Below are 47,414 nucleotides of genomic sequence, written 5' to 3'. Positions count from 1 at the left end.
CGTCGGCAGCTTCAGGTGCCAGCGTATTGCCGCTAAACGTATCACCAGCGTCACGAGCATCCCCAGCATCGCGGCGTTTTCCAGCGGAATTGCAAACGTGTAGTACGCGGTCGCGTGGACAATGCCGCCCGCAATACAGGCCGTTGCGTAAATTTCAGTACGCAGGATCATCGGCACCTCACGCGCCAGAATGTCGCGAATGATGCCGCCGCCCACGCCGGTTAACACGCCCATGCAGATCGCCACCATCGGGCCGGTGCCCGCATTAAACGCCTTATTGACGCCAATACCGACAAACACGGCCAGACCGACGGCATCCAGTACCGGCAATATCCATTTGGGTAATCGGCGGGGCTGGCGAACCAGCACAATGGTTAACAGACAGGTGACCATTGCGACCACAAGATCGGTAGGATCTTTCACCCAAAACACCGGGCCATTCGCCAGCGCCATATCGCGGATTGTCCCGCCGCCAACGGCGGTCACCACGCCAAGCACCAGCACGCCAAACGGATCCATGCGTAGTTTTCCGGCGAGCAGGACGCCGGAGATAGCAAAAACGGCTGTACCAAGAATATCCAGCCAATAAACGAGCATCGTTAAATCCTCGAACAAATGTTAATGACCCTCTGCCAGGGCGGCACAGAGCTGTTTTGCGGCGAGGATAATACGCGGGCTGGCGCGTTCAAACCAGTCACCGTTGAGTGGGATCACCGGAATTTTTAGCTGGCTCTGCCAGAATTGTTTAATTTTAGGAATCTCGCTCGCATTTCCGACCACGACGATGGCCTGCGGCTGGCGCGCCAGAACCTGCTCACGGCTCACCTGAGGCCACGGTACCCGGCTGGCAGCAAAGATATTTTCACCGCCGCACACTTCCAGCACCTGGTTCTGAATCGAGCCTTTTCCGGTGGTAAACAGCGGCTGGCTGCCGAACTGCAGGAAGATGCGCTTTTTGGCTGGCGTATCGTATTGGGCTTTCAGCGCGGCATAGTCGCTGAGTATCTGGTTCGCCGCACTCTCGGCTTTTTGAGGCGCAGGGCTATAAGGGGCCAGGGCGCGCAGAGCCTGAGCGACCTGCTCAATACTTACCGCGTCAACCCACATGACCTTGATGCCAAGTGAGGTGAGCTGGTTAACCTGCCGCTCGGCGTTACCGCCGCGCCAGGCCAGCACGAGATCCGGCTTAAGCGCCACAATGCGCTCAAGATTCATCCCTTGCCAGGTTGCCACTTGTTCAATGCCGGCCGCCTGTGGGGGGTAATCTGAAAAGCTGCTGACGCCAACGGGGGTGATCCCGGCGGCAAACGCCAGTTCGGTATTAGCGGGAGAGAGGGTAATCACACGCGGCGCGGCGAACAGCCACGCCGGTGCAAGCAGCAGCAGGGCGGCCAGCGCCCTGATAGACCGTTTAGCCACGCGCCAGGTTCTGCACCAGGCGTTCCACCATCACGGTGGACTGTTTTGCCGCAACGGCCAGGAACTCGTCGAAGCTGATGTGAGACTGCTGGTCTGCCACGTCAGAGATGGCGCGAACCACCACGAATGGTACGCTGAAATTGTGGCAAACGTGCGCAATCGCGGTCGCTTCCATCTCTACGGCAACCGCCTGCGGGAAGTTATGACGGATTTTCGCCAGACCGACCGAGCCATTGATGAACGCATCACCGCTGACAATCAGGCCGCGTACCGCGTTGAGATTGAGCTCAGCAATGCAGGCTTCAGCCGCCGCTATCAGTTTATCGTCAGCTTTAAACCCTGCCGGGCAGCCCGGAAGCTGGCCGTATTCGTAGCCGAACGCGGTGACGTCAGCATCGTGGTAACGCGCTTCGTCGGAGACAACGATATCGCCCACTTTCAGCGTCGGTGCCAGACCGCCTGCTGAGCCCGTGTTAATGATGACGTCCGGCTTGCAGCGCTCAAGCAGCAGGGTCGCACCCAGCGCAGCAGCCACTTTACCGATGCCTGATTTCAGCAGAGCCACCTCAACACCGTTCAGCTGTCCGGTGTAGATCTCACAACCCCCGAGAGAGAGGGTCTGACGGTTCTCAATTTTGTCACGCAGGAGCGTAACTTCTTCTTCCATTGCACCAATAATGCCGATTTTCATAGATTTACTCGCGATGTGCCTTGTTAAGAGGCATAGTCTATCATGCGGTTAAGGGGAAACGCATTCTCACGCGGGGGAGCACATGTCACCAATCGATTTTCGTACCAAAATTAACTGGCACCGACGTTTCCGTTCGCCGCAGGGCAAAAAGAGCGAACATGAGATCCTGCGTATCTTCGAAAGCGATCGCGGCAGGATTATTAACTCGCCCGCCATCCGGCGTCTGCAGCAAAAGACCCAGGTATTCCCGCTGGAGCGTAACGCCGCGGTGCGCACGCGCTTAACCCACTCCATGGAAGTGCAGCAGGTCGGGCGTTATATTGCCAAAGAGATTTTAAGCCGCCTCAAAGAGCAGCGTTTACTGGAAACCTATGGCCTGGATGAGCTGACGGGGCCTTTCGAGAGCATCGTTGAGATGGCCTGCCTGATGCATGACATCGGCAACCCGCCTTTTGGCCATTTTGGCGAGGCGGCTATTAATGACTGGTTTAAACAACGGCTTTATCCGTCGGATGCGGCAAGCCAGCCACTCAGCGATGACCGCTGCATCGTGCGCGATTTACGCCTGCGTGAAGGCGAAGAAGGGCTGAACGATTTGCGCCGCAAAGTGCGCCAGGATCTCTGTCACTTTGAGGGCAACGCGCAGGGGATCCGGCTGGTGCACTCCCTGATGCGCATGAACCTGACCTGGGCGCAGGTTGGCTGCATTTTGAAATATACGCGTCCCGCGTGGTGGATGGGGGAAACGCCCGCATCCCACAGCTATTTAATGAAAAAACCGGGCTATTACCTTTCCGAAGAGGCCTATATAGAACGGCTGCGTAAAGAACTTTCCCTGACGCCAAACGGCCGATTCCCATTGACGTGGATTATGGAAGCCGCCGACGATATTTCCTATTGCGTGGCTGACCTGGAAGATGCCGTTGAGAAAAGAATATTCAGCGTCGAGGAGCTTTATCAGCATCTTTATGCGGCATGGGGAACCCATGAAAAAGGATCGCTGTTTGCGCAGGTTGTCGAAAATGCCTGGGAAAAATCGCGCTCAAATACGTTGAGCCGCAGTACGGAAGATCAGTTCTTTATGTATTTGCGGGTCAATACATTAAATAAACTGGTGCCGTATGCCGCCTCGCGCTTTATTGATAATTTGCCGCAAATCTTTAGCGGGGAATTCAATCATGCGCTATTGGAAGATGACAGCAGTTTCAGCCAACTCCTTGAGCTTTATAAACATGTGGCAATGCGGCATGTGTTCAGCCATCCTGATGTCGAGCAGCTGGAACTGCAGGGATACCGTGTAATCAGTGGATTACTGGAAATTTATTCCCCGTTGCTTCAACTCTCCGTCGAGGAGTTTAGCGAGTTGGTGGAAAAAGAACGCGTGCGGCGAATTCCTATCGAATCCCGGCTTTATCAGAAGCTTTCTACCCGCCATCGGCTGGCGTATGTCGAAGCGATGGGTAAGCTGGATCGCCACGCTCTGGAATGGCCGGTGATGGAATATTATTATCGCTGCCGTCTAATCCAGGACTATATCAGCGGCATGACCGATTTGTATGCCTGGGATGAATACCGCAAGCTCATGGCCGTGGAATAATTCCGGAGTTTTGTAAAGAAGGCCAATAAATTTTTACCTTTTCCATAAACTTATGGCCGGAACTAAGCGGTATAAAATGAATCTGAGTTACACAGCAATTTTGCGTTACCTGTAAATCGAGATTGAGAAACATGAAAAAAACCACATTAGCAATGAGTGCACTGGCTCTGAGTTTAGGTTTAGCGCTGTCTCCTCTGACTGCTACTGCAGCCGAGACCGCGTCGTCGGCAGCAACCGCGCAGCAGATGCCAAGCCTGGCACCGATGCTCGAAAAAGTGATGCCATCGGTGGTGAGTATTAACGTTGAGGGCAGCACGACCGTCAATACGCCGCGCATGCCGCGTAACTTCCAGCAGTTCTTCGGTGACAATTCACCGTTCTGCCAGGACGGTTCGCCATTCCAGAGTTCTCCGTTCTGTCAGGGCGGTGGCGCAGGGGATGACGGCCAGGGCGGCGGCCAGCAACAGAAATTCATGGCGCTTGGTTCCGGTGTGATTATTGATGCCGCAAAAGGCTACGTGGTCACCAACAACCACGTTGTGGATAACGCCAGCACCATTAAAGTTCAGCTGAGCGATGGTCGTAAATTCGATGCTAAAGTGGTGGGTAAAGATCCGCGCTCCGACATCGCGCTGATCCAGATTCAGGATCCGAAGAACCTGACGGCGATTAAAATTGCCGACTCCGATGCGCTGCGCGTGGGCGATTACACCGTCGCTATCGGTAACCCGTTCGGTCTGGGTGAAACCGTGACCTCCGGTATTGTCTCTGCGCTGGGCCGTAGCGGCCTGAATGCGGAAAACTATGAAAACTTCATCCAGACGGATGCGGCCATTAACCGTGGTAACTCCGGCGGTGCGCTGGTGAACCTGAACGGCGAGCTGATCGGTATCAACACCGCTATTCTGGCACCGGACGGCGGTAACATCGGTATCGGCTTTGCTATCCCGAGCAACATGGTGAAAAACCTGACTGCTCAAATGGTGCAGTACGGCCAGGTGAAACGCGGTGAGCTGGGTATTATGGGTACCGAGCTGAACTCCGAGCTGGCGAAAGCGATGAAGGTGGATGCGCAGCGCGGTGCGTTCGTCAGCCAGGTTATGCCGAACTCCTCTGCAGCGAAGGCGGGCATTAAAGCGGGTGATGTGATCACCTCTCTGAACGGTAAACCGATCAGCAGCTTTGCCGCCTTGCGTGCGGAAGTGGGCTCGATGCCAATTGGCAGCAAAGTGACCCTTGGCCTGCTGCGTGACGGCAAACCGGTTAACGTAAGCCTGGAGCTGCAGCAGAGCAGCCAGAATCAGGTGGACTCCAGCACCATCTTCAGCGGAATTGAAGGCGCAGAGATGAGTAACAAGGGCCAGGACAAAGGCGTGGTGGTGAACAACGTGAAAGCAAATTCACCTGCTGCCCGTATCGGCCTGAAAAAAGGCGATGTGATCATGGGGGCTAACCAGCAACCGGTGAAAAACATCGCTGAACTGCGCAAAATTCTCGACAGCAAACCGTCCGTGCTGGCGCTGAATATCCAGCGCGGTGACACCTCAATTTACCTGCTGATGCAGTAATTCTCTTAAGCCCCTGTACGCAGGGGCTTTCTCGTTTCTGTGACGCCTACCGCAACTCCATACTTCCCCCTCTCACTTTGTGCATTCGCACAATGCAGTCGCTGCTGAACTTCCCTATGCTTGAGCTCTGCTCACAGGAGGGTTACATGGCTGGCTGGCATCTTGATACCAAAATGGCGCAGGATATCGTGGCGCGCACCATGCGCATCATTGATACCAATATCAACGTAATGGATGCTCGCGGGCGCATTATTGGCAGCGGCGATCGCGAGCGTATTGGGGAATTGCACGAAGGAGCCCTGCTGGTGCTCTCTCAGGGCCGCGTGGTTGATATCGATGATGCGGTAGCGAAACACCTGCACGGCGTGCGTCAGGGGATCAACTTGCCGCTGCGTCTGGAAGGGGAAATTGTTGGCGTCATCGGCCTGACGGGCGAACCGGAATCCCTGCGTAAATACGGCGAGCTGGTCTGCATGACGGCGGAAATGATGCTGGAGCAGTCGCGTCTGATGCATCTGCTTGCTCAGGACAGCCGCTTACGTGAAGAGCTGGTGATGAACCTGATTCAGGCGGAAGAACATACGCCTGCACTCAGCGAATGGGCGCAGCGTCTGGGGATCGATCTGAACCAGCCGCGCGTGGTGGCGGTGATTGAGGTCGATAGCGGACAGCTTGGCGTAGACAGCGCGATGGCCGAGCTGCAGCAGCTTCAAAATGCGCTGGCGACGCCGGAGCGCGACAACCTGGTGGCGATCGTCTCGCTGACGGAAATGGTGGTACTCAAACCCGCGCTCAATGCGTTCGGCCGCTGGGATGCGGAAGATCATCGTCGTCGCGTGGAACTGCTGATTTCCCGTATGCAGGAGAACGGCCAGTTGCGTTTTCGCGTTGCCCTGGGCAATTACTTTACCGGGCCGGGCAGCATCGCCCGGTCCTGGCGTACCGCGCGCACTACCATGATGGTGGGCAAGCAGCGGATGCCGGAGAGCCGCAGTTATTTCTATCAGGATCTGATGCTGCCGGTGCTGCTCGACAGCCTGCGCGGCGGCTGGCAGGCCAATGAGCTGGCGCGGCCATTAGCGCGCCTGAAGGCGATGGACAACAATGGGTTGCTGCGCCGGACGCTGCAGGCGTGGTTCCGCCATAACGTGCAACCGCTGGCGACCTCAAAAGCGCTGTTTATTCATCGCAATACGCTTGAGTACCGGCTAAACCGGATCTCGGAGCTGACGGGGCTGGATTTGGGGAACTTTGACGACAGGCTGCTGCTCTATGTCGCGTTGCAGCTGGACGAACAGAGATGACTGAGTGCGGTCTGGTGCCCTCACCCCATCCCTCTCCCACGGGGAGAGGGCGCAAACACTAAAAAAGGCAATCAGGGATTGCCATTTTGCTTTTATTTCCGCGTTAATTTCTCAAGATCCGCTTCAATCTCGCTGATCTTGTTGGTGACAACGCTTTCAAGGTGACGCAGATCGTCGAGGATCTTACGCTTGAGATCGACTTCGGTGCGATCGCGCTGGCAAATCTGATCGAGTTCATCGATCACATAGCGCAGGTTAGGGCTGATTTCCTGCACCTCTTTGTACCCTTGTCCTACGCCGTCAGCGACGACGGTCTTACGCTGGCGTGGATATTTAAACTTCACGCTCTTGGCGAAAAACTCTCCTTTATCCTTGTGAAAATAGATTTTTAAAATGTCGTTGTTGGCTTCCTGGCGAAGGCTGTAACGATCGATTTCATCAGGATTGGTAATGCCCAGACTTTTCAGATTATCGTACATAGCGGTACCCTTATCTCAACATAACCTTTGAATAATTAATGAAAAAATTCCTTTTTGCCACCCTCATATACAAAAAAAGCGGGGTCGATCCTGATTACATTTCACTGAAATTACCGGGCAGGGAAGGTGCATTGCCCCCACTCGTTTATTGTTGTTTTTAACGACTACGTCAAGTGGAAATCAATTTAATACCAAAACCTGACGATCTGAGCGCTAGCGCAGTAAGGCGATGGAGGCCAGCATTTCGCTTTCCGTGGAGGTAATTTCCTGTTCCAACAGTTCGTCGATCCGCTGTTTTTTGATTGCCTGATTGACGCCGAACAGATCGAGCTTATCCAGCAGGAACATCACCAGCGCCGTAATCACGGCGGTCAGGACCGATGAGAGTAAAATGGGGAGCGGTCCTGGTAGACCAAGGCCGCTGAGCCATGACTCAAGGCCAATAGCCGCAAAGACGGAAAGAGAACCTGCTACAAGCTTAAGAATGGCATCGCCTTTTTGGGCCATACTGCTGTGTTTATCCCTGAGGATCGGTACCGTCTGCATCAGGACCTTAAAGCCTTCTTTTACCATCCGCATGATGTTTTTAAACACGCCAACGAAGCAGTTAACAATCCCTTCCAGCAGCATCGACACGAAGTTTTTAATAAAGCCGACGGCAACATCTTTTAATAAAACAACAGCGTTTTTGAGAATGTGATCTTTCATGCGACCAAGACGAATCGACAGAGCCTGCGAAAAATCGCTCGCACCTACGCCAGCTTCAATACCGTGCGTTAAACAGCTGCGCAGCTCATAGTAAAGAGGCTTGATAATGAAGAGAATGAGATCGCCCAGCGACTGATGACCTGATGCCTGGGCCGCATCTTTCGCCAGAACTTTTTGGACGTCGCGATCCTTGCGGATATTATCAAATACGGTTTCATTGGTTTTGGTATCCATCGTTTGCTGCGCGATGTCCATTTTCTCGACCATCACCTGCCGCGTTTTGATTTCCTCTTCTGTCAGCGGATGCGCGACATCTTTTTTCCCTTTTTTGACAACTACAAAGCCCTGATCGATCTCCTGCTGGAGTTCTTCGCGGGTTTTAGCGAACTTACCGGTTTTCTCGCCACGGTTGTTTTGCATGCTGGTAACAGCATAATTTTCGTCAATATTGAGAATATTTTTGATGTCATCAAGCTTCAGAGCCTTGTTGCTTTTGAGGTTGTTGCATACTTCGGCGCAGGAGACGACATGATCGACTTCGGCAGCCTGCTTCTGCTCTCCCTCGCTTTTCGCATGTTTTTTGTACTGGTAGATCGTGCCGTTACCATATTCATCCTCAGCGCGCAGATTACCGGAGAAATGGTTCTCTTTACGGGCCTTCATTTTTGCACCATCGCGCATGTTCAGAGAGTCGTTGTTGCGTGTCATTTCGCCGCCGTTAAACGACGATTGTTCAGAAAAACGGTCAATGTTTTGACGCTCGTTCAAGTGCTCGCTGTAGCTATCCAGCATAAAGGCATTTCTTTCGGGCGCTTCGTAACTGAACGCCCGGCACTCCTGGTACAGGCGGGACGGGGTAACACCTTGTCGGGTGCCGATATTGCAGGCGCGCATTGTGCCGTCGAGCAGGCTGAGAAACACGGGTTCGAGGATATTGTCGATGGCGCTGCCCGTTGAGATTACGTCCAGGCGGGCCATAACGTCGTCGTTGCTGACCGTCAGGTTGGCCCCCATAATCGCTTCGCGGTAAATGCTGCCGGTATCGCACCCCTTTATAAATGCAGCATCGACTTCTCCGGTCAGATGAGCTTCGATGGCGGACGCCGTCGCCACGGATTTTAGCGCAGGGGCATTCCGCATCTGTTGCAGCTTTTTCATTCTGGCGAGATGTGCATTAAGATTTGTCATCCGTCGTCCTCAGGCCGCAACCAGTAAGTTCCAGGAGGTCATAAAATCACTTTCGCTTTGTGTTCTTAGCTCATCCTGACTTGCCATCATGCCAACAATGAGGCTAAACCTCTCCAGGCTTTTCGCATCGTTAAGCTGATATTCATTTATAAGTGACCAAACCGTTGGCAGATTGGGCGGTGTTTCGACCATCTCGACGATCTTCTGCTGAACGGCTTGAGGTAACTTTTCCCGCGGAACAAGACCAGACACTGCATCATCCAGCAGGGCAATATTTTCCGCTGGGGTCTTGCCATTAGCCTTGATGCAGCATGTCCCCAGTGCATACGCCGCGAGGATAAAGTCATCCCGTTTACTGATATCGCGCGTCATGTCCGCCAGTTCAGTCTGGAGTTTTTTGATCTTTTCGGCGTATTCAGCTTTTGCGATCTGCTGCCCTTCAGCAATCCCTTCGTCTTTGCCGCTATTTTTTCCCCATAAATACGTCCCGGCCAGAGTGACCAGACCTGCGATCCCCGCACCAATTATTTTGCCGTAATGACTCATTGCACGATTCCCGTTTATTGCCCGCAAGGCCAGATTATTATTTGCTGTTCACGAATAATATCGTTAATCCTGTTTTTCAACAAACCTATGTTTTAAAAGAAAAAATTTGCATTAAGTAACGAGGTGAACTTCCTTGTAAAGAGATTCATCATTGTTACTTCAGCTGAGAAAAGGCGAGCGAGACGGGTATTCAAAAGCGGGGAAATGAGGCAAAGTTATCGCACAAAAGCGTAGCCCGCGGGGATAATGACATGTCAGGACGCATTGATTATCAGATCGAAAAATACAGCTTTGGCGCCGCAGATGAGAGCCCAAGGCTCACGCACCAGTGGGCAGAAGTTGCCGCAGAGTGCCGCCAGCTAAAGGCGGGTGCGGAAGAGCGTTTACGTATTGCCTTACTGAACGTGGATTATGTCACCAGCTTCGAACTGCCGTTCCGACTGGTGCTGACCCGCGCCCCTCAGCTTATCGCCGGGCTGCGCGATGAGTTTCAGCTAAGCCAGAAGAACGTCATCTTTAACGGCAAGCGCTTTGGCTGCGTCTACAGCCTGAAAGCCGATCTCAATGCGATTCCTGAGGCTTTTCAGTACCGCATGAGTACCCGCATTCGGCGGATCGATCCCACCGGGCTTACTGCAGAGCCCTTCCGGCAGATCGCCAAAGAGGTAAAAGCGCCGCGTGAGCGACTGAAGCTGGCGCTGGAGTCGGGTCTGGCCGTGACGGCTCTCGACGGGCTTTTCTGGCTGGGGAGCCAGCGTATGGCGGCGGATATCGCAGGGTTGAGAACAAAGGGAATGGCAATCGCGACTGCGGAAACGGACGTTTTTGATGATTATACCGGGACGCACAGGCGCGTCCCGGTTTATCAACGCGTCGGGGATTAGTCGATGGTGCGCAGCAGTTCGTTGATGCCCACTTTACCGCGGGTTTTCGCATCCACTTTCTTCACGATAACGGCACAGTACAGGCTGTATTTACCGTCTTTTGACGGCAGGTTACCGGAAACGACCACTGAGCCCGCCGGAACGCGACCGTAGTGCACTTCGCCGGTTTCGCGATCGTAAATGCGGGTGCTCTGGCCGATGTAAACGCCCATGGAGATCACGGAGCCTTCTTCCACGATCACGCCTTCAACCACTTCTGAACGCGCGCCGATGAAGCAGTTGTCTTCGATGATGGTCGGGTTAGCCTGCAGTGGCTCCAGAACGCCACCGATGCCGACGCCGCCGGACAGGTGAACGTTTTTACCGATCTGCGCGCAGGAACCGACGGTTGCCCAGGTATCGACCATGGTGCCTTCGTCAACGTACGCACCGATGTTCACATAGGATGGCATCAGCACGGTGTTACGTGCGATGAATGCGCCCTGACGAACTGCCGCTGGTGGGACTACGCGGAAGCCTTCTTTCTGGAAACGCGCTTCGTCGTAATCCGCGAATTTCATTGGCACTTTATCGAAGTAGCGGCTTTCTGCTCCGTCGATAACCTGGTTATCGTTGATGCGGAAAGAGAGCAGCACGGCCTTCTTCAGCCATTGATGAGTAACCCACTGACCGTCGATTTTTTCTGCCACGCGCAGGGCGCCGGAATCCAGCAGGGAAATAACCTGGTTTACCGCTTCACGGGTCACGGTATCCACATTTGCCGGAGTGATCTCGGCGCGACGCTCAAAAGCGGACTCAATAACGTTCTGTAACTGCTGCATTGTTTACTCTTTCCATTTTACTAAAAAACACGTCACCCTTTATCGTTTGGATTGAGGGCTGCTGTCAACCGTTGTTGCACTTCAAGCTGCAGGTCATTATTAAGGGCACGCCGATCGGCGGTGGCGATTATAAATAAATCTTCTACTCGCTCGCCAATGGTTGTAATTCGGGCCCCATGAAGCGAAATTCCCAGATCGGCAAAAACCTGGCCGACGCGGGCAAGCAGCCCTGGCTGGTCGAGCGCGATCAGCTCCAGGAACGATTTACGGTCGGTGTGGGTCGGCAGGAAGTTGACCTCGGTATCGACGGTAAAGTGGCGTAACTTAGCCGGCTGACGGCGCGGCTGCGGTGGCTGCCAGCTGCGCTGCGTGATCGCCTGCTCCAGACCGAAGCGTATCCCTTCATGCCTGTCCGAGGACAGCGGGCTGCCGTCCGGCTCCAGCACAATAAAGGTATCCATCGCCATGCCGTCGCGGGTGGTAAAAATCTGCGCGTCGTGAACGCTCAGGTTACGCCTGTCCAGCTCGGCGCAGACGGCAGCAAACAGATAAGGCCGGTCCGGGCTCCAGATGAATATCTCCGTTCCGCCGCGCGTGGCCTGCGGGCTCAGCAGGATCATCGGTTGAGACAGATCGTGCTTCAGCAGGTGCCGCGCGTGCCAGGCAAGCTGGTTTGGGCTGTGGCGCACAAAATAGTTGGCACGGCAGCGGGCCCAAATCTGATGCAGCGCTTCTTCATCAATGTTATCCATCCGCAGCAGCGCCAGCGCCTGCAGCTGGTGATGACGCACGCGCTCGCGCATGTCCGGGGTGTTTTGCATCCCGCGTCGCAGCTGTTTTTCGGTGGCGAAGTACAGCTCGCGCAGCAGGCTCTGCTTCCAGCTGTTCCACAGGGTCTCGTTGGTGGCGCAAATATCGGCCACCGTCAGGCAGACCAGATAGCGCAGACGGTTTTCCGTTTGAACTTCTTCGGCGAACTGCTTAATAACCTCAGGGTCCTGAATATCGCGACGCTGGGCGGTGACCGACATCAGCAGGTGATGGCGCACCAGCCAGGCAACCAGCTGCGTTTCGCGCGAATTGAGACCGTGCAGTTCGGCAAATTTCAGCACGTCCTGCGCGCCCAGCACCGAGTGATCGCCGCCGCGGCCCTTAGCGATGTCGTGGAACAGGGCGGCAATCAGGATCAGTTCCGGATGGGTCAGGCGCGGCCACAGCTCCACGCACAGCGGGTGGCGGGAGCGCGTCTCTTCTTTGGCAAAGCTTTCCAGCTTGAGCATCACGCGGATGGTGTGTTCATCCACCGTGTAGGCGTGGAACAGATCGAATTGCATCTGCCCAACGATGTGCGACCACTGCGGCATATAGGCCCACAGCACGCTGTGGCGGTGCATCGGCAGCAGCCCGCGGCTGACGGCACCCGGATGGCGGAGCATGCTCAGGAACAGCGAGCGTGCTTCCGGGATGTAACACAAAGGCTGCGTCAGATGGCGGCGCGCGTGGCGCAGATGGCGCAGGGTGGTGGAGTAGATCCCGGTGATGGTGCTGTTGCGCACCATGGTGTAGAACATCCGCAGGATCGCTTCCGGCTCGCGGATAAACAGCGTTTCGTCGCGCAGATCGATCAGCGTGCCGCGCAGCTGGAATTCATCGTCAATCGGGCGCGGCTTTTCGTCGGCAGTCAGGGCCAGAATGGCCTCGTCGAACAGCTGCAACAGCATCTGGTTCAGCTCGGTGACCCGGCGGGTGACGCGGAAGAAATCCTTCATCATCTGCTCAACCGGCTCGTTGCCTTCGCCCTGATAGTTCAGCCGCTGCGCTACGCTGAGCTGACGGTCAAACAGCAGGCGGTTATCGTAGCGGGTAACTTCCAGATGCAGGGCAAAACGGATGCGCCACAGCAGGTGCAGACACTCGTTTAGCTCGTTACGCTCGGCCTCGGTCAGGAAGCCAAAGCCGACCATCTCGTCCATCGAGGTGGCGCCAAAGTGGCGACGGGCGACCCACTGTAACGTGTGAATGTCGCGCAGGCCGCCGGGGCTGCTTTTAATATCGGGTTCAAGGTTATAGCTGGTGCCGTGGTAGCGCTGATGGCGCTGGTTTTGTTCCTCGACCTTGGCGGCGAAGAATTTCTCAGATGGCCAGAAGCCGTCGCTGAAAATATGCTTTTGCAGCTCCAGAAACAGCGCGACGTCACCAATCAGCAGGCGGGTTTCAATCAGGTTGGTGGCGACGGTCAGGTCAGATAACCCCTCCAGCAGGCACTCTTCCAGGGTGCGCACGCTGTGGCCCACTTCAAGCTTGACGTCCCACAGCAGAGTCAGCAGCTCGCCTATTTTCTGCGCCTGCTCGTCCGGCAGCTTTTTGCGGCTCAGGATCAGCAGGTCGATATCGGAAAGCGGATGCAGCTCCCCGCGGCCATAGCCCCCGACGGCAACCAGCGCGACGTCGCTCACCTGCCCGAAACCGTAGTCGATCCACAGACGCTGCAGGAGCTGGTCGATAAATTCGGTGCGCGCTTCGATGAGCTGCTCGGCAGAGACGCCCGCGTCGAACGCGCTGCCCAGCCAGCGGTGGAAAACATCCATATGGGCTTTTATGTGCGCGCAGGTCAGCTCGTGCGGCGGCCAGACGCCCGGGTTATCGGGCTGGTCGGGGAGGGTGGGAAGTGCTGTGTTAGCATACTGTTCGGGTAATAGATTACTCATCGTGCGCCACCCATAAGAAAAAGCTATCGCCATTAAAAAAGCCGGCATTTGCCGGCTTCTTATCACTCAATGTTCGTCAGTATTGCCGGGATGGTGTCATCCTTGCGCAACGTCATAATTTCGCAGCCGTTGTCCGTTACCACAATAGTATGCTCGTACTGGGCAGACAAGCTTCTGTCTTTGGTTTTCACCGTCCAGCCGTCTTTCATAGTGCGGATGCGGTAGTCACCGGCGTTGACCATCGGTTCGATGGTGAAGGTCATCCCTTTTTGCAGCACCACGCCGCCGTCATCGGCATCATAGTGCAGAACCTGCGGCTCTTCATGGAAGACGCGGCCAATGCCGTGACCGCAGTATTCGCGCACCACGGAGAAACCTTCCGCTTCCACGAATTTCTGAATTGCGGCACCGAGGGTGCGCAGGCGGATGCCCGGCTTAACCATTTTCAGCGCCAGGTACAGGCTCTCTTGCGTCACTTTGCACAGACGCTCGCCCAGAATCGTTGGTTTGCCAACGATGAACATCTTCGAGGTGTCACCGTGGTACTCGTCTTTAATGACGGTCACGTCGATGTTGACGATATCGCCATCTTTCAGCAGTTTTTCGTCGTCCGGAATACCGTGGCAAACCACTTCATTAATAGAGATGCAGACGGATTTCGGGAAACCGTGGTAGCCGAGACAGGCGGAAACCGCGTGCTGCTCGTTAACGATATAGTCATTACAGATGCGATCCAGTTCGCCGGTGCTGACGCCCGGCTTCACGAACGGCTCGATCATTTCCAGCACTTCCGCGGCCAGACGACCGGCGACGCGCATCTTTTCAATTTCTTCAGGTGTCTTAATAGAGATAGCCATGTAATCTGTCCATCGGTGTCGATTTTTTCGACAATACTAGTCTAAGTGTCGTCAATGGTATCAGTCAGGCACGCCCCGTGCCAAATTGAGAATCATTAACAGCACACTCCGCCAACAACTGTTGGTTTCTGGTCGTGTTTTGTGGTATAAAGCGCGCCGGACTTCCGATCCATCTCAGATACACAGGCTGGACGGAAGCGACAAATCTCACTTTGTGTAACAACACACACGTATCGGCACATATTCCGGGGTGCCCTTCGGGGTCGGTAATATGGGATACGTGGAGGCATAACCCCAACTTTCAATATAGAGGTTTTAAAACATGGCAACTGTTTCCATGCGCGACATGCTCAAGGCTGGTGTTCACTTTGGTCACCAGACCCGTTACTGGAACCCGAAAATGAAGCCTTTCATCTTCGGCGCGCGTAACAAAGTTCACATCATCAACCTTGAGAAAACTGTACCAATGTTCAACGAAGCCCTGGCTGAGCTGAACAAGATCTCTTCCCGTAAAGGTAAGATTCTGTTCGTTGGTACTAAGCGCGCTGCAAGCGAAGCTGTGAAAGATGCTGCTAACAGCTGCGACCAGTTCTTCGTGAACCATCGCTGGTTGGGCGGCATGCTGACCAACTGGAAAACTGTTCGTCAGTCCATCAAGCGCCTGAAAGATCTGGAAACCCAGTCTCAGGACGGTACTTTCGACAAGCTGACTAAGAAAGAAGCGCTGATGCGCACTCGTGAACTGGACAAGCTGGAAAACAGCCTGGGCGGTATCAAAGATATGGGCGGCCTGCCAGACGCGCTGTTCGTAATCGATGCAGACCACGAGCACATCGCTATCAAAGAAGCTAACAACCTGGGTATCCCGGTATTCGCTATCGTTGATACCAACTCCGATCCGGACGGTGTTGACTTCGTTATCCCGGGTAACGACGACGCAATCCGTGCTGTTAGCCTGTATCTGAGCGCTGTAGCTGCTACCGTTCGTGAAGGCCGTTCCCAGGATCTGGCTTCTCAGGCGGAAGAAAGCTTCGTAGAAGCTGAATAATAAGGTTTTACCCCTTATTAGTACCGTGTATGAATAGGGGCCCATTATCGGCCCCTTTTTTCAATTTACACTGTTTGGCCTCCGGCCGGGCAGTTCACATCTCCCGAGGATTTAAGAATGGCTGAAATTACCGCATCCCTGGTAAAAGAGCTGCGCGAGCGTACTGGCGCAGGCATGATGGATTGCAAAAAAGCGCTGACTGAAGCGAACGGCGACATCGAGCTGGCAATCGAAAACATGCGTAAATCCGGTGCGATCAAAGCAGCTAAGAAAGCAGGCAACGTTGCTGCTGACGGCGTGATCATCACTAAAATCGACGGCACCTACGGCATCATTCTGGAAGTTAACTGCCAGACTGACTTCGTTGCTAAAGATGGCGGTTTCCAGGCATTTGCGAACAAAGTTCTGGACGCAGCTGTTGCTGGCAAAATCACTGACGTTGAAGTTCTGAAAGCACAGTTCGAAGAAGAACGTGTTGCGCTGGTTGCTAAAATCGGTGAGAACATCAACATCCGTCGCGTATCTTCCCTGGAAGGCGAAGTACTGGGTTCTTACCAGCACGGTGCACGTATCGGTGTTCTGGTTGCGGCTAAAGGCGCTGACGAAGAGCTGGTTAAACAGCTGGCAATGCACATCGCTGCAAGCAAACCAGAATTCGTTAAGCCAGAAGACGTGTCTGCTGAAGTGGTAGAGAAAGAGTACCAGGTTCAGCTGGACATCGCGATGCAGTCTGGTAAGCCAAAAGAAATCGCAGAGAAAATGGTTGAAGGCCGCATGAAGAAATTCACCGGCGAAGTTTCTCTGACTGGCCAGCCTTTCGTTATGGATCCAAGCAAGTCTGTTGCTCAGCTGCTGAAAGAGCACAACGCTGACGTAACTGGCTTCATCCGCTTCGAAGTGGGCGAAGGCATTGAGAAAGTTGAGACTGACTTCGCAGCAGAAGTTGCTGCAATGTCCAAGCAGTCTTAATGATTGAAAAGGAGCCGCCTGAGGGCGGCTTCTTTTTGTCACCCGTCACAGGAAATCAGACAGGCTCCAGTATCGCCGTGCTGATTTGCGGCATATTATGTCGCCAGAATTAACTCCCATCTTAATCGTTGACAGTCTCAGGAAAGAAACATGGCTACCAATGCAAAACCCGTGTACAAACGCATTCTGCTTAAGCTGAGTGGCGAAGCGCTGCAGGGATCGGAAGGCTTCGGTATTGACGCAAGCATCCTTGATCGCATGGCACAGGAAATCAAAGAACTGGTCGAACTGGGTATCCAGGTTGGCGTGGTCATTGGCGGTGGCAACCTTTTCCGTGGTGCTGGTCTGGCGAAAGCGGGGATGAACCGCGTTGTGGGCGACCACATGGGTATGCTGGCAACCGTGATGAATGGCCTGGCAATGCGTGATGCGCTCCATCGCGCCTACGTGAATGCCCGCCTGATGTCCGCGATTCCCCTGAATGGCGTATGCGATAATTACAGCTGGGCAGAGGCCATCAGCCTGCTGCGCAACAACCGCGTGGTGATCCTCTCCGCCGGTACGGGTAACCCGTTCTTTACCACCGATTCCGCTGCCTGCCTGCGCGGTATCGAAATTGAAGCCGACGTGGTGCTGAAAGCGACCAAAGTAGACGGCGTGTTTACTGCCGACCCGGCAAAAGATCCTTCTGCGACCATGTACGATCAGCTGAGCTACAGCGAAGTGCTGGATAAAGAGCTGAAAGTGATGGATCTTGCCGCCTTCACGCTGGCTCGCGACCACAAACTGCCGATCCGAGTCTTCAACATGAACAAGCCTGGCGCACTGCGTCGCGTGGTCATGGGCGAAAAAGAAGGCACTTTGATCACGGAATAATTTCCGTCGACGATAAATACAGGTAAGATTCCGCTTTACTTTGTAGTGGTATCTTACCTGGACGCGCCTTTGGCGTTGTCATGAATTAAACGCGACTATACTTAGCACACCTGTAGCGCTGTGCTGGCGGATAGTCTGCCTGAGACAAGTTTTCAAGGATTCGTAACGTGATTAACGACATCAGAAAAGATGCTGAAGTACGCATGGACAAATGCGTAGAAGCGTTCAAAAACCAAATCAGCAAAATCCGTACTGGCCGTGCTTCCCCAAGCCTGCTGGATGGCATCATCGTAGAATACTACGGTACGCCAACCCCTCTGCGTCAGCTCGCGAGCGTGACGGTTGAAGATACCCGTACGCTGAAAATCAACGTCTTCGATCGCTCTATGAGCCCGGCCGTTGAGAAAGCGATCATGGCTTCTGACCTGGGTCTGAACCCAAGCTCAGCGGGTGCTGACATCCGCGTTCCGCTGCCTCCGCTGACGGAAGAGCGTCGTAAAGATCTCATCAAAGTGGTTCGCGGTGAAGCTGAGCAGGGTCGTGTTTCCGTGCGTAACGTGCGTCGCGATGCGAACGATAAAGTGAAAGCACTGCTGAAAGAAAAAGAGATCAGCGAAGATGACGATCGTCGTTCTCAGGACGACATTCAGAAAATGACCGACGCTGCCATCAAGAAAATTGATGCGGCGCTGGCAGAAAAAGAAGCGGAACTGATGCAGTTCTGATTTCTGTCGTACACTGATAAACGCCGTTCAGAGGGACTTCGGGTCTTGCTGGCGGCGTTTTGCTTTTATCTGGTCTAACTTTTTTCGGGCATCTCATGAAGCATTTAACACTCCTCGGCTCAACCGGTTCCATTGGTTGCAGTACTCTCGACGTCGTCCGCCATAATCCTGAACTTTACACCGTGACAGCGCTGGTGGCCGGTAAGAATGTGCAGCGTATGGTCGAGCAGTGCCTGGAGTTTATGCCCCGCTATGCGGTGATGGATGACGAAGAGAGCGCGCGCCTGCTAAAAGCCCAACTGTGTGAGAAGGGCAGCCGAACCGAGGTGCTGAGTGGCCAGCAGGCGGCCTGCGAGATGGCGGCGCTGGATGAGGTTGACCAGGTTATGGCGGCCATTGTCGGCGCAGCCGGGCTGCTGCCGACACTTGCTGCGATCGATGCCGGTAAAGATGTTTTGCTCGCCAATAAAGAGTCGCTGGTGACCTGCGGACGTCTGTTCATGGACGCGGTAAAACAGCGCGGGGCGCGTCTTTTACCGGTCGACAGCGAGCATAACGCCATTTTTCAGAGTTTACCGCAACCTTTTCAACAGAACCTGGGGTACGCTGACCTGGAGCAGAATGGCGTTGTGTCGATTCTGCTTACCGGGTCTGGTGGCCCGTTCCGTGAAACGCCACTGTCTGAACTGCGCGCAATGACGCCGGATCAGGCGTGCCGTCATCCGAACTGGTCAATGGGGCGTAAAATCTCCGTGGATTCTGCCACCATGATGAACAAAGGTCTGGAATACATTGAAGCGCGCTGGCTGTTTAATGCGTCGGCGAAACAGATGGAAGTACTGATCCACCCGCAGTCGGTGATTCACTCGATGGTGCGCTATCAGGATGGCAGCGTGCTGGCACAGCTCGGCGAGCCGGATATGCGTACGCCTATTGCCCATTCAATGGCATGGCCGAACCGGGTGAAATCCGGCGTGAAGCCGCTTGATTTCTGTAAGCTCAGTTCTCTGACGTTCAGTGAACCAGACTACGATCGTTATCCTTGTCTGAAGCTTGCAATGAACGCCTTTGACCAGGGGCAGGCGGCGACGACGGCACTGAATGCAGCCAATGAAATTACCGTTGACGCATTTCTGAATCAGCAGATCCGTTTTACCGATATCGCGTCCTTAAATTTATCGGTACTGGAAATGATGGATTTGCGCGAGCCACAAAGCGTGGAAGAGGTACTGGCGGTGGATACAGCTGCTCGTGATATTGCGCGTAAACAGGTGACACGTCTCGCAAGCTGGTGATAAAGCAAGCACTAGTGGTCGTGCTATTTGTTAGCGTTGGGCTTCAGTGATATAGTCTGCGCCACCTGATCGCAGGAATTTGACTTTATGTGGTCAGGTAAGCCGTGGTTTGACACGGCTTTTTTATGTACAGGCTTAAGTATTCCTGAGTACCGTTAAATCCTTTCAGGGACAAAAAACGCGTTATGTTGTCTGCGAATCAACCAATAAGCGAAAACTTGCCAGCTCATGGCTGCCGTCATGTAGCAATCATTATGGATGGCAACGGGCGCTGGGCGAAAAGACAAGGGAAAATACGAGCCTTTGGGCATAAAGCGGGAGCGAAATCTGTTCGCCGCGCCGTCTCTTTTGCCGCCAATAACGGCATTGATGCGTTAACGCTCTATGCTTTTAGCAGTGAAAACTGGAATCGACCTCCGCAGGAAGTGACTGCGTTGATGGAACTGTTCGTGTGGGCGCTAGACAGCGAAGTAAAAAGCCTGCACCGCCACAACGTTCGCCTGCGCATCATTGGCGATACCAGTCGTTTTAACTCACGTTTGCAGGAGCGGATTCGTAAAGCAGAAGCGCTGACGGAAAATAATACCGGTCTGACGCTCAACGTTGCGGCGAATTACGGTGGACGCTGGGATATTATCCAGGGCGTTCGGCATCTGGCCGAACAGGTTCAGGAAGGGCTGTTGAGACCCGACCAGATTGATGAAGAGGCGCTGAGCAAGCAAATCTGCATGAATGAACTGGCACCTGTGGATTTGGTAATTAGGACAGGGGGGGAACATCGCATAAGTAACTTTCTGATATGGCAAATTGCCTATGCTGAACTTTACTTTACGGATGTTCTTTGGCCCGATTTTGATGAACAAGACTTTGAAGGTGCGCTGCATGCCTTTGCCAATCGAGAGCGTCGTTTCGGCGGCACCGAGCCAGGTGGCGACAAAGCCTGATGGGGGTAGCTTTTGCTGAAGTATCGCCTGATTTCCGCTTTTGTTTTAATACCCATTGTCATTGCGGCGCTGTTTTTACTGCCCCCGGTGGGATTCGCCATTGTCACGCTGGTAGTGTGCATGCTTGCCGCGTGGGAATGGGGACAGTTTAGCGGCTTTACCTCGCGCAGCCAGCGAGTATGGCTTGCGGTACTCTGTGGCTTTATCCTGGCCATAATGCTGTTTACGTTGCCTGAATATCACCATGATATTCATCAACCGCTGGTTGCCGGCTCCTTGTGGATGTCGTTGGCCTGGTGGATTGTTGCGCTGTTGCTGGTGCTTTTTTATCCAGGTTCGGCCGCAATCTGGCGTCATTCAAAGGTGCTGCGACTGATTTTTGGTTTGCTCACCATTGTTCCGTTTTTCTGGGGCATGGTCGCGCTGCGCGCCTGGCACTATGACGAAAATCACTACAGCGGTGCGATCTGGCTGCTTTATGTGATGATTCTCGTCTGGGGGGCTGACTCCGGGGCCTATATGTTTGGTAAACTGTTTGGCAAACATAAGCTGGCACCAAAAGTTTCGCCGGGGAAAACCTGGCAAGGCTTCATCGGCGGCTTGTTTACGGCAGCGATCATCTCCTGGGGCTATGGCGTCTGGGCAGATCTGGCCGTGGCACCGTCAATACTGCTGGTGTGCTCGATTTTTGCTGCACTTGCCTCAGTGCTCGGTGATTTAACCGAAAGTATGTTTAAGCGTGAAGCAGGGATTAAGGACAGCGGACATCTTATTCCAGGGCATGGCGGTATACTGGATCGCATTGACAGCCTGACAGCGGCTGTTCCAGTATTTGCTTGCCTGCTTTTACTGGTATTCGGGACGATTTAACGGAAGGTTTTATGCTGAGCATTCTCTGGAATCTGGCGGCGTTCATTGTTGCACTGGGTGTACTGATTACCGTGCATGAATTTGGCCATTTCTGGGTTGCTCGCCGTTGTGGTGTGCGGGTAGAGCGATTCTCCATTGGTTTTGGCAAATCACTCTGGACGCGCACCGATCGTCACGGCACGGAATTTGTCATCGCCCTTATCCCGCTTGGCGGCTACGTCAAAATGCTCGACGAACGTGTTGAGCCTGTCGCTCCCGAACTGCGACACAGTGCGTTTAACAACAAAACCGTTGGACAACGCGCCGCCATCATCGCTGCCGGACCGGTAGCCAACTTCATCTTTGCGATTTTCGCTTACTGGCTGGTGTTTATCATCGGCGTCCCTGGCGTGCGTCCGGTAGTGGGGGATATTGCCCCTGACTCCATCGCGGCGAGTGCGCAAATTACCTCCGGGATGGAACTTAAAGCGATTGATGGCATCGAAACCCCTGATTGGGATGCCGTGCGACTGCAGCTGGTAGCCAAAATTGGCGATCCGCAGACAACTATCAGCGTATCGCCGTTTGGGTCAAACGCGCGTCAGGACAAAGTACTGGATTTACGCCACTGGCGTTTCGAGCCAGACAAAGAGGATCCCGTCGCTGCGCTGGGCATTCGTCCCCGCGGCGCGCAGATAGAACCGGTATTGGCCGAAGTACAGGCAAATTCGGCGGCGAGCAAAGCGGGTTTGCAAGCTGGCGACAGGATCGTTAAAGTCGATGGTCAACCATTAACAGAGTGGATGACCTTTGTTACTCTGGTGCGCGATAATCCGGGGACGTCCCTCGCGCTGGAAGTTGAAAGGCAAGGCAGTCCGCTTTCGCTGACGCTGATCCCGGATACGAAGTCGGTCGGCAAAAAGGCAGAAGGGTTTGCAGGCGTTGTGCCAAAAGTGATCCCGCTGCCAGATGAGTACAAGACAATACGCCAGTATGGGCCGTTCAGCGCCATTCTTGAAGCCACGGATAAAACATGGCAACTGATGAAGCTGACGGTCAACATGTTGGGGAAATTGATAACCGGTGATGTGAAACTGAACAACCTCAGTGGGCCAATCTCGATTGCTCAGGGGGCTGGGATGTCAGCGGAGTTCGGGGTGATTTACTATCTCATGTTCCTCGCGCTTATTAGCGTGAACCTTGGGATTATCAACCTGTTCCCGCTTCCCGTTTTAGACGGGGGTCATCTGCTGTTTTTAGCGATTGAAAAGCTAAAAGGCGGGCCGGTATCCGAGCGAGTTCAAGACTTTAGTTATCGCATTGGCTCGATTTTGCTGGTGCTGTTAATGGGGCTTGCACTTTTCAATGATTTCTCTCGGTTGTAAGAGAGTTAGTTAGGAAGAACGCATAATAACGATGGCGATGAAAAAGTTGCTCATAGCGTCGCTGCTGTTTAGCAGCGCCACCGTATACGGTGCTGACGGGTTCGTAGTGAGAGATATTCATTTCGAAGGCCTTCAGCGTGTCGCCGTTGGTGCGGCCCTCCTCAGTATGCCTGTGCGCCCCGGCGATACGGTTAATGATGAAGATATCAGTAACACCATCCGTGCTCTGTTTGCCACCGGCAACTTCGAGGACGTCCGCGTCCTGCGCGATGGTGATACGCTGCTGGTACAGGTAAAAGAACGTCCAACGATCGCCAGTATCACTTTCTCCGGCAACAAGTCGGTGAAAGATGACATGCTCAAGCAAAACCTTGAAGCATCGGGTGTTCGTGTGGGTGAATCTCTGGACCGCACAACCCTTTCAGACATTGAAAAAGGTCTGGAAGACTTCTACTACAGCGTCGGTAAATACAGCGCCAGCGTGAAAGCGGTTGTCACTCCGCTCCCGCGTAACCGTGTTGACCTGAAGCTGGTCTTCCAGGAAGGTGTTTCTGCGAAGATCCAGCAGATCAACATCGTGGGTAACCACGCGTTCAGCACCGACGAACTGATCTCGACCTTCCAGCTGCGCGATGAAGTGCCGTGGTGGAACGTGGTTGGCGATCGTAAATACCAGAAACAGAAGCTGGCGGGCGACCTTGAAACCCTGCGCAGCTACTATCTGGATCGCGGTTATGCCCGCTTCAACATCGACTCGACTCAGGTCAGTCTGACTCCGGACAAGAAAGGTATCTACATTACGGTTAACATTACTGAAGGCGATCAGTACAAGCTTTCTGGTGTTGAAGTGAGTGGTAACCTGGCGGGGCATTCTGCTGAGATCGAATCGCTGACCAAAATTCAGCCGGGCGATCTGTACAGCGGATCCAAAGTCACCAAAATGGAAGACAGCATTAAGAAGCTGCTCGGCCGCTATGGTTATGCCTATCCGCGCGTACAAACTCAGCCGGAAATCAACGATGCGGATAAAACCGTTAAGCTGCACGTTAACGTTGATGCGGGTAACCGTTTCTACGTGCGTAAGATCCGCTTCGTCGGTAACGACACCTCTAAAGACTCCGTTCTGCGTCGTGAAATGCGTCAGATGGAAGGGGCGTGGCTGGGCAGCGACCTGGTCGACCAGGGTAAAGAGCGTCTGAACCGTCTGGGCTATTTTGAAACCGTAGATACTGAAACTCAGCGTGTACCGGGCAGCCCGGATCAGGTTGATGTCGTTTATAAAGTGAAAGAGCGTAACACCGGTAGCTTTAACTTCGGCGTGGGCTACGGCACGGAAAGCGGCGTGAGTTTCCAGGTAGGCGTCCAGCAGGATAACTGGCTGGGTACGGGTTACTCTGTTGGTATTAACGGTACCAAAAACGACTACCAGACCTACTCTGAGTTCTCCGTTACCAACCCATACTTCACCGTTGACGGTGTGAGCCTGGGCGGTCGTATCTTCTATAACGACTTTAAAGCGGATGATGCAGATCTGTCTTCCTACACCAACAAAAGTTACGGTGTGGACGGAACGCTTGGCTTCCCGGTTAACGAATACAACACCCTGCGAGCGGGCTTAGGTTACGTGCATAACGACCTGTCCAACATGCAGCCGCAGGTGGCGATGTGGCGTTATCTGGATTCCATCGGCCAGTCGGCGAGTACCTCCAGCGATGACAACGGTTTTGCTGCAGATGACTTCACCTTCAACTATGGCTGGACCTACAACCGTCTTGACCGCGGTTTCTTCCCAACGGAAGGCTCTCGCGTCAACCTGAACGGTAAGGTGACCATTCCTGGTTCCGATAACGAGTTCTACAAGGTCACGCTGGATACCGCGTCCTACTTCCCGATTGATGACGATCACAAATGGGTGGTGCTGGGTCGTACCCGTTGGGGCTATGGTGACGGTATCGGCAGTAAAGAGTTGCCGTTCTATGAGAACTTCTACGCGGGTGGTTCAAGCACCGTGCGTGGCTTCCAGTCTAACAACATTGGTCCGAAAGCGGTTTATTACGGCGGTAATGATGAAGATAACTGCGCAAGCCGTGATCCAAAACAAGTATGTAGCTCTGATGATGCGGTAGGCGGTAACGCCATGGCCGTGGCCAGCCTGGAGTTCATCACCCCAACGCCATTTATCAGTGATAAATACGCGAACTCCGTACGTACGTCCTTCTTCTGGGATGCGGGTACGGTGTGGGATACCAACTGGGAGAATACTGCCCAGATGCGCGCGGCTGGCGTTCCAGACTATAGCGATCCGGGCAATATTCGCATGTCTGCCGGTATCGCATTACAATGGATGTCACCGCTGGGGCCGTTGGTCTTCTCCTACGCCCAGCCGTTTAAGAAATACGATGGAGACAAAGCGGAGCAATTCCAGTTTAACATTGGTAAAACCTGGTAATAATCCGCTGCAATGGAATGCGTTGGCAGTGTAGCGCTGACAACCGGCGATCGGTAAAACGGTCGCCTTGCCACGCAAAGAACGGTACCTTCTGGTGCCAATGGGATGGTAAGGAGTTAATTGTGAAAAAGTGGTTATTAGCTGCAGGTCTCGGTTTAGCGATGGCAACTTCTGCTCAGGCAGCAGACAAAATCGCAATCGTCAACATGGGTAATTTGTTCCAGCAAGTCGCTCAGAAAACAGGTGTTTCTGCGACTCTGGAAAACGAATTCAAAGGCCGTGCGAGCGAACTGCAGCGTATGGAAGGCGATCTTCAGTCCAAAATGCAGCGTCTGCAGCGTGATGGTTCTACCATGAAAGCAAGCGATCGCAGCAAACTGGAAAAAGACGTTATGGCTCAGCGCCAGACCTTCTCCCAGAAAGCGCAGGCTTTCGAGCAGGATCGTCAGCGTCGTTCTAACGAAGAGCGTGGCAAGCTGGTGACTCGCATTCAGACTGCTGTTAAAGCAGTTGCTGCCGATCAGAGCATCGATCTGGTTGTTGATGCGAACGCCGTTGCTTTCAACAGCAGCGATGTTAAAGACATCACCGCTGATGTTCTGAAACAGGTTAAATAAGTAATGCCTTCAATTCGACTGGCTGATTTAGCTCAGCAGTTGGATGCAGAATTACACGGTGATGGCGATATCGTCATCACCGCTGTTGCGTCCATGCAATCTGCTAAAGCTGGCACGATTACCTTCATGGTAAGCCCTAAGTACCGTGAACAACTGGCTCAATGCCAGGCGTCAGCTGTTGTTCTGACGCAGGACGATCTTCCTTTTGCCACTGGAAGCGCGCTGGTAGTGAAAAATCCCTACCTGACGTATGCACGCATGGCTCAAATTCTTGATACCACGCCGCAGCCGGCGCAGAACATTGCTGCCAGTGCAGCGATTGATCCGACGGCTAAGCTGGGTAACAACGTGGCCGTTGGCGCGAATGCGGTTATTGAATCTGGCGTTGAGCTGGGCGATAACGTCGTCATTGGCCCTGGATGCTTCGTTGGGAAAAATACGAAAATCGGCGCTGGCACCCGTTTATGGGCCAATGTGTCCGTTTATCATGAAGTTGAAATCGGCGAAAATTGCCTCGTCCAGTCCAGTACCGTGATTGGTTCTGATGGCTTTGGTTACGCGAACGATCGCGGTAACTGGGTTAAGATCCCGCAGCTTGGTCGCGTTATTATTGGCGATCGCGTGGAGATCGGAGCCTGTACCACGATCGATCGTGGTGCACTCGACGACACTATCATTGGCAATGGTGTTATCATCGATAACCAGTGCCAGATTGCGCATAACGTTGTGATTGGCGACAATACCGCGGTTGCGGGGGGCGTCATCATGGCGGGCAGCCTGAAAATTGGTCGTTACTGCATGATTGGCGGCGCGAGCGTGATTAATGGCCATATGGAAATATGCGACAAGGTGACGGTGACGGGTATGGGTATGGTAATGCGTCCTATCACTGAACCTGGCGTCTATTCCTCCGGTATTCCGCTGCAACCCAACAAGGTATGGCGTAAAACAGCAGCTCTGGTGATGAACATTGATGATATGAGCAAGCGACTCAAGTCTCTTGAGCGTAAGATCGATCAACAAGACTAAACGTCACCCGTTTAACGCTATCTTTCCCGGCCTGTCGGCTTTCTAATAAACCGGCAGGCCGTGTTATTATTGTTATCAGTACATTTTGACAGGAAGAGTATTTTGACTACTGACACTCATACTCTGCATATTGAAGAGATTTTAGAACTTCTGCCGCACCGCTACCCGTTTTTGCTGGTAGACCGTGTGCTGGATTTTGAAGAAGGTCGTTTTCTGCGCGCAGTGAAAAATGTTTCCGTGAACGAGCCGTTCTTCCAGGGACACTTCCCGGGTAAGCCTATCTTCCCGGGTGTGTTGATTCTGGAAGCGATGGCTCAGGCTACCGGTATTCTGGCGTTTAAAAGCGTCGGTAAGCTGGAGCCGGGTGAACTGTATTACTTCGCAGGTATTGATGAAGCACGCTTCAAGCGTCCTGTCGTGCCTGGTGATCAGATGATCATGGAAGTCACTTTTGAAAAAACGCGTCGTGGCCTGACTCGCTTCAAAGGCGTAGCGCTGGTTGACGGCAAAGTTGTTTGCGAAGCGACGATGATGTGTGCTCGTAGCCGGGAGTCCTGATACGTGATTGATAAATCCGCCTTTATTCATCCTACCGCTATTGTGGAAACCGGTGCCATTATTGGCGCAAACGTCCACATTGGCCCGTTCTGTATTGTTGGACCCCATGTCGAAATTGGTGAGGGTACAGTACTGAAATCTCACGTTGTCGTGAATGGTCACACGACCATTGGCTGCAATAACGAGATCTATCAGTTCGCTTCCATCGGCGAAGTTAACCAGGATCTGAAATATGCTGGTGAGTCGACCCGTCTGGAAATTGGCGATCGTAACCGTATTCGCGAAAGCGTCACCATTCATCGTGGAACAGTACAGGGTGGTGGGTTGACGAAGGTGGGCAGCGACAACCTGTTCATGGTAAATGCGCACATTGCGCACGACTGTGCCGTGGGCGATCGCTGTATTCTTGCCAACAACGCAACGCTGGCAGGACACGTATCGGTTGATGACTTCGCAATTATTGGCGGCATGACCGCAGTCCATCAGTTCTGCATCATTGGTGCACACGTGATGGTCGGCGGATGCTCCGGTGTGGCGCAGGACGTCCCGCCGTATGTGATTGCGCAGGGCAACCATGCCACGCCGTTTGGCGTGAACATCGAAGGCCTCAAGCGTCGTGGCTTTAGCCGCGAAGCGATTACTGCTATCCGCAACGCGTACAAGCTGCTGTACCGTAGCGGTAAAACGCTGGAAGAGGCGAAGCCGGAAATTGCCGAGCTGGCGAATAAGCATCCTGAAGTGAACGCGTTCATGGAATTCTTTGACCGTTCCACGAGGGGTCTGATTCGTTAATGGTCGACAGTCGTCCGCTTACGATAGCCCTGGTCGCCGGAGAAACCTCCGGCGATATTCTTGGTGCAGGTCTCATCCGGGCGCTTAAGGCGCGCGTACCCAATGCTCGCTTTGTTGGCGTGGCAGGCCCGCTGATGCAGGCCGAAGGCTGTGAAGCCTGGTATGAAATGGAAGAGCTGGCCGTGATGGGCATCGTCGAGGTGCTGGGGCGCCTGCGACGCCTGCTGCATATTCGTGCCGATCTCACCCGCCGCTTTACCGAACTCAAACCCGATGTGTTTGTCGGTATCGATGCACCTGATTTCAACATTACTCTCGAAGGTAATCTGAAAAAGCAGGGCATCAAAACCATTCACTATGTCAGTCCGTCCGTGTGGGCGTGGCGACAGAAACGCGTTTTCAAAATCGGACGGTCCACCAACCTGGTGCTGGCTTTCCTGCCTTTCGAAAAAGCGTTTTACGACAGATTTAATGTTCCGTGCCGTTTTATCGGTCATACCATGGCGGATGCGATGCCGCTGGACCCGGATAAAAACGCGGCGCGCGACGCGCTGGGTATCCCGCATGATGTGCACTGTCTGGCGCTGCTGCCGGGCAGCCGTGGCGCAGAGGTCGAGATGCTGAGCGCTGATTTCCTGAAGACCGCGCAGATTCTTCGCCAGACCTGGCCCGATCTTGAAGTGGTTGTGCCGCTGGTGAATGCCAAACGCCGCGAGCAGTTCGAGCGTATCAAAGCCGACGTTGCCCCGGATCTTCACGTTCGTCTTCTCGACGGGAAAGGGCGGGAAGCCATGTATGCAAGCGATGCCGCACTGCTGGCTTCCGGCACGGCAGCGCTGGAGTGTATGCTGGCGAAATGCCCGATGGTGGTCGGTTATCGCATGAAGCCGTTTACCTTCTGGCTGGCAAAACGTCTGGTGAAAACGGATTATGTCTCCCTGCCAAACCTGCTTGCCGGGCGCGAGCTGGTTAAAGAGCTGTTGCAGGATGAGTGCCAGCCGCAGGCGCTTGCGGATGCCCTGCTGCCGCTGCTGGCCAACGGCAAGACCAGCCACCAGATGCACGATACTTTCCGTGAACTGCATCAGCAGATCCGCTGTAATGCTGATGAGCAGGCGGCTGATGCAGTGCTGGAGTTAGCAAAATGATGGAATTTACTTATCCCCACACGCACCTTGTTGCCGGAGTGGATGAAGTCGGGCGCGGCCCGTTGGTCGGTGCCGTGGTGACCGCGGCGGTGATCCTCGATCCAACGCGCCCGATTATTGGTCTGAACGACTCAAAAAAACTCAGTGAGAAGCGCCGTCTGGCGCTGTTTGATGAAATTAAAGAGAAGGCGCTGGCCTGGAGCGTAGGGCGCGCAGAGCCGAATGAAATCGACGATCTGAATATTCTGCACGCCACGATGCTGGCAATGCAGCGAGCCGTTGCTGGCCTGAAGGTTGTGCCAGAATATGTGCTGATCGACGGTAACCGTTGCCCGGCGCTGCCGATGCCTTCGATGGCCGTCGTTAAAGGCGACAGCCGCGTCGCAGAGATCAGTGCAGCTTCTATTATTGCCAAAGTGACGCGCGACGCCGAAATGGCCGCGCTGGACCTCACTTATCCCGCGTATGGTTTCGCCCAGCATAAGGGATATCCAACGGCTTTCCATCTGGAAAAGCTGGCTGAACATGGCGCAACTGAACATCATCGGCGCAGCTTTGGCCCGGTGAAGCGCGCGCTGGGACTGGTGTCCTGAATCAAGACGCAAGCAATTAAGTAACGCGGGATCTGAAGATGGCTGAACCACGTTTCGTACACCTGCGGGTGCATAGCGACTACTCCATGATCGATGGGCTGGCAAAGACCGGGCCGCTGGTAAAAAAGGCGGCCTCGCTTGGCATGCCTGCGCTGGCGATCACCGATTTTACCAACCTGTGCGGCCTGGTGAAGTTCTACGGGACGGCGCATGGCGCGGGGATGAAGCCTATCGTCGGTGCGGATTTCCATGTGCAGAGCGATCTCATCGGCGATGAACTGACGCAAATCTCCGTGTTGGCTATGAACAATACGGGTTACCAAAACCTCACTCTGCTTATCTCAAAAGCCTATCAGCGCGGTTATGGGGCGCTGGGTCCGTGGATTGACAGGGAATGGCTGGCTGAGCTGAACGAAGGGCTGCTGCTGATCTCCGGCGGCCGCATGGGCGATGTCGGTAAATCCCTGCTACGCGGTAACAGCGCGCTGGTGGATCAGTGCGTCTCGTTCTATGAAGAGTACTTCCCGAATCGTTACTATCTGGAGCTGATTCGCACCGGCCGCCAGGATGAAGAGAACTATCTGCACGCTGCTGTCGCGCTGGCAGAAGAGCGCGGCTTGCCCGTGGTGGCAACGAATGACGTGCGTTTCCTGGAGTCCGGCGATTTTGACGCGCATGAAATTCGCGTCGCTATCCACGACGGCTTCACCCTCGACGATCCAAAGCGTCCGCGGAACTACTCATCGCAGCAGTATATGCGCAGCGAAGAGGAGATGTGCGAGCTCTTCTCCGACATTCCGGAAGCGCTGGAAAACAGTGTAGAGATTGCCAAGCGCTGTAACGTGACCGTGCGCCTCGGCGAATACTTCCTGCCGCAGTTCCCGACCGGGGACATGACCACGGAAGATTTCCTGGTCATGAAATCGAAAGAAGGTCTGGAAGAGCGTCTCGAATTCCTGTTCCCGGATGAAGAAGAGCGTAAAAAACGTCGTCCGGAGTATGACGAACGCCTGGATATTGAACTCCAGGTGATTAACCAGATGGGCTTCCCGGGCTACTTCCTGATTGTAATGGAGTTTATCCAGTGGTCGAAGGATAACGGCGTGCCGGTAGGTCCGGGCCGTGGCTCGGGTGCGGGCTCACTGGTGGCGTATGCGCTGAAAATTACCGACCTCGATCCGCTGGAATTTGACCTGCTGTTCGAACGTTTCCTTAACCCGGAACGTGTCTCCATGCCCGACTTCGACGTCGACTTCTGCATGGAAAAACGCGACCAGGTGATTGAGCACGTGGCCGATATGTACGGTCGTGACGCGGTTTCGCAGATCATTACCTTCGGTACCATGGCGGCGAAAGCGGTTATCCGCGACGTGGGCCGCGTGCTGGGCCACCCGTACGGTTTTGTCGATCGTATTTCAAAGCTGGTGCCGCCCGATCCGGGCATGACGCTGGCAAAAGCCTTTGAAGCCGAACCTCAGCTGCCGGAAATCTACGAAGCTGATGAAGAGGTAAAAGCGCTGATCGACATGGCGCGTAAGCTTGAAGGCGTGACGCGTAACGCCGGTAAGCATGCGGGGGGGGTGGTTATCGCCCCGACCAAAATCACCGACTTTGCGCCGCTCTACTGCGACGAAGCGGGCCAGCACCCGGTCACCCAGTTCGATAAAAACGACGTGGAATACGCCGGGCTGGTGAAGTTCGACTTCCTCGGCCTGCGCACGCTGACCATCATCAACTGGGCGCTGGAGATGATCAACGCCCGCCGCGAGAAGAACGGCGAGCCGCCGCTGGATATCGCGGCCATCCCGCTGGATGACAAGAAAAGTTTCGACATGCTGCAGCGCTCGGAGACGACAGCCGTCTTCCAGCTTGAATCCCGCGGCATGAAAGATCTGATTAAACGCCTGCAGCCCGACTGCTTCGAAGATATGATCGCGCTGGTGGCCCTGTTCCGTCCGGGCCCGCTGCAGTCAGGGATGGTGGATAACTTTATCGACCGTAAACACGGGCGCGAAGAGATTTCCTACCCGGACGTGCAGTGGCAGCATGAAAGCCTGAAACCGGTGCTGGAGCCGACCTACGGCATCATCCTGTATCAGGAACAGGTCATGCAGATCGCCCAGGTGCTTTCCGGCTATACCCTTGGCGGCGCGGACATGCTGCGTCGTGCGATGGGTAAGAAAAAGCCGGAAGAGATGGCCAAGCAGCGCTCCATCTTTGAAGATGGGGCGAAGAAAAACGGCGTCGATGGCGAACTGGCGATGAAAATCTTCGACCTGGTGGAGAAATTCGCCGGGTACGGATTTAACAAATCTCACTCCGCCGCCTATGCTTTGGTTTCTTATCAAACGCTGTGGCTCAAGGCCCACTATCCCGCTGAGTTTATGGCGGCGGTAATGACCGCCGATATGGACAACACTGAGAAGGTGGTTGGCCTGGTGGACGAGTGCTGGCGCATGGGGCTGAAGATCCTGCCGCCGGATATTAACTCGGGTCTGTACCATTTCCACGTTAACGATGACGGGGAGATCGTCTACGGGATCGGCGCGATCAAAGGCGTGGGTGAGGGGCCGATCGAGGCGATCATCGAAGCGCGTAATAACGGCGGCTACTTCCGTGAGCTGTTCGATCTGTGCGCCCGTACCGATACCAAAAAACTGAACCGCCGCGTGCTGGAAAAACTGATCATGTCCGGCGCGTTTGACAGGCTGGGGCCACACCGCGCCGCGCTGATGAACTCGCTCGGCGATGCGTTGAAGGCGGCCGATCAGCATGCGAAAGCGGAGGCCATTGGCCAGGCGGATATGTTCGGCGTGCTGGCTGAAGAGCCAGAGCAGATCGAGCAGTCCTATTCCAACTGCCAGCCGTGGCCAGAACAGGTAGTACTGGACGGCGAGCGGGAAACGTTAGGTCTGTACCTGACGGGTCACCCGATCAACCAGTATCTTAAAGAAATTGAGCGCTATGTCGGCGGCCACAGGCTTAAAGACATGCATCCGACAGAACGTGGTAAGATCACCACGGCTGCGGGGCTCGTGATTGCTGCAAGGGTAATGGTCACCAAGCGCGGCAATCGTATCGGCATCTGTACGTTAGATGACCGTTCCGGGCGTCTGGAGGTGATGCTGTTCACCGACGCGCTGGATAAATACCAGCAATTGCTGGAAAAAGACCGCATACTTATCGTCAGCGGACAGGTCAGCTTTGATGACTTCAGCGGGGGGCTTAAAATGACCGCCCGCGAAGTGATGGACATTGACGAAGCCCGGGAAAAATATGCTCGCGGGCTTGCTATCTCGCTGACGGACAGGCAAATTGATGACCAGCTTTTAAACCGACTCCGTCAGTCTCTGGAACCCCACCGCTCGGGGACCATTCCAGTACATCTCTACTATCAGAGGGCGGATGCACGTGCGCGGTTGCGCTTTGGTGCAACGTGGCGTGTCTCTCCGAGCGATCGTTTACTGAACGATCTCCGTGGCCTCATTGGTTCGGAGCAGGTGGAACTGGAGTTTGACTAATACAGGAATACTATGAGTCTGAATTTCCTTGATTTCGAACAGCCGATTGCTGAGCTGGAAGCGAAAATCGATTCTCTGACAGCGGTAAGCCGTCAGGATGAAAAACTGGATATTAACATCGACGAAGAAGTGCATCGTCTGCGCGAAAAAAGCGTAGAGTTGACGCGCAAAATCTTTGCCGATCTCGGCGCATGGCAGATCGCGCAGCTTGCGCGTCATCCGCAGCGTCCGTACACCCTGGATTATGTCCGCCTGGCGTTTGACGAATTTGACGAACTGGCAGGCGACCGCGCATACGCTGACGATAAAGCTATCGTTGGCGGCATCGCGCGTCTGGATGGACGTCCGGTGATGATCATTGGTCACCAGAAAGGCCGTGAAACCAAAGAGAAGATCCGTCGTAACTTCGGTATGCCAGCACCAGAAGGTTACCGTAAGGCCCTGCGTCTGATGGAGATGGCTGAGCGTTTCAATATGCCAATCATCACCTTCATCGACACGCCGGGTGCATACCCAGGCGTAGGCGCGGAAGAGCGCGGCCAGTCTGAAGCCATCGCACGCAACCTGCGCGAGATGTCTCGTCTGAAGGTACCGGTCATCTGTACCGTTATCGGTGAGGGTGGTTCTGGCGGTGCGCTGGCGATTGGCGTGGGCGATAAAGTGAATATGCTGCAGTACAGCACCTATTCCGTTATCTCCCCGGAAGGCTGTGCGTCCATTCTGTGGAAAAGCGCCGACAAAGCGCCGCTGGCCGCTGAAGCGATGGGCATCATTGCGCCGCGTCTGAAAGAGCTGAAGCTGATCGACACCGTTATCCCGGAGCCTCTGGGCGGCGCGCATCGTAAGCCGGAAGTGATGGCTGCTTCCCTGAAAGCACAGTTGCTGGCCGACCTGGCCGATCTGGACGTCCTGAGCAAAGAAGACCTGCTCAACCGTCGTTACCAGCGTCTGATGACCTACGGTTACGCGTAAGCTTCACAATTATCTGAAAAGCCGCACATTGTTGCGGCTTTTTTTATACCTGCCGTTTACCTTAACTATGCTTATCTGATGATTTCAAGGAGGTAAACCATGAACATCATTGCCATCATGGGGCCACACGGCGTCTTTTATAAAGACGAGCCCATCAAGGAGCTGGAGCAAGCTCTTAAAGCACGCGGATATCAGCTAATCTGGCCGCAAAACAGCGCCGATCTGCTGAAATTCATCGAACATAATCCGCGCATCTGTGGCGTGATATTCGACTGGGACGAATACGACATGGAGCTGTGCAGCGAGATCAACAGGCTGAATGAATACCTTCCGCTCTACGCCTTTATCAACACTCACTCGACCATGGACGTCAGCGCGCACGATATGCGCATGGCGCTGTGGTTCTTCGAATACTCGCTCGGCGTGGCCGAGGACATTGCGACCCGCATTCAGCAGTACACCGGTGAATACCTGGATAACATCACGCCGCCGTTTACGCGCGCGCTGTTCACCTATGTGAAAGAGGGGAAATACACCTTCTGTACGCCGGGACACATGGCCGGAACGGCCTATCAAAAAAGCCCGGTGGGGTGCCTGTTCTACGATTTCTTCGGCGGCAACACCCTGAAAGCAGACGTGTCGATTTCAGTGACCGAGTTAGGTTCTCTTCTGGATCATACCGGCCCACATCTTGAAGCTGAAGAGTATATCGCCCGCACCTTTGGCGCCGAGCAGAGCTATATGGTGACCAACGGCACCTCGACCTCGAACAAAATCGTCGGGATGTACGCCGCGCCTGCCGGCAGCACCCTGCTGATTGACCGGAACTGCCACAAGTCGCTGGCGCACCTGCTGATGATGAGCGACGTCGTTCCGATCTGGCTGTCACCCACGCGTAACGCGCTCGGTATCCTCGGCGGCATTCCGCGCCGGGAGTTCACGCACCAGGCCATCGAAAGTAAGGTTGCGGCGATCCCAGACGCAAGCTGGCCTGTCCATGCGGTAATCACCAACTCCACCTATGACGGTCTGCTGTATAACACGAACTGGATCAAGCAGACGCTGGACGTACCGTCGATCCACTTCGATTCCGCGTGGGTGCCCTATACCAACTTCCACCCGATTTACTCGGGCAAAAGCGGGATGAGCGGCGAGCGCGTGCCGGGCAAGGTCTTTTTCGAAACGCAGTCGACGCACAAAATGCTGGCCGCGTTTTCGCAGGCTTCGTTAATCCATATTAAAGGCGAGTACGACGAGGATACGTTTAACGAAGCCTTTATGATGCACACCACCACCTCACCGAGCTATCCGCTGGTGGCCTCTATCGAGACGGCGGCGGCGATGCTGCGCGGCAATCCGGGTAAACGCCTGATTAACCGCTCGGTGGAACGGGCGCTGCATTTCCGTAAAGAGGTCCAGCGGCTGAAGGATGAGGCCGACGGCTGGTTCTTCGATATCTGGCAGCCGGAAGAGATCGACGAGGCGGAGTGCTGGCCCGTCGCGCCGGGAGAGAGCTGGCACGGCTTCCGGGATGCCGATGCGGACCACATGTTTCTCGATCCTGTGAAGGTGACGATCCTGACGCCGGGGATGGACGAACAGGGCGTAATGGGCGAGGAGGGGATCCCTGCCGCACTGGTGGCGAAGTTCCTTGACGAGCGCGGCGTGGTGGTGGAGAAGACCGGTCCTTACAATCTGCTGTTCCTGTTCAGCATCGGGATCGATAAAACACGGGCGATGGGGTTGCTCCGCGGGCTGATGGAGTTCAAGCGCGCCTACGATCTCAACCTGCGGGTGAGGAACATGCTGCCGGATCTCTACGCGGAAGATCCTGACTTTTACCGCAACATGCGCATTCAGGATCTGGCCCAGGGGATCCACCGGCTGATCCGCCAGCACGATCTGCCGCGCCTGATGCTCCAGGCGTTTGACGTCCTGCCTGACATGAAGCTGACGCCGCACAAGGCCTGGCAGCGGCAGGTGAAAGGCGAAGTCGAAACCGTTGAGCTGGAAAATCTGGTCGGGCGGGTATCGGCCAACATGATCCTGCCGTATCCGCCGGGCGTGCCGCTGCTGATGCCGGGTGAGATGATCACCGAGGAGAGCCGGGCGGTGCTCGATTTTCTGCTGATGCTCTGTTCGGTAGGACGTCACTATCCAGGCTTTGAAACGGATATCCACGGCACGAAACGCGATGAAAACGGCGTGTACTGGGTGCGAGTCCTAAAATAAAGGTGACCGCTTGCCAGGTGTGGGTTTTAGGTTGTAACGTTCAGGCATCATAAAAAGGAGAAGCTATGCTGGGTTTAAAAGCGGTTCACCATATTGCGATCATCGCCACCGATTATGCGAAAAGTAAGGCCTTCTACTGCGACATTCTTGGCTTTACGCTCATGAGCGAGGCCTACCGCGAGGAGCGTGACTCCTGGAAGGGCGATCTCGCGCTAAACGGGAAGTATGTGATTGAGCTGTTCTCTTTTCCTTTCCCGCCTTCGCGTCCGTCCCGCCCGGAAGCCTGCGGCCTGCGTCATCTGGCTTTCAGCGTTGATGACCTTGATAGCGCAGTAAAACATCTGGAAGCCCACGGCGTGGCCTGTGAAGCGATTCGCGTCGATCCGTTTACCAACAAGCGGTTTACCTTTTTTAACGATCCGGACGGCCTGCCGCTGGAGCTTTACCAGCAGTAATGTTTGTCCTGTGTGATAATGCCCGCTCAGTTCGGGCATTTTTTATGTGTAATTTCCTATGACCTTACCCGCTATCGCACAAGCCGTTTCACCGTACCGCCAGCTGCTGGTGGGGTTTAGCGGTGGCCTGGATTCCACCGTGTTGCTACATCGCCTTAAGCTCTGGCGCGACCGGGACCCTGGCGTCCAGCTTCGGGCTATACATATCCACCACGGACTAAGCCGTCATGCAGAGGATTGGGTGGAGCACTGTGAAGCCTTGTGTGAGGCGTGGGCTATCCCGCTCATCGTTGAGCGCGTCACGCTTGCTGATGAAGGATTGGGTATTGAGGCGCAGGCGCGTAAAGCCCGCTATACCGCTTTTGCAGGCGTATTGCTGCCCGGCGAAGCGCTGGTCACTGCGCAGCATCTGGACGATCAGTGCGAAACTTTTTTGCTGGCGCTTAAGCGTGGCAGCGGACCCGCGGGGCTTTCCGCCATGCCGGCACGTTCTGATTTTGCCGGAACGCAATTATTACGGCCGTTGCTTGGCGAGACACGCGCGTCGCTGGAAGCCTGGGCGCGGGAACATCAGCTGAGCTGGATCGAAGATGAGAGCAACCAGGACGATAGCTACGATCGTAACTTCCTGCGTCTGCGCATCCTCCCGCTTTTAAGCGAGCGCTGGCCGCATTTCGCCGACGCGACGGCAAGAAGCGCCATGCTGTGTGCCGAACAGGAAAGCCTGCTGGATGAGTTACTCAGCGAGGAGCTGTCTGACCTCATTTCAGAAGACGGTGCGCTGGCAATTGCGCCTCTGGAGGCGATAAGCCCGGCGCGTCGGGCCGCGCTGTTACGTCGCTGGCTCGCCACTCATCATGCTGCGATGCCGTCGCGGGCAATGCTTAGCCGTATCTGGGACGAAGTCGCGCAGGCGCGGGAAGATGCTTCCCCCTGCGTACACCTGAGTGGATATGAGGTCAGACGCTATAAAGGCAAACTCTGGTGGGTAAAATACTCCCCCTCGCTGACCGATGTGGTGCTTGACTGGACCTCACCAGAGGCACCGCTGATATTGCCCCAGGACGCGGGGAGTGTCTCTCTGATGTCGACTGGCCATGTGCGTCTGCCAAAGCCCGGAGAACCCGTCAGCGTGCGCTTTAAGGCTGGCGGCTTGCTGCATATCGTCGGACGCAACGGGGGACGGAAGCTGAAAAAGATATGGCAGGAGTACAACGTGCCGCCGTGGCTGCGCGACACCACGCCGCTGCTGTTCTACGGTGAAACGCTGATTGCTGCTGCAGGGGTGTTCATCACGGAAGAGGGGTGGACAGAAGAGGGTGCCAGCTTCGAGTGGCGGAAAGCGTAACGGGCAGCCCGGCTGCCCGTTAATGTCATCAGGATTCGCTCACCACGACGGTGCCGATTTGCGGGTGGCTGAAGCTGGCTATTTTGTCCAGACGCAGCTCGCGCGTCGCACCGGCATCTTCCACGACCAGGTATTCCACATTCTTGCGTGAAAGCAGATCGCTGGCCTTCGCCTTCAACACTTCGCCATCTTTTAGCTCCAGCGTCAGTATTAAATGATGCTGGCAGGCGAGTTCGAGGTTGTCATAGTCATCACAATTGATGGGTTGATAAGTATCATTCATCGACATAATCGCTCACCAGTAAATTCGCCGCAGCATACGCTGCTTTTTCCCTGACCGACTCTGAAAGGCTCTCATCAGAGGCCACTTCATTAAGCACCTTCAATACACAGCCCAACGCGTCCGGGACATACCCCAGATCTCCGCTGGCGATTTCCGCATACCGTTTGCGAATTAACTCACAATAATTATTCACATCCCCTCCCGCCAGCGCACTGACTTACTGTGAGATATCATTAAGCCTACGAAGATAAACTCGGTTTAGCAAGGTGACTATACCATACTCATTTAAGCAATATCAGCGCCTTGATAGCGGTGTATTTATTACTCCGTAACAGCCTTTTGCCTCCGTTTTCGCTACAATGTGCGGCTGATTCGAATGGAGTTCTCTCATGGCGCTGAAAGCGACAATTTATAAAGCAGTGGTCAACGTGGCCGATCTTGATCGCAACCAGTTTCTGGACGCGTCGCTTACGCTGGCACGCCACCCCTCCGAAACACAGGAGCGTATGATGCTGCGCCTGCTGGCGTGGATTAAGTATGCTGATGAACGTCTGCAGTTTACCCGTGGGTTAAGCGCGGAAGACGAGCCTGAAGCCTGGCTGCGCAACGACCATCTGGGGATCGATTTATGGATTGAACTCGGTCTGCCGGACGAGCGCAGGATTAAAAAGGCGTGTACTCAGTCTGCGGAAGTGGCGTTATTCGCCTATAACCAGCGCGCGGCGGAGATTTGGTGGCAGCAAAATAAGAATAAATGCGCGCAGTTTAAAAATCTCGCCGTCTGGTATCTGGATGATGAACAGCTGGCGCAGCTGAGCGAGTTCGCCAGCCGGACTATGGTGTTACAGGCAACGATTCAGGACGGAGCCATCTGGCTTTCAGATTCTCAGAATAATCTGGAAATTCATCTGACAGCCTGGCAGCCTGCGCCATGATCGTCTTGTCCCGAAGCGTCAGCATCCCTGATAGCGAGCTGGAGATCGCCGCCATCCGTGCTCAGGGCGCGGGCGGGCAGCACGTCAACAAGGCGTCGACGGCTATCCATTTGCGTTTTGACATTCGGGCCTCAAGCCTGCCAGAGTATTATAAAGAAAGTCTGCTTGCCGCCAGCCATCATCTGATCACCAGCGATGGCGTGATTGTGATCAAAGCCCAGGAGTACCGCAGCCAGGAATTAAACCGGGAAGCGGCGCTAGCCAGGCTGGTGGCGGTCATCAAAGAGTTAACGGCAGTACAAAAAAGCCGCCGGGCAACGCGGCCAACCCGCGCATCGAAAGAGCGTCGGCTGTCCTCGAAAGCCCAAAAATCCACAGTGAAAGCATTACGCGGTAAAGTTCGTCGCCCGATGGAGTGACGAAAGGGAACACAATTTTCATAAGGAATTCATTGTGAAAAAAGCATTATTTTCAGCGCTGGCAGTGAGTACATTGTTTGCGCTTTTCGGGTGTAACAACCGTTCTGAAACGCAGGTTTTGCAGCCAGCGCAGAATGAAGAGTTAAAGCCAATGCAGCAGAGCTGGCGCGGCGTATTGCCTTGCGCGGACTGCGAAGGCATTGAAACGTCACTGTTCCTGCAAAAAGACGGTACCTGGGTGATGAACCAGCGCTACCAGGGCGCGAAAGAACCCTCTTCATTTGCCACCTACGGGACATGGGCGCGTACGGCGGAGAAGCTGGTCCTGACGGATACCTCCGGTGACAAAACCTGGTTCCGCCCTAAAGGTGAGAACATGGAAATGCTCGACCGGGAAGGCAATCCGATTGAATCCCAGCTCAACTACACGCTGACGCCGGTGAAAGCGGCGTTGCCAGCCACGCCAATGGCGATGCGGGGGATGTATTTCTATATGGCGGATGCGGCGATCTTTACTGACTGCGCTACCGGTAAGAAAGTCAGCGTGGCAAACAATGCGCAGCTTGAACGTGATTACGCCGTGGCGCGCGGCAATGACAGCAAGCCGGTATTGCTGACGGTTGATGGTCACTTTACGCTGGAGCCAAACCCGGATAGCGGGGAGATGGTGAAAACGCTGGTGGCAGATAAAGACGCGAAGTTTGTCGCGGGTAAAGACTGTAACAGTAAATAAATTGACGTTGAGCCATTAAAAAACCCCGCCAGAGCGGGGTTTTTTGTTTAGCCTTTGACGGCTTTCACCAGGTAATCAAGAATATCGCCGGTCTTGATCATCTGTTTTTCGCCGCTGCGACGGTATTTGTATTCAATCTCATCGCTGTCGAGGTTACGGTCGCCGATGACGACGGTGTGCGGGATACCGATCAGTTCCATATCGGCAAACATCACGCCCGGACGCTCTTTACGGTCATCCATCAGCACTTCGATACCCTGAGCGCGCAGCTCGGCGTACAGCTTCTCGGCCAGCTCCTGCACGCGGTAAGACTTGTGCATGTTCATTGGCAGAATGGCCACCTGGAACGGCGCGATGTTGTCCGGCCAGACGATGCCGCGCTCGTCGTAGTTCTGCTCGATGGCCGCAGCCACCACGCGCGTTACCCCGATACCGTAGCAGCCCATGGTCAGGATCTGGTTACGGCCATCTTCACCCTGAACGGCGGCGTTCAGCGCACGAGAGTATTTATCACCCAGCTGGAAGATGTGGCCCACTTCGATACCGCGCTTGATCATCAGCGTACCCTGGCCGTCCGGGCTTGGGTCGCCTGCAACCACGTTACGGATGTCTGCCACTTCTGGGGTCGCTACGTCGCGATCCCAGTTGATGCCGAAGTAATGTTTACCGTCGATGTTAGCACCCGCGGAGAAGTCGCTCATTGCAGCAACCGTGCGGTCAATAACGACAGGAACCGGCATATTCACCGGACCGAGAGAGCCTGGGCCGGCATTCACGACGGCGCGGATTTCCGCTTCCGTGGCGAACGTCAACGGGCTGGCGACCTGCGGCAGCTTTTCCGCTTTCACTTCGTTCAGTTCATGATCGCCACGCACCAGCAGGGCAACCAGCGGGTAAGCGCTGCCTTCGGTGGATTTCACCAGCAGCGTTTTCACGGTTTTTTCGACTGGCAGACTGAACTGCTCAACCAGCTCGGCGATGGTTTTCGCATTTGGCGTATCAACCAGCGTCATCTCTTGCGTTGCCGCGCCGCGAGGTTCTTTTGGTGCCAGCGCTTCTGCAAATTCGATGTTCGCCGCGTAGTCTGAAGAGTCAGAGAAGATCACATCGTCTTCACCGCTCTGCGCCAGAACCTGGAACTCATGGGACGCGCTACCGCCGATGGAGCCGGTATCAGCCTGCACAGCGCGGAAATCCAGACCCATGCGGGAGAAGATTTTGCTGTAAGCCTCGTACATTTTGTCGTAGGTCTCTTGCAGCGATTCCTGTGACGTATGGAAAGAGTAGGCATCTTTCATCAGGAATTCGCGAGAGCGCATCACGCCGAAACGTGGGCGCACTTCGTCACGGAACTTGGTCTGGATCTGGAAGAAGTTCAGCGGCAGCTGTTTGTAAGAGCTCAGCTCATTACGAATCAGATCGGTAATGACTTCTTCATGCGTTGGACCGAGAACGAACGGACGCTCGCCGCGATCGACGAAGCGCAGCAGTTCTGGGCCATATTGCTCCCAACGACCGCTCTCCTGCCACAGGTCAGCGGGCTGAACCACGGGCATGGACACCTCGATAGCACCGGCGTTGTTCATCTCTTCACGCACGATGTTTTCGACTTTTTTCAGGACGCGCACGCCGGTCGGCAGCCAGGTGTATAACCCGGAGGCCAGCTTGCGGATCATCCCGGCGCGCAGCATCAGCTGATGGCTGATTACTTCGGCGTCGGCAGGTGTCTCCTTCAGAGTGGAGAGCAGATATTGGCTAGTACGCATGTTGTTACGGTTCCATTTCGACGATTGGAACAGGCTGAAACGCCAGCCTGACACAAAAAAAGTGGTTTAGTTTACCAGTGTGGCAAAGATGCCAAAAGAGAGGAGAACAAAATTACCTGGGTTCAAGGGCAAACACTTCGAAACCTGCCCCAGTGACGCGCCAGCGCACGTTAAAATCCAGCAGCCAGACGGCGTACGTCTTTCCTGCTTCCTCTTCTTTACGGTAGGCCGGACGGGGGTCCTGTGCCAGAACTTCAGTGATGAAATGCCGTAAGCGAGGATAGCGTTTCTCCAGCTGACCCAGCTGTAAGGCTATCTCAGGCGTAAACGAGACTGGCATATCCGCCTGCGGTGCGTCCTGAGCGTAGCTTGCACGCGCATTCGGGAGGGATTCGGCGAAAGGCAAATAGGGTTTAATGTCGATAACTGGCGTGCCGTCAACCAGGTCCAGGCTGCCCAGCTCAAGGATGACCTGATCCTTCTGGCAACGTATGCCTTTCAGTTCAACCAGCGACATCCCGATCGGATTGGGGCGGAAGGTCGAACGAGTCGCAAACACGCCCATTCTCGCATTTCCGCCCAGGCGCGGGGGACGCACGGTGGGACGCCAGCCGCCTTCCATTGTCTGGTGAAAAACAAATACCACCCATAAGTGACTGAAAGACTCGAGCCCGCGTACCGCATCGGCCTGGTTATAAGGTGCCTGAAGATGAAGCTCGCCGCTGCCGCTGGTGACCAGACCGGGCTGGCGGGGCACGGCGAACTTCTCTTTATACGGAGAGTGGATAACGCCTATTTGCTCAAACTGAAATGCACTCATTTCGCCGTAATGTTCAGCGCAGAACCGATGCAAACCGCCTGACGGTAGCAGCCCGGCGTGCCGCTGGTGACTTCGCAGCTGTGCAGCAGCACCGCGTTAGCTTTCATTTTTGCGGCGTTAATCTGCATGCGTTTACGCGCAGTCGGGATATTCGGTGGAGAGTCCTGATTGGTTGCCTGACAGGATTCACCGCTCACTTCACCCAGTTCACGGAACGGTTTGCCGACCAGTTCGTCAGCCTTGGTGATAATGCGAACCGGCGCAGGGCGAACCACTTTCGGTTTTGCAGGCTCTGTTTTTGGCGGGGTTGCCGTGCTTTGAACGGGTTCAACAGGAGATCTGCTTAGCATAGAACAGCCGCTCAGCATGAGTGCTAAAAGACAGATCGGTAAAGCACGCATAATAATTCCTCAATGGATAATCAAAACGTCAGATATTGAATCAGGTGACTGCACAAATGACAAGACGGGCATAAGCCCGTCCTGATGATATTACACTGAGGTGAGATTACCAGCCTTTAACAGCGCCGCCGTTAAACACTTTGTTGGCTTCCTGGTAAACTTCGTCTGACTGATAGGCCTGGACGAACTTCTTCACGTTTTCCGCGTCTTTGTTATCTTCGCGAGTCACGATCAGGTTAACGTACGGAGAGTCTTTATCTTCAACGAAGATACCGTCTTTCGCTGGTGTCAGGCCAATCTGGCTGGCGTAAGTGGTGTTGATAACGGCCAGGGCGATCTGCGCATCGTCCAGAGAACGCGGCAGCTGCGGTGCTTCCAGTTCAACAATTTTCAGATTTTTCGGGTTCTCGGTGACATCCAGAACGGTTGGCAGCAGGCCAACGCCGTCTTTCAGTTTGATCAGGCCCACTTTCTGCAGCAGCAGCAGGGAGCGTCCGAGGTTGGTTGGATCGTTAGGCACGGCTACCTGAGAACCCGGCTGCAGTTCGTCCAGCGATTTAATTTTCTTGGAGTAGCCTGCAATCGGGTAGACGAAGGTGTTACCCACGCCAACCAGCTTATAGCCGCGATCTTTGATCTGCTGATCCAGGTATGGCTTATGCTGGAAGGCGTTGGCGTCGATATCGCCTTTGCTCAGCGCTTCGTTCGGCAGAACGTAATCGTTGAAGGTTACGAGCTCAACGTCCAGACCGTATTTTTCTTTCGCCACTTTCTGAGCAACTTCAGCAACCTGCTGTTCTGCACCTACGATAACGCCCACTTTAATATGGTTTGGATCTTTTTCGTCCTGACCGCAACCCACCAGTGCCAGAGATCCAATCAGCGCGCCTACTGCTGCAAAGGTCTTTAATTTAAACGCCATGTTTTATCCTTAACTCGTCGAGTTTGTGTTGTGTGTAACGTTATTTGTGAGTAACCGCCCGGACGATGCGATCGCCAGAGAACTGGATTAAGTAAACCAGAACAACCAGCAATACCAGAACGGTGTTCATCACGGTAGCGTTATATCCAATATAGCCGTACTGATAACCAATCTGTCCTAAACCGCCAGCGCCAACTGCACCGCCCATCGCGGAATACCCTACCAGAGTAATAAGCGTAATCGTTGCCGCGTTCACCAGGCCCGGCAGTGCTTCAGGCAGCAGAACCTTGCGGACGATCTGCATAGGTGTTGCCCCCATTGCACGAGAAGCTTCAATCAAACCGGTTGGGATCTCCAGCAGGGCGTTCTCCACCATACGGGCGATAAACGGCGCAGCGCCTACGGTCAGCGGAACGATAGCCGCCTGCAGACCAATCGATGTGCCGACGATCACGCGGGTAAACGGAATCATCCACACCAGCAGAATAATAAACGGGATGGAACGGAAGATATTCACCAGCGCGGAGAGCGTACGGTAGAGCTTTGCGTTCTCAATGATTTGACCCGGACGCGTCACGTACAGCAGTACGCCTACCGGCAGGCCAATCACAAAACCAAAGAAACCCGATACAAAGGTCATTGCCAGCGTTTCCCAAACGCCGCGAACCAGTAGCCACATCATCGGCTCAGACATAACCCAGTACCTCTACTTTTACATGATGTTCTTGCAGCCAGGCGATTGCGGTCTGGGTTTCTTCTTGAGTGCCGTGCATTTCCGTCAGCATGATGCCGAACTTCACGCCACCGGCGTAATCCATCTGCGCGCTAATAATGTTGTTGTTCACGTTAAAGCGACGCGCGGTTTCGGAAAGCAGAGGGGCATCAACGGACTGACCGGTGAATTCCATACGCAACATCGGGACGCTGTCCGCCGTTGCCTCGGTTTTCAAACGCTCCAGATAATCTTCTGGAATATCCAGATGCAGCGTGGACTGAATAAACTGCTGCGCCAGCGGCGTTTTCGGATGGGAAAATACTTCGCTTACCGTGTCTTGCTCGATCAGTTCACCGTTGCTAATGACCGCCACGCAGTCGCAGATGCGTTTCACCACGTCCATCTCGTGCGTAATAAGGAGGATCGTCAGGCCCAGGCGACGGTTAATGTCCTTCAGCAGTTCCAGAATAGAACGTGTGGTGGCCGGATCCAGTGCGCTGGTAGCTTCGTCGCACAGCAGTACTTTTGGGTTGCTGGCCAGCGCGCGAGCAATAGCAACACGCTGCTTCTGCCCACCGGACAGATTTGCCGGGTAGCTATCATGCTTATCACCCAGACCCACGAGGTCGAGCAGTTCGGTAACGCGACGCTTCACTTCTTCTTTCGGCGTGTTATCCAGCTCCAGCGGTAAGGCGACGTTGCCGAACACCGTGCGGGAAGCCAGCAGGTTAAAGTGCTGGAAGATCATGCCAATTTGACGGCGCGCTTTGGTGAGTTCTTTTTCTGAAAGGGCGGTAAGTTCCTGACCGCCTACTTCTACGCTGCCCTGGGTTGGGCGCTCAAGCAGGTTAACACAACGGATCAGCGTGCTTTTACCCGCACCCGATGCGCCAATGACGCCATAAATTTGACCAGCAGGAACATGCAGGCTGACGTTGTTCAGCGCCTGAATGGTTCGGTGCCCCTGCTGGAACACTTTGGTGATATTGGAAAGTTTAATCATTAGATTATTTTTATCGTATGTAAGTTAGCCGTGGCATTTTCTTCTGCCAGATACGGGTGATGACCGTAAACAAAACGGATGTTAAGGCATCCAGACGTCTAAATCAATCCAACTCTGTACGATGAGCACTTTATTGCGCTGCGATTCATGAGATACTAGCTCAACAGGCCTTTTTCAGGAGCAAACCGGTGGCAAAATCAGTACCCGCAATTTTTCTCGACCGTGATGGCACGATTAATGTGGATCACGGTTATGTGCATGAGATCGATGAATTCGAATTTATCGACGGCGTTATAGAGGCAATGCGCCAGCTAAAAGAGATGGGCTATGCGCTGGTGGTCGTAACGAACCAGTCCGGCATCGCGCGTGGTAAGTTCACCGAAGCGCAGTTTGAGACGCTGACGGAATGGATGGACTGGTCGCTGGCCGATCGTGGGGTCGATCTTGATGGCATTTACTACTGCCCGCACCACCCGCAGGGAACGGTAGAAGAGTATCGTCAGACCTGTGACTGCCGTAAACCGCATCCGGGCATGTTTAACTCTGCGCAGGAGTTCTTGCACATTGATATGGCTGCTTCTTATATGGTGGGCGATAAGCTGGAAGATATGCAGGCAGCGGCAGCGGCGGGAGTGGGTACCAAAATATTAGTGCGTACCGGTAAGCCCGTAACACCAGAAGCAGAAAGTGCAGCGGATTGGGTGATTAATAGTCTGGCAGAGCTGCCAAAAGAGATAAAAAAGCATCAGAAATAGCCTTTTTGGCGAAAAGGTGAGCGGTCGAAATAAAAATGCATATTTCCGCTTGTCATTCCTCGGCAGCTCCCTATAATGCGCCTCCAT

The 47,414-nt window shown here is 54.4% G+C and carries 44 protein-coding genes and 1 pseudogene; 28 read left to right on the top strand and 17 right to left on the bottom strand.

Annotation, left to right across the window (positions count from 1 at the left end; all coding sequences use genetic code 11):
• The 3 genes and pseudogenes from INF77_RS01575 to mtnN all read right to left on the bottom strand — a co-directional run.
• Nucleotides 1–597, bottom strand: a pseudogene (locus INF77_RS01575) (TRIC cation channel family protein); the annotation flags it as partial.
• A 21-nt stretch (nt 598–618) separates the two neighbouring features.
• Nucleotides 619–1,419 carry a vitamin B12 ABC transporter substrate-binding protein BtuF gene (gene btuF / locus INF77_RS01570; protein WP_063943781.1) on the bottom strand — a complete coding sequence of 267 codons (801 nt, stop codon included), beginning with the start codon at nt 1,417–1,419 and terminating at the stop codon, nt 619–621.
• The gene (gene mtnN / locus INF77_RS01565; RefSeq protein WP_028015570.1) at nt 1,412–2,110 is read right to left on the bottom strand and encodes a 5'-methylthioadenosine/S-adenosylhomocysteine nucleosidase; all 699 of its coding nucleotides are present in this window, start codon (nt 2,108–2,110) and stop codon (nt 1,412–1,414) included. The genes btuF and mtnN overlap by 8 nt, the downstream gene beginning before the upstream one ends.
• Nucleotides 2,111–2,192: 82 nt before the next feature.
• Between mtnN and dgt the strand changes: the two genes are divergently transcribed.
• From dgt to cdaR, 3 genes are all read left to right on the top strand, one after another.
• On the top strand, nt 2,193–3,707 hold the full coding sequence (gene dgt, locus INF77_RS01560) for a dGTPase (RefSeq protein ID WP_193532827.1): 1,515 nt from the start codon (nt 2,193–2,195) through the stop codon (nt 3,705–3,707).
• 131 nt (nt 3,708–3,838) lie between these two features.
• The gene (gene degP, locus INF77_RS01555) at nt 3,839–5,275 is read left to right on the top strand and encodes a serine endoprotease DegP (RefSeq protein ID WP_028015572.1); all 1,437 of its coding nucleotides are present in this window, start codon (nt 3,839–3,841) and stop codon (nt 5,273–5,275) included.
• A 146-nt stretch (nt 5,276–5,421) separates the two neighbouring features.
• Nucleotides 5,422–6,579 carry a DNA-binding transcriptional regulator CdaR gene (gene cdaR / locus INF77_RS01550; RefSeq protein ID WP_032644978.1) on the top strand — a complete coding sequence of 386 codons (1,158 nt, stop codon included), beginning with the start codon at nt 5,422–5,424 and terminating at the stop codon, nt 6,577–6,579.
• 92 nt (nt 6,580–6,671) lie between these two features.
• Here cdaR and INF77_RS01545 read toward each other — a convergent pair whose 3' ends face one another.
• From INF77_RS01545 to INF77_RS01535, 3 genes are all read right to left on the bottom strand, one after another.
• On the bottom strand, nt 6,672–7,058 hold the full coding sequence (locus INF77_RS01545) for a DUF3461 family protein (RefSeq protein ID WP_014168696.1): 387 nt from the start codon (nt 7,056–7,058) through the stop codon (nt 6,672–6,674).
• A gap of 213 nt (nt 7,059–7,271) precedes the next feature.
• Nucleotides 7,272–8,954: a hypothetical protein gene (locus tag INF77_RS01540; RefSeq protein ID WP_193532826.1), complete on the bottom strand. Its 1,683-nt coding sequence runs from the start codon at nt 8,952–8,954 to the stop codon at nt 7,272–7,274.
• Between the two features lie 9 nt (nt 8,955–8,963).
• Nucleotides 8,964–9,500, bottom strand: coding sequence for a hypothetical protein (locus tag INF77_RS01535; protein WP_193532825.1), 537 nt, complete (start codon nt 9,498–9,500; stop codon nt 8,964–8,966).
• A gap of 251 nt (nt 9,501–9,751) precedes the next feature.
• Here INF77_RS01535 and INF77_RS01530 point away from each other — a divergent pair, with 251 nt between their 5' ends.
• Entirely contained in the window at nt 9,752–10,384 is a 633-nt protein-coding gene (locus tag INF77_RS01530; protein ID WP_193532824.1) for a DNA-binding protein, read from the top strand.
• Here the strand turns inward: INF77_RS01530 and dapD are convergent.
• From dapD to map, 3 genes are all read right to left on the bottom strand, one after another.
• Nucleotides 10,381–11,205: a 2,3,4,5-tetrahydropyridine-2,6-dicarboxylate N-succinyltransferase gene (dapD, locus tag INF77_RS01525; protein WP_008501915.1), complete on the bottom strand. Its 825-nt coding sequence runs from the start codon at nt 11,203–11,205 to the stop codon at nt 10,381–10,383. The two genes, INF77_RS01530 and dapD, sit on opposite strands and share 4 nt — an antisense overlap.
• Before the next feature lie 32 nt (nt 11,206–11,237).
• Nucleotides 11,238–13,913, bottom strand: coding sequence for a bifunctional uridylyltransferase/uridylyl-removing protein GlnD (glnD, locus tag INF77_RS01520; protein ID WP_008501914.1), 2,676 nt, complete (start codon nt 13,911–13,913; stop codon nt 11,238–11,240).
• 62 nt (nt 13,914–13,975) lie between these two features.
• Nucleotides 13,976–14,770: a type I methionyl aminopeptidase gene (gene map, locus INF77_RS01515; protein ID WP_028015578.1), complete on the bottom strand. Its 795-nt coding sequence runs from the start codon at nt 14,768–14,770 to the stop codon at nt 13,976–13,978.
• Nucleotides 14,771–15,092: 322 nt separating this feature from the next.
• On the opposite strand from map, the gene rpsB reads away from it, so the two are divergent.
• The 20 genes from rpsB (at nt 15,093) to tilS (ending at nt 38,575) form a co-directional block, all read left to right on the top strand.
• Nucleotides 15,093–15,818, top strand: coding sequence for a 30S ribosomal protein S2 (rpsB, locus tag INF77_RS01510; RefSeq protein WP_003856207.1), 726 nt, complete (start codon nt 15,093–15,095; stop codon nt 15,816–15,818).
• A gap of 117 nt (nt 15,819–15,935) precedes the next feature.
• On the top strand, nt 15,936–16,787 hold the full coding sequence (tsf, locus tag INF77_RS01505; protein WP_028015579.1) for a translation elongation factor Ts: 852 nt from the start codon (nt 15,936–15,938) through the stop codon (nt 16,785–16,787).
• 150 nt (nt 16,788–16,937) lie between these two features.
• A complete protein-coding gene (gene pyrH, locus INF77_RS01500; protein ID WP_008501910.1) occupies nt 16,938–17,663 on the top strand; it encodes a UMP kinase in 726 nt (241 codons plus the stop codon).
• A 167-nt stretch (nt 17,664–17,830) separates the two neighbouring features.
• On the top strand, nt 17,831–18,388 hold the full coding sequence (frr, locus tag INF77_RS01495; protein ID WP_003856180.1) for a ribosome recycling factor: 558 nt from the start codon (nt 17,831–17,833) through the stop codon (nt 18,386–18,388).
• A 95-nt stretch (nt 18,389–18,483) separates the two neighbouring features.
• On the top strand, nt 18,484–19,683 hold the full coding sequence (gene ispC / locus INF77_RS01490; RefSeq protein WP_193532823.1) for a 1-deoxy-D-xylulose-5-phosphate reductoisomerase: 1,200 nt from the start codon (nt 18,484–18,486) through the stop codon (nt 19,681–19,683).
• Between the two features lie 185 nt (nt 19,684–19,868).
• Nucleotides 19,869–20,627: a (2E,6E)-farnesyl-diphosphate-specific ditrans,polycis-undecaprenyl-diphosphate synthase gene (gene ispU / locus INF77_RS01485; protein WP_028015581.1), complete on the top strand. Its 759-nt coding sequence runs from the start codon at nt 19,869–19,871 to the stop codon at nt 20,625–20,627.
• 12 nt (nt 20,628–20,639) lie between these two features.
• The gene (gene cdsA / locus INF77_RS01480; protein ID WP_193532822.1) at nt 20,640–21,497 is read left to right on the top strand and encodes a phosphatidate cytidylyltransferase; all 858 of its coding nucleotides are present in this window, start codon (nt 20,640–20,642) and stop codon (nt 21,495–21,497) included.
• A gap of 11 nt (nt 21,498–21,508) precedes the next feature.
• Entirely contained in the window at nt 21,509–22,861 is a 1,353-nt protein-coding gene (rseP, locus tag INF77_RS01475; protein WP_193532821.1) for a sigma E protease regulator RseP, read from the top strand.
• 31 nt (nt 22,862–22,892) lie between these two features.
• On the top strand, nt 22,893–25,310 hold the full coding sequence (bamA, locus tag INF77_RS01470) for an outer membrane protein assembly factor BamA (RefSeq protein ID WP_193532820.1): 2,418 nt from the start codon (nt 22,893–22,895) through the stop codon (nt 25,308–25,310).
• A gap of 122 nt (nt 25,311–25,432) precedes the next feature.
• A complete protein-coding gene (skp, locus tag INF77_RS01465; RefSeq protein WP_014882635.1) occupies nt 25,433–25,927 on the top strand; it encodes a molecular chaperone Skp in 495 nt (164 codons plus the stop codon).
• 3 nt (nt 25,928–25,930) lie between these two features.
• On the top strand, nt 25,931–26,956 hold the full coding sequence (gene lpxD / locus INF77_RS01460; RefSeq protein ID WP_041911190.1) for a UDP-3-O-(3-hydroxymyristoyl)glucosamine N-acyltransferase: 1,026 nt from the start codon (nt 25,931–25,933) through the stop codon (nt 26,954–26,956).
• 102 nt (nt 26,957–27,058) lie between these two features.
• Nucleotides 27,059–27,514 carry a 3-hydroxyacyl-ACP dehydratase FabZ gene (gene fabZ / locus INF77_RS01455; protein ID WP_010426706.1) on the top strand — a complete coding sequence of 152 codons (456 nt, stop codon included), beginning with the start codon at nt 27,059–27,061 and terminating at the stop codon, nt 27,512–27,514.
• Nucleotides 27,515–27,517: 3 nt separating this feature from the next.
• A complete protein-coding gene (gene lpxA, locus INF77_RS01450) occupies nt 27,518–28,306 on the top strand; it encodes an acyl-ACP--UDP-N-acetylglucosamine O-acyltransferase (RefSeq protein ID WP_041911189.1) in 789 nt (262 codons plus the stop codon).
• Nucleotides 28,306–29,454 carry a lipid-A-disaccharide synthase gene (gene lpxB / locus INF77_RS01445; protein WP_049137786.1) on the top strand — a complete coding sequence of 383 codons (1,149 nt, stop codon included), beginning with the start codon at nt 28,306–28,308 and terminating at the stop codon, nt 29,452–29,454. Before lpxA ends, lpxB begins: the two co-directional genes overlap by 1 nt.
• Nucleotides 29,451–30,047, top strand: a complete 597-nt coding sequence (gene rnhB, locus INF77_RS01440; protein WP_059357904.1) for a ribonuclease HII — start codon at nt 29,451–29,453, stop codon at nt 30,045–30,047. Before lpxB ends, rnhB begins: the two co-directional genes overlap by 4 nt.
• 38 nt (nt 30,048–30,085) lie before the next feature.
• A complete protein-coding gene (dnaE, locus tag INF77_RS01435; RefSeq protein WP_041911187.1) occupies nt 30,086–33,568 on the top strand; it encodes a DNA polymerase III subunit alpha in 3,483 nt (1,160 codons plus the stop codon).
• 12 nt (nt 33,569–33,580) lie between these two features.
• A complete protein-coding gene (gene accA / locus INF77_RS01430) occupies nt 33,581–34,540 on the top strand; it encodes an acetyl-CoA carboxylase carboxyl transferase subunit alpha (protein WP_013095666.1) in 960 nt (319 codons plus the stop codon).
• A gap of 99 nt (nt 34,541–34,639) precedes the next feature.
• A complete protein-coding gene (locus INF77_RS01425) occupies nt 34,640–36,772 on the top strand; it encodes a lysine decarboxylase LdcC (protein ID WP_193532819.1) in 2,133 nt (710 codons plus the stop codon).
• A 65-nt stretch (nt 36,773–36,837) separates the two neighbouring features.
• Entirely contained in the window at nt 36,838–37,227 is a 390-nt protein-coding gene (locus INF77_RS01420; protein WP_193532818.1) for a VOC family protein, read from the top strand.
• A gap of 58 nt (nt 37,228–37,285) precedes the next feature.
• A complete protein-coding gene (gene tilS, locus INF77_RS01415) occupies nt 37,286–38,575 on the top strand; it encodes a tRNA lysidine(34) synthetase TilS (RefSeq protein WP_193532817.1) in 1,290 nt (429 codons plus the stop codon).
• A gap of 28 nt (nt 38,576–38,603) precedes the next feature.
• Here tilS and rof read toward each other — a convergent pair whose 3' ends face one another.
• Together rof and INF77_RS01405 are read right to left on the bottom strand one after the other, a co-directional pair.
• Nucleotides 38,604–38,864: a Rho-binding antiterminator gene (rof, locus tag INF77_RS01410; RefSeq protein WP_028015593.1), complete on the bottom strand. Its 261-nt coding sequence runs from the start codon at nt 38,862–38,864 to the stop codon at nt 38,604–38,606.
• On the bottom strand, nt 38,851–39,051 hold the full coding sequence (locus tag INF77_RS01405; RefSeq protein ID WP_008501889.1) for a YaeP family protein: 201 nt from the start codon (nt 39,049–39,051) through the stop codon (nt 38,851–38,853). Before INF77_RS01405 ends, rof begins: the two co-directional genes overlap by 14 nt.
• Nucleotides 39,052–39,247: 196 nt before the next feature.
• Here INF77_RS01405 and INF77_RS01400 point away from each other — a divergent pair, with 196 nt between their 5' ends.
• Genes INF77_RS01400 through nlpE form a run of 3 tightly spaced genes read left to right on the top strand, consistent with a single transcriptional unit; the run spans nt 39,248 to nt 40,945 of the window.
• Nucleotides 39,248–39,793 (top strand): YaeQ family protein, encoded by a 546-nt coding sequence (locus INF77_RS01400; protein WP_193532816.1) that lies wholly within the window; start codon nt 39,248–39,250, stop codon nt 39,791–39,793.
• Complete coding sequence (gene arfB / locus INF77_RS01395) at nt 39,790–40,212, top strand: alternative ribosome rescue aminoacyl-tRNA hydrolase ArfB (protein WP_028015595.1); 423 nt, start codon at nt 39,790–39,792, stop codon at nt 40,210–40,212. The genes INF77_RS01400 and arfB overlap by 4 nt, the downstream gene beginning before the upstream one ends.
• A gap of 34 nt (nt 40,213–40,246) precedes the next feature.
• Complete coding sequence (gene nlpE, locus INF77_RS01390; RefSeq protein ID WP_048960338.1) at nt 40,247–40,945, top strand: envelope stress response activation lipoprotein NlpE; 699 nt, start codon at nt 40,247–40,249, stop codon at nt 40,943–40,945.
• A 47-nt stretch (nt 40,946–40,992) separates the two neighbouring features.
• Here nlpE and proS read toward each other — a convergent pair whose 3' ends face one another.
• From proS to metN, 6 genes are all read right to left on the bottom strand, one after another.
• On the bottom strand, nt 40,993–42,711 hold the full coding sequence (proS, locus tag INF77_RS01385; RefSeq protein ID WP_041911180.1) for a proline--tRNA ligase: 1,719 nt from the start codon (nt 42,709–42,711) through the stop codon (nt 40,993–40,995).
• A gap of 112 nt (nt 42,712–42,823) precedes the next feature.
• Entirely contained in the window at nt 42,824–43,531 is a 708-nt protein-coding gene (gene tsaA, locus INF77_RS01380; RefSeq protein WP_193532815.1) for a tRNA (N6-threonylcarbamoyladenosine(37)-N6)-methyltransferase TrmO, read from the bottom strand.
• Entirely contained in the window at nt 43,528–43,932 is a 405-nt protein-coding gene (rcsF, locus tag INF77_RS01375) for an Rcs stress response system protein RcsF (RefSeq protein ID WP_008501883.1), read from the bottom strand. The genes tsaA and rcsF overlap by 4 nt, the downstream gene beginning before the upstream one ends.
• 106 nt (nt 43,933–44,038) lie before the next feature.
• Entirely contained in the window at nt 44,039–44,854 is an 816-nt protein-coding gene (gene metQ / locus INF77_RS01370) for a methionine ABC transporter substrate-binding lipoprotein MetQ (RefSeq protein ID WP_014168729.1), read from the bottom strand.
• A gap of 40 nt (nt 44,855–44,894) precedes the next feature.
• Nucleotides 44,895–45,548, bottom strand: coding sequence for a methionine ABC transporter permease MetI (locus tag INF77_RS01365; protein ID WP_003856130.1), 654 nt, complete (start codon nt 45,546–45,548; stop codon nt 44,895–44,897).
• Nucleotides 45,541–46,572: a methionine ABC transporter ATP-binding protein MetN gene (metN, locus tag INF77_RS01360; protein WP_193532814.1), complete on the bottom strand. Its 1,032-nt coding sequence runs from the start codon at nt 46,570–46,572 to the stop codon at nt 45,541–45,543. The genes INF77_RS01365 and metN overlap by 8 nt, the downstream gene beginning before the upstream one ends.
• A 188-nt stretch (nt 46,573–46,760) precedes the next feature.
• Between metN and gmhB the strand changes: the two genes are divergently transcribed.
• Nucleotides 46,761–47,327, top strand: coding sequence for a D-glycero-beta-D-manno-heptose 1,7-bisphosphate 7-phosphatase (gene gmhB / locus INF77_RS01355; RefSeq protein ID WP_028015601.1), 567 nt, complete (start codon nt 46,761–46,763; stop codon nt 47,325–47,327).
• Nucleotides 47,328–47,414: the final 87 nt, after the last annotated feature.

Origin of the sequence: Enterobacter cloacae complex sp. P1B, assembly GCF_014982345.1 — a bacterium.
GTDB lineage: Bacteria > Pseudomonadota > Gammaproteobacteria > Enterobacterales > Enterobacteriaceae > Enterobacter > Enterobacter bugandensis.
This window is presented reverse-complemented; position numbering and strand designations above follow the sequence as displayed.

Excerpts from the sequence above, each read along its gene's own strand:
- mtnN (WP_028015570.1), bottom strand. The coding sequence starts at position 2,110 with ATGAAAATCGGCATTATTGGTGCAATGGAAGAAGAAGTTACGCTCCTG.
- dgt (WP_193532827.1), top strand. The coding sequence starts at position 2,193 with ATGTCACCAATCGATTTTCGTACCAAAATTAACTGGCACCGACGTTTC.
- degP (WP_028015572.1), top strand. The coding sequence starts at position 3,839 with ATGAAAAAAACCACATTAGCAATGAGTGCACTGGCTCTGAGTTTAGGT.
- cdaR (WP_032644978.1), top strand. The coding sequence starts at position 5,422 with ATGGCTGGCTGGCATCTTGATACCAAAATGGCGCAGGATATCGTGGCG.
- INF77_RS01545 (WP_014168696.1), bottom strand. The coding sequence starts at position 7,058 with ATGTACGATAATCTGAAAAGTCTGGGCATTACCAATCCTGATGAAATC.
- INF77_RS01540 (WP_193532826.1), bottom strand. The coding sequence starts at position 8,954 with ATGACAAATCTTAATGCACATCTCGCCAGAATGAAAAAGCTGCAACAG.
- INF77_RS01535 (WP_193532825.1), bottom strand. The coding sequence starts at position 9,500 with ATGAGTCATTACGGCAAAATAATTGGTGCGGGGATCGCAGGTCTGGTC.
- INF77_RS01530 (WP_193532824.1), top strand. The coding sequence starts at position 9,752 with ATGTCAGGACGCATTGATTATCAGATCGAAAAATACAGCTTTGGCGCC.
- dapD (WP_008501915.1), bottom strand. The coding sequence starts at position 11,205 with ATGCAGCAGTTACAGAACGTTATTGAGTCCGCTTTTGAGCGTCGCGCC.
- glnD (WP_008501914.1), bottom strand. The coding sequence starts at position 13,913 with ATGAGTAATCTATTACCCGAACAGTATGCTAACACAGCACTTCCCACC.
- map (WP_028015578.1), bottom strand. The coding sequence starts at position 14,770 with ATGGCTATCTCTATTAAGACACCTGAAGAAATTGAAAAGATGCGCGTC.
- rpsB (WP_003856207.1), top strand. The coding sequence starts at position 15,093 with ATGGCAACTGTTTCCATGCGCGACATGCTCAAGGCTGGTGTTCACTTT.
- tsf (WP_028015579.1), top strand. The coding sequence starts at position 15,936 with ATGGCTGAAATTACCGCATCCCTGGTAAAAGAGCTGCGCGAGCGTACT.
- pyrH (WP_008501910.1), top strand. The coding sequence starts at position 16,938 with ATGGCTACCAATGCAAAACCCGTGTACAAACGCATTCTGCTTAAGCTG.
- ispC (WP_193532823.1), top strand. The coding sequence starts at position 18,484 with ATGAAGCATTTAACACTCCTCGGCTCAACCGGTTCCATTGGTTGCAGT.
- ispU (WP_028015581.1), top strand. The coding sequence starts at position 19,869 with ATGTTGTCTGCGAATCAACCAATAAGCGAAAACTTGCCAGCTCATGGC.
- rseP (WP_193532821.1), top strand. The coding sequence starts at position 21,509 with ATGCTGAGCATTCTCTGGAATCTGGCGGCGTTCATTGTTGCACTGGGT.
- bamA (WP_193532820.1), top strand. The coding sequence starts at position 22,893 with ATGGCGATGAAAAAGTTGCTCATAGCGTCGCTGCTGTTTAGCAGCGCC.
- lpxD (WP_041911190.1), top strand. The coding sequence starts at position 25,931 with ATGCCTTCAATTCGACTGGCTGATTTAGCTCAGCAGTTGGATGCAGAA.
- lpxB (WP_049137786.1), top strand. The coding sequence starts at position 28,306 with ATGGTCGACAGTCGTCCGCTTACGATAGCCCTGGTCGCCGGAGAAACC.
- rnhB (WP_059357904.1), top strand. The coding sequence starts at position 29,451 with ATGATGGAATTTACTTATCCCCACACGCACCTTGTTGCCGGAGTGGAT.
- dnaE (WP_041911187.1), top strand. The coding sequence starts at position 30,086 with ATGGCTGAACCACGTTTCGTACACCTGCGGGTGCATAGCGACTACTCC.
- accA (WP_013095666.1), top strand. The coding sequence starts at position 33,581 with ATGAGTCTGAATTTCCTTGATTTCGAACAGCCGATTGCTGAGCTGGAA.
- INF77_RS01425 (WP_193532819.1), top strand. The coding sequence starts at position 34,640 with ATGAACATCATTGCCATCATGGGGCCACACGGCGTCTTTTATAAAGAC.
- INF77_RS01420 (WP_193532818.1), top strand. The coding sequence starts at position 36,838 with ATGCTGGGTTTAAAAGCGGTTCACCATATTGCGATCATCGCCACCGAT.
- tilS (WP_193532817.1), top strand. The coding sequence starts at position 37,286 with ATGACCTTACCCGCTATCGCACAAGCCGTTTCACCGTACCGCCAGCTG.
- rof (WP_028015593.1), bottom strand. The coding sequence starts at position 38,864 with ATGTCGATGAATGATACTTATCAACCCATCAATTGTGATGACTATGAC.
- INF77_RS01400 (WP_193532816.1), top strand. The coding sequence starts at position 39,248 with ATGGCGCTGAAAGCGACAATTTATAAAGCAGTGGTCAACGTGGCCGAT.
- arfB (WP_028015595.1), top strand. The coding sequence starts at position 39,790 with ATGATCGTCTTGTCCCGAAGCGTCAGCATCCCTGATAGCGAGCTGGAG.
- proS (WP_041911180.1), bottom strand. The coding sequence starts at position 42,711 with ATGCGTACTAGCCAATATCTGCTCTCCACTCTGAAGGAGACACCTGCC.
- tsaA (WP_193532815.1), bottom strand. The coding sequence starts at position 43,531 with ATGAGTGCATTTCAGTTTGAGCAAATAGGCGTTATCCACTCTCCGTAT.
- rcsF (WP_008501883.1), bottom strand. The coding sequence starts at position 43,932 with ATGCGTGCTTTACCGATCTGTCTTTTAGCACTCATGCTGAGCGGCTGT.
- metQ (WP_014168729.1), bottom strand. The coding sequence starts at position 44,854 with ATGGCGTTTAAATTAAAGACCTTTGCAGCAGTAGGCGCGCTGATTGGA.
- INF77_RS01365 (WP_003856130.1), bottom strand. The coding sequence starts at position 45,548 with ATGTCTGAGCCGATGATGTGGCTACTGGTTCGCGGCGTTTGGGAAACG.
- metN (WP_193532814.1), bottom strand. The coding sequence starts at position 46,572 with ATGATTAAACTTTCCAATATCACCAAAGTGTTCCAGCAGGGGCACCGA.